The sequence below is a fragment of the Salinisphaera sp. genome (assembly GCF_035690525.1).
GTDB lineage: Bacteria > Pseudomonadota > Gammaproteobacteria > Nevskiales > Salinisphaeraceae > Salinisphaera.
In genome coordinates, this window is record NZ_DASSKM010000161.1 from 1 (window position 1) to 40,912 (window position 40,912).

Sequence of the window (40,912 nt, forward strand, 5' to 3'; positions counted from 1 at the left end):
AACCCGGTTCTGGTCGGCCGCCGAACAAGCTTACGTCGAAGCGTATGCACGCGACTGGACCGGTCTCGAGGCTTATCGCGGCGCCAACGCCAATATGCATGCCACCGAGATGTGCTTGGAACTGGCCGACGTGTTGGACGATAACCGCTGGCGCGAGCGCGCACTGGCGATCGTCGATCGGTTGATCCACCGGGTCGCCGCCGACAACGATTGGCGCGTGATCGAGCATTTCGACTCGAACTGGCGAATCCTGCCCGACTTCAACGCCGACAAACCGGACGACGGCTTCAAGCCGTTCGGCGTCACCCCCGGCCACGGCTGCGAGTGGGCGCGCCTGTTGCTGCATCTCGAAGCGGGCCTCGGCGCCGACGCGCCCGACTGGCTCGCCCACGACGCGGCCAAACTCTTCGATACGGCGCTGGCCGAAGGCTGGGAGGCCGACGGCAACCCGGGGCTGGTCTATACCGTCGATTGGGACGGCCGGCCTTGCTCGCGTCGACGGCGCCACTGGACCCACGCCGAAGCCGCCGCGGCGGCCGCCGCGCTGGCCGAACGCACCGGCGAGGCGCGCTTCGAGACCTGGTACCAGCGTCTTTGGGATTTCATTCGCGATGTCTATATCGACGACGATCGCGGCAGTTGGCTACAGGAATTGAACGGCGAACTCGGCCTCGATCCGGCCGAAGGCCATCTCAAGGCCGATCTGTACCATGCTTATCAGGCCACGCTGCTGCCGCGCCTGCCGCTGGCGCCGACGCTGGTTGCGGCGGTGGCCGCGCTGTAACGCAAGCCCCGCCCGCAGCGCACCCGCCGGCGCCGGCCTCCGTAAAGCCCAGTATTTCATTCCGGTCGGTTTGATGCGATGAGTAGGCGTAAGGCCGGTCGAACCGGCCCTCCGGGTGGCGGTGACCGGCACAGCGATCGGGCCGCCCAAGCGCGGCGCGCGTGGCCAAGCGCCATCAAGTAACCCGCCGCGCACGACGATCATCGGACAGGCTTGCCAGCCGGCGCGCGAGCCGGAATCGCGGGCGCGCGGCCCATACGAAGAGACCGACAGAGCATGAACGCACGGAGCGATAGCGCGCCGCAGGATTCGATCCATCCTTCCAGAACCGGCTACGAGTTGGACGAAATCGACGTGGCTGATCCGGCGGAGTTGTCGCGCACGGTCGGCGGCACGGCGATCGGCAATTTCACCGAGTGGTACGACTTCGGCGTCTACAGCTATGTGGTGCCGGTATTGAGCTCGGTCTTCTTTCCCCATTCGTCACTGGCCCAGATCGCGACCTTCGCCGGTTTGACGGTGTCGTTTCTGATCCGGCCGATCGGCGGCATTTTCTGGGGCATTCTCGGCGATCGCGTCGGCCGCAAAGGCATCCTCGCCGCCACTGTGCTGCTGATGGCGCTCGGCACGTTCCTGCTCGGCGTGCTGCCGGGCTATGCCGCGATCGGCGTCGCCGCGCCGATCCTGCTGTTCGTAACGCGGGCGATCCAGGGGTTTTCCACCGGCGGCGAATACGTGGGCGCCATGACTTTTCTCGCCGAACACGCGCCCGATCGCCAGCGCGGCTACATCGGCAGCTATCTGCCGGTGGGCACGCTGTCGGGTTATATCCTCGGCGCGGTGCTGGTCACCGTGCTGCAAGCCGTGCTGTCGGACACGGCGATGAGCGCCTGGGGCTGGCGGATTCCGTTCCTGCTGGCGGCCCCGCTGGGCCTTATTGGTTTATTCGTCCGGCTGAAGCTCGAAGAGACGCCGGCCTACGAAAAACAGACCGACGACGAGCGCATGGACCACCGCAGCCGGTTCGAGCAGCTCAAGGATACCGTCGCCGCCCAATGGCGGCCGCTACTCGTATGCGCCGGCCTGGTGCTGGCGTTCAATGTCACGAACTATATGCTGACCGGCTACATGCCGACCTATCTGTCGTCGGTGCTGGGCGTGGCCGAGACGCCGGCGCTGACGGTGGTCATCCTCGTGATGCTGATCATCGCGCTGATCGTGGTGTTTCTCGGCCGTCTGAGTGACCGCATAGGACGCAAGCCGGTCATGTACGCGGGCTGCGCGCTGCTGATCGTGATCTCGATACCGGCGTTCTGGCTGGTGACCCAGGGCGGCTACGTCGCGATCTTCTTCGGCACTCTGCCGATCGGCCTAATGCTGGTCTGCTTCATGAGCACCGAGCCGTCCACGCTGCCCACGCTGTTTCCCACGAGCGTGCGCTACGGTGCCACCTCGATCGGGTTCAACCTCTCGGTATCGGCCTTCGGCGGCACCACGCCGCTGATCGCCGCGGCCCTGATCCACGGCACCGGCAACCACTTCATGCCGGCGTACATGCTCGTCGTCGCCGGCGTAATCGGCGTGGTGTCGGTCTACTTCACGCCCGAACCCGCGGGCAAGGCGCTCAAGGGCGCGGCCCCCACGGCGGCCAGCGAAGAAGAAGCGCAGGAGATCGCCCGCGATGCATGAGCGCGTAAAAACCCACACCGATCGCCGATTGCCGATTGCCGATTGCCGAAAGCCGCGACCGCCGGCCGGCCCGGGCCAACCGGTATTTCAGCGGCGGCCATCCGCGGCCGATACGCTACTTCGAGGCCGCGCATGCAACGGGCGAGCCTGCGCGCTGCGTATCCATATCATGGCGCACACCGCCTTCGAGGACGTGCCGCGCCCGCAATTCAAGCCAACGGTTATTGCCATTGCCATGCACCCGCAAGACCCCAACGACGGCCGCCGTAATCCCGGCGGCCGACGCCTGCCCCGCTGGGCCGGTTATCTGCTGATCGCCGCCGATGTCGTTTGCCAGCCGCTGTTTCTGGCCTGCTGGCTGGCGACGCTGGTCGCGCTATGGATGACGCTGCCCGCAGATTCGCTCCGAATCCAAATCGCGGTGCTGGCGATCGCCGCCGTGGCCACACCGGCCGCGGCAACGCGCGCGGCGGCCATCCAGGCAGCCCAGCGCGGCGCGCTCGGCGCCTACGTTGCCCGCCTTGCCGCCACCACCTCGTTCGGACGCTGCCTCACCGATTTCCTTAACGGCCGCTCGGATTAGCGGAGGCATCGCGGCGATGTCAGACTGGACGCATTGCAAGACGCCGATTCCGGAGTGCGCCATGCCCACCGACTCATTCGTTTGTCCCGCCTCGATTCGCGACCGCTTCGCTACGGCAATGTCGCGGATGTATAAGCGTGAAGTGCCGCAGTACGGTGCGCTGCTGGAACTGGTCGCCGATATCAACGCGCGCACGCTCGAGGACAATCCGGCGCTCGCGAAGCGGATGGCCGCGGCCAATGAGCTGGACCGGCTGGCGGTCGAGCGCCACGGCGCGATCCGGCTCGGTACGCCGGACGAACTCGGCATGCTGGCGCGCCTGTTCGCCGTCATAGGCATGGCCCCGGTCGGCTACTACGATCTGGCCGCCGCCGGGGTGCCGGTGCATTCCACCGCGTTCCGGCCGGTGGACAGCGATGCGCTCGCGAGCAATCCGTTCCGACTGTTCACCTCCCTGCTACGGCTCGACCTGATCGAGAACGACGGCCTGCGCCGGCGCGCCGCCGATATTCTGGCCGGCCGCGATATCTTCACGCCGCGCGTGCGCGAACTCGTCGCACGCCACGAGTCCGAAGGCGGACTGACCGACGCCGAAGCCGAAGAATTCGTCGCCGAAGCGATCGAGACCTTCCGCTGGCACGAAAACGCCACGGTCGACTACGCCACCTACGAAGCGCTGGCCGCCGAGCACAAGCTGATCGCCGACGTGGTCTGCTTTCGCGGCCCGCACATCAACCACCTGACGCCGCGCACCCTGGATATCGATGCCGCCCAGGCCGCGATGCCGGCGTACGGCATGACGCCGAAGGCGACCATCGAGGGGCCGCCGCGGCGGGACGTGCCGATCCTGCTGCGCCAGACCAGCTTCAAGGCGCTGGAGGAGTCGATCCGTTTCGCCGGCGACGCCGAAGGCCGGCATACCGCGCGCTTCGGTGAGATCGAGCAGCGCGGCGTGGCGCTCACGCCGGATGGGCGCGCGCTCTATGATCGGCTGCTGGCCGCCGCCAAAACCTACAAGACCGACTCGAACGACGACTATCAGGCCGCGCTGGCCGGCATCTTCGAGGAATTCCCGGATGACCTCGATACGCTACGCCGGCGCGAACTGGCCTATTTCCGCTATGAAGCCGCCAGCGCCTCGACAATCGACCCTAACGCGCCGACCGATGCGGACAGCGCGATCGAAGCGCTCATCGCGGCCGGCCATATCGTGGCGCATCCGATCGTCTACGAGGATTTTTTGCCGGTCAGCGCCGCCGGCATCTTTCAATCGAATCTCGGCTCCGACGAGGCCGGCGAAGGGGCGGCAGCCGCCAGCCAAAGTCAACTCGAAGCGGCGCTCGGCCGGCCCGTGATCGATCCGTTCGCGCTGTACGCCGAGATCGAAGCCGAATCGAAGCGCGCCGCGCTGGCCGCGCTGACACGGCGGTCGCGGCACGAATCGGCATGAACCGCGCAGAATGGAAGAAAGAGCGTCCGCGAATGCACGCAAATCGACGCGAATCAAATGTTTTTCGACCACGCGATATGAAACCGTGCGGTTGACCAAAGAGGAGAGCTAACGCTTGAACTCAGGTGCATTTGAGGGGATGGCCGTTTTGCGACAGCAAAAATGGGCGGCGGATCGAACGTCACTTGCAGCGATTTGCTAGGTGAGGTTTTGCACGACCCTACATTTAGGATAAGTCGAGCATCCCCAGAACTGATTGCCCGCATTCGCGCCCCGCTTTGCAGTGCGCAAGACCATGCTGCTACCGCATTTAGGGCATTTCCGCTCCGCAAACGGATTGGATCGTGTTTTGAGTTGCTGGACGTGTAGGCGATGTGTTTGCCGAGATGGCTCCAGCCGGCCAGTCTGAATCTGAGACACAGCGCCCTGAACCTCGGATTCGCTCAACACCGGCTGACGAAACGACTTGACGTAGGTGATATAGCCGCCGCCCCGTGTGACATTAGCTGGCATGGGCGATTTGAACGTGCTTTCACCCGCAAAAACGACCACAGAGTGGATGACCTCCGGCGGGACATCAAGCGCTGCTTCCAACGCCTTTACGTGTTTGTAGTTTTGGCGAAGCGGATTTTGAAATTTGAATGATTTCTTGAAAATCTTTTGCGTCCAATGAGCCTGGTTCTCGCCACCGAAAATCCAACCCTTCATGTTCTTCGTTTCCACCACGAAGATGCCAAACCGGGATACGAACACGTGGTCGATTTGCGTGGTTCCGTCAGGCGTCGACAATGTAACATTGTGGATTCGGTGGTAAGTGTCGGCCGGAAGCCTCAACTTCGCCGCGAATTTAACCAAGGCTTCGCCAAGTGCTCCCTTGAACCACCGAGATTGGAAGAAGCCTATTACCAAGGCGACCGGCACCAACCACCACAGCCCCCTCAGGACTTCATTGACTATTGGGGAATAGTCCATTGCTTCTTGTGCCAGGCATTGGTGAATAAAACCTCACGCCATAAACATCGAGGCGCTTCCCGCAAGAAGCGCCTCGATAATAAGCCGGGCTGTCGAATCTATGATCCGTTGCCGGCCGGCGGCGCCTTGTGGAAGTATTTCTTGTAGATCTTGGCGTAGGTGCCGTTGTCCTTGAGGGCCGCCAGGGCCTTGTTGAACTTGTCGGCCAAGTCCTGCTCGTTCTTTCGGAAGGCGATGCCGAAACCGCTGCCGAAGTATTTCTTCGGCTGGGTCATGCTCGGGCCGACCTGGTGATATTTGCCCGGATGCGCGTCGATCAGGGCGCTCTGGCCGGTGATCTGGTCGAAGAAGGCCAAATCCAGCCGCCCGGCGGCCATGTCCACCGCCACGTCGTCGGCGTTCTGGTAGCGCGTAATGTCCGCGATGTCGCCGTACTTGTCGGTGACGTAATTGTCCTGGACCGTGCCGCGCTGTACGCCGATCTTTTTGCCTTTGAGAACCTCATCGCTGATATGGTCGATCGGGCTGCCCGACGGCACGAAGAAAGCCGACGGCACGACGATATAAGGGTTCGAGAACAGCACGTGTTTCTTGCGCTGCTCGTTGATCGTCATCGAGGACATGATGGCGTCGTACCTGCGCGCCATCAGGCCCGGGATAATCCCGTTCCAGCCCTGCCGGACCCAGCTGCAGTCCAGGCCGGCCTGTTTGCACAGCGCATTGCCCAGATCGATGTCGAAGCCGGTAAGCGTGCCGTCCGGCTTGGCGTATTCCATCGGCTTGTAGGGCACGTTGGTGGCGATGCGCACGTTGTCGTCCGCGGCACTCGCGGTCGTCGCCACGCCGGCACTCAGGGCTACGCTCGCGACCAGCGCGGATACGGTCAGCAGTTTTTTCATGATCGATTCGGTCCTCGTGAATGGGTTCGGCCGGCATGCGATGCCCGCATCCGGCCCGACGCATGGATTGAACCACGGATATCGCGTGGTGAACATGCACAAAACGTGCAATACCCGCCGCGCCGTGGGTCAGGCGGGCTGGAGATGTCGCAGCAGACGCTTCTCCGCCAGCCGAAAACCGCCCTGAATCACGAAGCTGAGCACCATATAGACGCAGGCAACGAAGATAAACGCCGGAAACGGCGAGTAGAAGCGCGCATAGACATAATAGGCCGCGCCGGTCAGGTCGGTGATCGTAACCGTGGAGGCGATCGCGCTCGCGTGCAGCATGAAGATCACCTCGTTGCCGTAGGCCGGCAGGGCACGACGCAAGGCCGACGGCAGCACGACGCGCCGGTAGGCCGTGAACGACGACATGCCGTAGGCGCGCGCGGCCTCCAGCTCGCCGCGCGGGGTGGCCCGGATCGCGCCGTAGAAGATTTCGGTGGTATAGGCGCCGGTGTTGAGCGCGAACGACAGCAGCGCCGGATACAACGGGTTATTGATGAAGAACGCGAACCAGCTTTCCTGGACGCCCGGCACGAAGGCGAAGCCGTAGTAGGCGATATAGAGCTGAATCAGCAGCGGCGTACCGCGAAAGACATAGGTATAGATCCAGATCGGCGTGGATATCCACCACGTCGCCATGCGCCCGATCGACAGCGGTACCGCCAGCACGATGCCGATCGCCAGCGAGATGAAGACCAACTGTACGGTATTGACCAGGCCGTCCCAGTACACCGCGAGCGTCGCCGGCGTGAAGATGTCGTTATTCGACAGAAACGGCGCGACATGAGCCAACCATTGCTCCATTACGCCGCCCCTTCGAAACCGGTATCGTAGCGGCGCCGCAGCCAGCCGACCGCGAGCTCCGACACGCCGGTGATCGCGAGATAGCCGAGCCCGACCGGCACCATGAACAAAAACGGCTCATGGGTGGCCTTGGTCGCCTGATCCGCGATGCGCACCATGTCGGACAGGCCGATGATCGAGACCAGCGCCGTGGACTTGAGCAGCACCATCCAGTTATTGTTAATGCCCGGTAGGGCGTGGCGCATCATCAGCGGGAAGCGCACGCGGCGAAACGCCAGCCAGCCGCTCATGCCGTAGGCGCGCGCCGCTTCCATCTGGCCGGCGTCCACGGCGAGAAACGCGCCGCGAAACGTCTCCGACATGTAGGCGCCGTAGATCACGCCCAATGTGATCACGCCGGCGGCAAAGGCATTCACGTAAATGAAGATCTCGGTGCCGGCCCAGGCGTTGATCTGGTCCACCACCATGTTCACGCCGATCTGGCCGCCGTAGAACAACAGCATCATCATCACCAGATCGGGCACGCCGCGGATAACCGTCGTATAAACGAGCGCCAGTCCGCGCAGCGCATACGAGCGCGACAGCTTGATGCTCGCCACGACCAGTCCGAGCACCAGCGCCAGCACCAACGAGAGCGCCGCCAGCTCCGCGGTGAGCAGCGCCCCGTCGAGCAACCGCCAGCCGTATCCCTGAAAATCGATCATTCGGATAGCGTCTAGAACCGCGGGCCGAGGAACTGCCTGAGCCGATCCGAATTCGGATTGCCGAACACGTTTTCGGGATGCCCGGCTTCCTCGACCCGCCCCTGATGCAGATAAATCACCTGCGACGACACATCGCGGGCGAAATCCATCTCGTGGGTGACCACCACCATCGTACGGCCCTCGTCGGCCAACCCGCGCATGACCTTGAGCACGTCGCCGACCAGTTCCGGATCGAGCGCCGAGGTGGGCTCGTCGAACAGCATGACTTCCGGATCCATCGCCAAGGCGCGCGCAATAGCGCCGCGCTGCTGCTGACCGCCGGACAACTGGGCGGGGAAATATTCGGCGCGTTCGGCCAGGCCGACGCGCTCGAGCAGCGCCATGCCCTGCTCGCGCGCTTCTTTTTTCGACTTGCCCAACACATGTATCGGCGCTTCGATCACGTTGCCGATCAGCGTCATGTGGGCCCAGAGATTGAACCCTTGAAACACCATCGCCAGGCGCGCCCGGATACGTTCGACCTGCTTCCAGTCGGCCGGCTCGCGCTTGCCGCGCCGCGTCCTGAAGTTCACCGTCTCGCCGTGCACCGCGATCTCGCCGGCGTTGGGGATCTCCAACAGATTCATGCAGCGCAGGAACGTACTCTTGCCCGAGCCCGAAGCGCCGATCAACGAAATGACATCGCCCTCATGGGCCTCGAGCGACAGCCCTTCGAGCACGGATACATTGTTGAAGCTCTTGTGCAGGTCGCGAACGACCAATGGTATCGCGTTGTCGCCCATGCGCGTCGCGTCGCCCTCGCAGTGCCGCAAACACGCTAGCCTAGCAGCCGCGTGATCACAACGACATCACGAATCCGTCGCATGCCGGGCATTGCGGGCATTGGAGGCTTACGGCCCAGGCGCCGGCCGCGCCAGCAGCGCCGCCCGTGCCCCGCGTTCGACGTTCGCGTTGGGAAACACGACATAAACCGGCGCATCAGCGACCACCGTCGCGCCGGCCGCGCCGTCCCGGGCGATCACGCGGCCGACGTCGAAGGCGGTGAAATTCGCGACTTCGTCATCGAAGCCGAGCGTGAAATCGTCGCCGACACGGCGCAGTTCGTCGACTACCCGGAAGAAGGCCATCGTGCTTACCGCCGCCTCCGCCGCGGGCGCTCCGGCGACCCGGGCCGCCAGCCAGTCGGCCACCGGCGCGAGCACGGCCAGATCATTGGCGCCGAAGGCCGCTACGCGCCCGAGTTCAAGCGTGAACGCCGCGATCCCGTGTTCGGCGCGGCTGTAGTGCGAAAACGTCGGGCTCGGCGCATGCTGCGATAACACCGCCTGCAGCCCGGCGGCGGCCAGGGCGCGCCAGAGCGATGGCGGCGTGGCCCTATCGGCAAACGGTTCCACCGCGAAACGCGGATAACGACTTTCGCGGATCGCGGTGTGCAGATCCAGATGCAGCGGCGTGGCCCGCTGATCGTCGGGCGGAGCCGCCTGTCCGTGCGCGCTCCAGAACGCATCCACCGCATCCATCAGTTCGCGCGCCCGGGCGTATTCGCCGCCCGCGCCGGCGGCCGCCGGGCGTACGAACAACCGATTCAGATTGGTGTCGATATAGCGCGTTTCCGCGACGATCGCCGCCGGATGGCCGACAATGAGCAACACCGGCGCGCCAACGACGAGGCTGCCGGCATCCAGATCGTTCGCCAAATCCAGCAACAGTTCCAGCGGCGCGGTCTCGTTACCGTGGATGCCGGCCGAGATGACCGTGGCCGCGGCACCCGCAGCCGGCGCGACCGGCGCCAGTTCGACCATCCCCGAGCCGCGATCGATCACCCGGCCGCCGCCCGGCAGTTCGATGGCATGATATGCGAACGGCCGGTTCGCCATGGCGGCGCACAGGATGTCGTACAGGCGGCGCGGCGGGCAGCGCCGCGCATCGCAGGCGCCGCGCATCGTCAGCCGACCGCCGCGCGCCACGGACCGATGCAGGCCACCGGCGTCGCGGCCGACCCGGGCAGGATCGTCACGCTGCTCGTGCCCCGGCCGCCCCGGACTCGCCGGTCACATCCTCCAGCCAGCGCTGCATGAGCGCCTGGTTGCGGCGATTGGCCTTGTACGCCATATCGAACAAATCACCGGCGACCGGGATCAGGCCGACGACAAAATCCAGGCCCACGTTCGCGCCCATGCGCACCAGCAATCGCCGGGGCGCGCGCAAACGCACGGCTTCGCCGATAATCAGACTGGACAGGGCCAGCCCGGTGAAGTCCCCGGCGACCGGCAGCACGCCGAGGATGCCGTCGATACCGACGCGCTTGCCGATGACCGGTATGCGAAAGGCGTCGTCGAGCCAGTACGCCAGTTTCTGAATCCGGGCGAGGCTGGCGCGACGTCTGGCCTGCAGATTGGGGTTGGCGTGATCGGGCATCGATCGGTATGAATAGACAGGAGAATTTGTTCGTCACCGGCAGTATACGTGAACGTCGGCTTTGGCCGTGCAACCACAGGAGGCACATGAGGACATCGCTCGTGGTATCGATCGCCGCCGGAGCGTCTAGCGTGCGCCGCGACGACAGCGATGCGGCTGATGCGCCGGTCGCGGGCGCGACCGCGCATGGCGATAGGTTTTACCTGTGCTTTGATCGGGGCAACCTCGAGTCCCGACACGCCGGCGGCTGCGCCGCGAGGACACCGTGATCGTCGCGCCGCGCCCGCTCGGCGACGCGCTGGCCGCGCTCGGCGAGGCCCGCGCGATCATCGCAGAACGTCGCGATCCGCTGTTTCATCAGCGCCTGGCCGAACTGCGATACTGGCAATGCGCGCATGTGGCCACGTTCCACGGCGCGCGCGTGACGCCTTACGACGGCGCCCCTTTGTTGCGGTTTCTCACGCAACGCTTCTATCGCGATGCCGACTGGAGCGAGCTGACCGGCCGGCCCGAGAAGGTGGCCCTGGCGGTGGATCGCATCGTCGATCGCGACCGGCCGCTGGTGATCGCGATCGAACTTCAAGCCGCGGCCGAAAGCTTGGATATCGCGATGGCCGATGCGCTGGTCGCCGAACACGCCACGCTCAATCCGTATAGTTATATCCGCGCCATCCGCCGGGTCGGCCGCCACGAGGCCAGGCTGCAGCAGGTCCTCTGGCTGGAAGAACTTGTGGAGTTGGTCGCCGGCTATGCCGACAGCCGGACCGCCTGGTGGGCATTCAAGCTGGCGCGGACGCCGGCGCGCACTTTCGGGCTCGCCGCCACCTATGATTTGCTGGCCGAAGGCTTTGCCGCCATGCGCGCCGCGCGCGATCTCAAGGCGGGCACGCATGAGGTGATCGCGGCCCAGCGCGCGCGGTTGGAGCGCGTGATCGGCGCGGATCTCGGCCGACTATAGGCGTCGAACGCTTCGCTTGTAGATACGGCCGGCTTGGCCGACACTATCGCGCGTTTTCCCACGCACCAAGGATTTCGAAGCATGACGATCACCATCAGTAGCGGCCATTTGGCGCCCATCGTTTCGCTGGTCGCCGGCGTGGCCATCCTGCTGGCGCCGCGCCTGCTCAACTACATCGTCGCCGGCTATCTGATCGTCATCGGCGTGCTGGGCATCGTCAATTTTTAGAGCATGCCGACCTGCAGCTTGGCGGCGTCGCTCATCATTTCCATGTTCCAGGGCGGATCGAACACGAGTTCGACGTTCACCTGGGTGACGGTCGGCACCATTTTCACCTTGGAACGCACATCGTCGACTAGGATATCGCCCATGCCGCAACCAGGCGCGGTGAGCGTCATGTCGATATCGACCACGCGGGCCGCCGGGTCGGAATGGTCGAACTCGCAGCGATAGACCAGGCCCAGATCGACCAGGTTGATCGGAATTTCCGGGTCGAACACGGTCTGCATCTGTTCCCAGACCAACGCTTCCACGTCCTCGGCGGTGGCGTTGTCCGGCAGCTTGAGCGGCTCGGGGGCTTCCTTGCCGATGGCATCGGCGTTCTCGCCGGCGATACGAATCAGATTGCCGGCGATATAGACGGTGAAAGCGCCGCCCAGCGCCTGGGTGACGTTGCCGTGCGTGCCCACCGGAATTTCGACCGTATCGCCGGCCGGAATGAGCACGGCCTCGCAGTCGCGCGTAAAGGTCACGGGTTCGTTTTGCGGCATTAACATGGCGCACCTCGCCGAAATCGGCGGCATCTGTCGGTCAGGGCGCTATTCTATCAACTAGGCTATCAACTGGCCTATCAATTGGGAGAGGCCGCGTCTGATAGCATCGACGCATCGTAGTTTCCGGTCAGCAACGGCCGCGGCGTGCCGCCGCCTTATCGAGAACCGTATATGATAGATGCTTTGCTGGTCGTGGCCCACGGCAGCCGCCGGGCCGAATCCAACGATGAGGTGCGCGTGCTGACCGAACGGGTACGACACGCCGCCGGTCACCGCTTCGCCGCCATCGAATGCGCTTTTCTCGAGTTGGCCCCGCCGAGCATTCCGGACGGCTTGGCGCGCCTGATCGACCACGGCGCGACCCATATCACGGTACTGCCCTATTTCCTGGCGGCCGGCCGGCACGTGGCCGAAGACATTCCGGCCGAAGTCGAGCACACGCGCCGTCGCCATCCGGGCATAACGATCGAAATCGCGCCTTATCTGGGCACCTCCGACGCCATGCCCGGACTGCTGCTCGACACCGTCGACGCGACGGGTTGACAACAAAGGAGCCGGTCATGGCCGCCGACGATACGTATCCGAACTTCAATCCCGCGCTGGCCGCGGCCGCGTGCGGCATTCTGGTCGCCCTAACCTCGCTGACCGGCGCGCTCGCCCCGCCCGGCGATTGGTACGCCGCGCTCAATCGGCCGCCGGGTACACCGCCCGACGTGGCGTTTCCGATCGCCTGGACGCTGCTTTATATCGCCATGGCGGTGGCGGCATGGCGCGTCTGGCGGGCGCGCGGCCCGGGCCGGGAAGTGGCCTTGTTCGTGCTCCAGCTCGCGCTCAACGCGCTCTGGATGCCGGTGGCCTTCGGCGCGCACGCGCTGGGTTGGGCATTGCTGGTGATTGTCGTTCTCTGGCTCGCCGTGGCGGCCACGACAGCGGCGTTCTGGCGCGCCGACCGGCTCGCCGGGCTGTTGTTCGCAATCTATCTGGCTTGGGTGAGCTATGCGGTATATCTCAACGCCGGCCTGTTCTGGCTGAATTAACCGAATAAGGTGAACATCATGCGTTTCGCGGATAAATACGGCCCCTGGGCATTGGTCACCGGCGCCTCATCCGGCATCGGCGAGGCGTTCGCCCGCCAGATCGCCGCCCGCGGCGTCAATGTGGCGCTGGTGGCGCGCCGCGCCGAGCGGCTGGCGGCCCTGGCCGCCGATATCGAGGCCGAGTCCCAGGCCCGCGCCCTGGCGATTCCCGCCGATCTGCGCGCCGACGACTGTCTGGATACGATCGCCGCGGCGCTGGATCTGCGCCATATCGGTTTACTGGTCAACAATGCCGGCGTCGGCCAAACCGGGCGATTTCTCGACCACGATCTCGACGACGAGTTGGCCACGCTGGCGCTCAACTGTCGCGCGCCGCTCAAGCTCACGCATCATTTCGGCCGGGCGATGCGCGACCAGAAAAGCGGCGGCATCATCATGGTGTCGTCCATCGTCGGCATTTTGCCGACCCCGGAATTCGCCGGCTATTCCGCGACCAAGGCATGGAACCGCTTTCTCGGCGAATCGCTACACGAGGAACTGGCCGACGACGGCATCGACGTGGTCTCGCTTTGCCCGGGCCTGACCGAGAGTGAATTCTTCGGCAAGGTCGATTTCGATCCATCCGGCTGGCCCGGCCCGCTGAAGGCCGGCACGATCCTTTCGACCGAGGACGTTGCGCGCGCCGCGCTGCGCGGGCTCGGCCGCACCACGCAGGTCGTCCCCGGCTTTTCCTATCGCTGGCTGATGCGCGCCGGCCGGCTCGCCCCCAGCGGCCTGCCGCCGTGGCTTGGCAAACGGGTAATGCACCTCGCGTTACCAAAGCTATAAAACACGACTCATCATCGATTTCTCGGAGGAGACATGGCCGAATCGAGTTCATCCGCCGCGCCGGGTCTGGCCGGCAAGACGCTGTTCATCACCGGCGCCTCGCGCGGTATCGGGCTGGCGATCGCCAAGCGTGCCGCCGCCGACGGCGCCAATATCGCGATCGCCGCCAAGACCGATCAGCCGCACCCGAAACTGCCCGGCACGATCCACAGCGCCGCGGCCGAAATCAAATCCGCCGGCGGCCACGCCCTGCCGATCGTTTGCGATATCCGCGACGAGAACGCGATCGAGGCCGCGGTGCGCCGGACCGCCGAGCATTTCGGCGGCATCGATATTTGCGTCAACAACGCCAGCGCGATCTCGCTGACCGCCACCCCCGACACCCCGGCCCGGCGCTATGACCTGATGCACCAAGTCAACGGCCGCGGCACGTTTCTGGTCAGCCAGGCCTGTATCCCGTATCTGAAGCAGGCCGAGAACCCGCATGTGCTTAACCTCTCGCCGCCGCTGGATTTCCAATCCAAGTGGTTCGCCCCGCATGTGGCTTACTCGATGGCGAAATACAACATGAGCCTGTGCGTGCTGGGTATGGCCGAGGAATTCCGCGAAGACGGCATCGCCGTCAACGCGCTGTGGCCGCGCACCGGCATCGCGACCGCCGCGATCGACCTGATCGGCGGCGCCGAGCTGCGCCGGCACTGCCGCACGCCGGATATCGTGGCCGACGCCGCGCACGTCATCCTGACCCGGCCCGCGCGCGAATTCACCGGCCGGTTCTGTATGGACGATCGTGTTCTGGCCGACGCCGGCGTGAGCGATTTTTCGGTCTATGCGGTCGACCCGGGTCAGGAACTCTGGCCCGATTTCTTCGTGCCGGACGACCTGCCGCCGCCGCCCGGTTCGATGGGCGACGCCGGCTAATCGGGTGCGCCGGTCATGGCCAAGCGCGATTACATCACCCGCCAAGGCTGGCAGGCGCTGGCCGACGAACTGGACCATCTGTGGCGCGAGAAACGGCCCTTCGTGGTGCGCAAGCTCGCCGATGCCGCCGCCGAGGGCGATCGTTCGGAAAACGCCGAATATATCTACCGCAAGAAAGAACTGCGCGAGATCGACCGGCGCGTGCGCTATCTGGGCCGGCGGATCGATGAACTGACCGCGGTCGAGCCGCGTACGGACAGCCCCGACAAAGTGTTCTTCGGCGCCTGGGTGGATGTGGTCGATGCCGACGATTCACGGCATCGCTATCGCATCGTCGGCGCCGACGAGACCGACGCCGCGACCGGCGCGATCAGCCTGCATTCCCCGGTTGCCGGCGCCCTGCTCGGCAAGCGCGTCGGCGATGTGGTGGACGTCACGCTACCCGATTCACGGCGCGAACTGGAGATCGAGGCCATCCGCTATCGCGATCCGGACGCTTAATACCAACCCTCATAAAGATTGATCGATCTTCATGAAGTCAGAATTCGTCCGCAAATGAACGCCAATAAACGCAAATGAAAGCGGGAAAAGCGCATAAGCGTGTCTTATTTGCGTGCATTTGCGCTTATTTGCGGACTGTTTTTGGCCGGTAGGTCATTGCTTTTGCAGGTTGGTATAAGGCGCGATCGGCGGGACTATGCAACAATCCGCGCCCGATCATTTTCGGCGCGATCTCGCTGGCTCTGTTCGCGGTGCTGCTCGGCGGCGCCACCGCGCTGCTGCCGGTGTATGCGCACTCGATTCTGCACACCGGGCCGGCCGGACTTGGCGCGCTGCGCAGCGCGGTCGCTATCGGGGCCTTCGCCATGGGGCTTTATCTTGGCCGGGTCTCGCTCAATCGACGGGCCGGGCCGGTGATGTTCGCGGCGGTCGCCGTCTTCGGGCTGGGCACGACAGTGTTCGGGCTCTCCACGAACTTCGTCCTGTCCTTTGCCGCCCTGGCGGTCATGGGCGCGGCCGACATGATCAGCGTGTTCGTACGATCGACGCTGATCCAACTGGCCACGCCGGACGCCATGCGCGGCCGGGTCAATGCCGTGAACATGCTGTTCGTCGGCGCCTCGAACGAACTCGGCGAGTTCGAGTCGGGCGTGACCGCGGCGATTATCGGCACCGTGCCGGCGGTCGTTTTCGGCGGGCTCGGCACGTTGGCCGTGGTCGGGGCCTGGATGTGGATGTTCCCGGCGCTGCGCCGCGTCGACCGGCTGGACGACGTCGGCCGCAAAGCGGCCTAACCTGAATATCAGGGCTTGTTGCGATCGAAGTCCGCGGAGCGCGCCGGCGACCAGCGTAGATCGCTCTCGCGCGCGGATGCGTTGCCGTCGTTGTTGCCGTCGTCGTCGTCGTCGTCGTTGCCGTTGCCGTTGCCGTTGCCGTTGCCGTTGCCGTTGCCGTTGCCGTTGTCGTTGTCGTTGTCGTTGTCGGCATCCGGATGCACATGCACCGTGGCGGTCAGGCCGACCGCCAGCGGCAGCGTCTCCGGCGCTCGGTCGAAGGCGATGGTTACGGGTATGCGCTGGGCCAACCGCACCCATTGGAAAGTCGGGTCGACGTCGGGCAGGTTGCGCTCGCCCGAGGCGTAGTTGTCTACCGCGATACCGTGACCGATGCTCGCGACATGGCCCTTGAGATGCGTGTCGCCAGCCATGAGCGTGATGTCGGCCGGGTCGCCCACGGCGATCTTGGCCAGCTTGGTCTCTTCGAAATAGGCGATGATGCGGAAAGTCTCGGCGTCGACCAAGGTCATCGCCGACGTGCCCTGGGTCGCGTAATCGCCTTCGTCGAGCAGCAAGTGCGTGACATAGCCGTTGACCGGCGAACGCACGGTGGCCCATTCGAGTTTCTGTTTGGCCTGGGCGAGCTGGGCCTTGGCTTGGGCGACCGAGGCGCTGGCGCTGGCCGCGTTGGACTGGGCCTGTTGCAGGTTCTGGGTCGACACACCGCCCGGCGGCAGCTTTTCCAGCCGCCGAGCCTTGCGCTGGGCGAAGGCTTCCTGGGCCTGGGCCTGGGCCAGCGATGCCTTGGCCTCGGCCACGGAATGGATGAACCGGATCGGCTGGATCTTGAACAGCAGCTCGCCCTTGTGGACATAGCTTTCGTCGGCGACGGCGACTTCGGTGACCGTGCCCGAGACTTCCGGCGCGATGTTGATCACATCGGCCTGGACACGCGCGTCGCGGGTCCACGGCGCATAGACATAGTGCTGCCAGGCGAACCAGGCCAGCACCCCCGCGATCACCACGATCACCAGCGTGGCCGCCACGCGGGCGGTCGTTTTTAGAACATTTCTCGAATTGGCCATCGAATCACCAAATGCTCGAAATCATGATGCGCTATGCCTCTTGTCCCGGCTTATACCAACCTGCAAAAGCAATGACCTACCGGTCAAAACAGTCCGCAAATAAACGCAAATGCACGCGAATAAGATGCGCTTATACGTTTTTATCGCTTTCATTCGCGTTTATTGGCGTTCATTTGCGGACGAATTCTGGCTTCATGAAAATCGATCAATCTTTATGAGGGTTGGTATTACCCCCGGCTATGGGTTTGACGACGAAACAGCCGACACGCCGGCTTTTTTCAATGCCTTGTTAAAAAATCGGTGCGTCATTCATTCCGATACTGGGTTGAGCGCCCTCAAGGGCCGAACCAGAGCAGCAGGCAGGACAACATGATGACGAACGCGGCCGCCCCCGCCAGCGCCGGATGCCAAAACAGGCGATAGAGGTGCAGGCGCTGCGAGACCCGGCGCAGGCCGAAATATAGGACCGCCGTGACGCCGAGAAAGCCGAGAAAAACCGGCAGATAAATGCCGCCGATGGTTATCGTTTCAGGTAACACGATCGGTCTCGCCCAAACGAATGCGCCGCTCGTCGGTATTTTCGCGTGCCTGGGCGTAATCGGCCAGTGCCGCGGCGACCAACTCGGCCGATACCGAGGCGCGCACCGCCAGACGCATGCGCCGACGCCGGGAGAAGGTCAGCGCTTCGTCGAGCAGTTGCCGGGCCAGGCGATTGGCCCGGCCCTGCATTTCGAACACCCGGTCCACACTGGGGTAGCCGCGCTTGAACAACGCCTCGAGGCCGGCCAGCATGTCGTGAATAGCGACCCGGGTGTCGTTGCAGAACTCCGCGCGATCGGCCAGCACGCGAAGCGAGCGCGCTTCCACCCCCATGTTCACCGCCGCGAACGCGGCCTGGCGGGCCGAGATATGAAACTCGCCCCGGTCGGCGGCGACCGGCAGCTTGATCAGCCGGTCGTAGACCCGGGTCTCGAAGCGCTCGCGCGGCTCGGTGAAACCGTCGGCCAGCTCGCCGAAGATGCCGGACAGCCGATCGCGCAACAGCGCCCGCGGGTCCACCGGCAACACGAGCGCGAAAGCGACCAGCGCCAGTATCACCGCCAATTCGGCGCCGAGAAACGTCTCGAAGAAACTGACGAAGTCCTGCCGGCTGCCATTGGCCGGGTGCACCAACAGCGCGAATATCACGAGCCCGACTCGGCCGATCAGGGCCAGACTGGGCGTGGCCATCGCCAGACCGGCCACGAACACGAACGGCATGATCGCCAGTAGCATCATGGCGAAATCGGTTGCATGCGGTAGGATCAGAAAATTCACAACAAAGGCCGAAACTCCCGCGCATAGCCCGCCGATACCGAACCCTCGTGCGCCCTTGGATGGATTATCGGATAGGGCGAACAGCGTGGTCAGCACCGACAACAAAACCATGGTTCCCGACAACGCGGGCTCCCGGTGAGTCGCCCAGATGAGTGCGCCGGCACTCATGGCAGCCGCGGCCCGAATCGTGACCTTGACCGATTCGCGGAGCGGGACCGCGGTGGAAAACTCGTTGCGGCGCGAGGGATTGCGCGAGCCGGCGCCGCGCTCGCTGATCAGCAGGCCGTGCTTGATCACCGCCGCGCGCAGACGATTGGCCAGATCCAGCACCCGGCTGATGACCACCCAGTCCACCAGCGATCGCCGGCGGCGCTGCGCCTCGCCGCCGCCGCGCGCTTGGGCGAGCACGTCGTTATAGGCATCGCCGAAGGCACGCTTGATTTCACGGGCATTACCCGGATCGGCCTCCAGCAGCTTGGCCGCGTGGTCCAGCGCCTTGAGCGGCCCGCGATCCACGCGCGAGCCGAGTTTGCCCAAATACACCTGCAGCGACGCCATCGCGCTCACGATGGATAGCAGTTCGTAGTCCAGCCGCCGCGCCAGGCGATCGTATTCGGCGAACCCCGGCGCATCGAACCGGGCGTACTGACGGGTCTGTTCCAGCGTTAGCGTTTTTTCGACCAGCGCATGCAACTGCGGGTGCGGCGTGTTCGGATCGACCTCCTCGGCCAGTTCTTCGGGCGAACGGTTAAGTACACGAAACTGGCGGCCGATCGCCTTGAACGCGTCGACGCGCGCCTGGAAATATTTCCGGGCGGTCACGCTCGGCGCTAGCACGACGCTGACAAACGCCGCCACCACCGCCGCCAGCGCGGTTTCCGCGGCGCGGGCCACCGCCACCGAGAACACCGTGGCCGGGTCCGACATTGCGCGTACGCCGACAATCACCGTCACGTAACCCGCCAGCACAAAGCCGTAGGACAGATTGTTGCGGAACAGGCTGGCGCAGAACACCATCGCCGCCACCCAGCCGATCATGGCGATCGAAAACAAGGTGTAGCTCTGGGCAAACAGCGCGATCAGCAGGATCGCCACGCACGCCGCCACGAAGGTGCCCGCCAGACGCGCAAAACCGCGCACGACGAGAAAGCCCGGCAGCGGCTGGATCAAAATGGCGACGTTGATAAACACCCAGTAAGCGTTATCGAGCTCCAGGTAGAACGCCAACCACAGCGACAGCCCCACCGATACGCAACAGCGTATGGCGAAGGATACGTTCTCTGCACTGGGCGCAAATAGCCAAGCCAGGCGCGACATGCGCACCATTATCCGTTGCACAATGCATCCGGGCCACCCGACGATCAAGGGGAAAACCCGGTACCAGATGAAGACGCTAAGCGCTGGCCGATCAGTCGCGTTCCACGGCCAGCGCGACGCCCTGGCTATCGTCCGCGCACAGCGTGGCGAGCCCGCGCCGCGCGTCCCGCTTTTCCATTTCATGCAACAGCGTGACCAGAATACGGCATCCCGATGCGCCGACCGGGTGCCCGAGCGCGATGGCGCCGCCATTGACGTTGACCCGATCGAGCGGCCATTCCATTTGCCGGTTGACCGCGATCGACTGCGCGGCGGATGCCTCGTGGACCTCGACCAGATCCAGATCGCCGACGCGCCAGCCGGCCCGCCGCAGACAGGCTTGGCTGGCCGTCACCGAACCGATGCCCATGCGGGCCGGTTCGACCCCGGCCGTGGCGTAGGCTGCAATTCGGGCCATCGGTGCTATTCCGAGCTCGCGACAGCGCGCCGCGGTGGTGGCCACCACGATCGCGGCGCCGTCGTACATGCCCGCGGCGTTGCCGGTCGTGACCGTGCCGCCGCGCAGGAACGCGGGTTCCAGCGATGCAAGACTGGCGGGCGTGACACCGGGGCGCGGGCCTTCATCGCGCGCGAAGGCGACGGCGTCGCCGGCCTTCTGCGCTACCGCGACCGGCCGAATCTCGTCCTCGAAACGCCCGTGCTTGCCGGCCTCCTCGGCACGCTGGTGGGAACCGGCCGCCAGTTCGTCCTGTTCCGCGCGCGAGATACGGTATTTTTTGGCCAGATGCTCGGCGGTTTGGCCCATGTGGCCATCGTTGGCTGCGTTCCACAAGTCTTCTTGGGCCGGGCCGCCGATCGACAGCCCGGACAACCGATGCGACGCTTGGCTCATGGATTCCTGGCCGCCGGCGACGACCAGCCGTGCATCGCCTAGGGCGACCCGGCGAGCCGCCTCGATGACCGCGGACAGGCCGCTGGCGCAAACGCAGTCGAGGGTCATGGCCGGTACCCGCGTCGGCAGGCCGGCCTCCATCGCGGTATGGCGTGCCGGATTCCGGCCGTTCCCGGCGGTGAACACCTGGCCCAGCACGACCTCATCGACCGCATCGACATCGATCCGCCGGGCCGCCAGCGTGTCGCGGACGAGCGCGGCCCCGAGCTGACTGGCGGACAAGCCGGACAGCGTGCCGCCCAAGCGCCCGATAGCCGTTCGCTGCGCGGCGGCAATGACCACGTCGTGGGGCATGTCGAATCCGGGAATCAAATGTCTTTCGACCGCACGGTCGACCCAAGGGAAGAGCTATACCAACCTGCAAAAACAAGGATACAAAAGGAAGACAAAAACAATCCGCAAATGAACGCGAAAAACGCAAATGAAAACTAATTTTCTTTATTTTGCGTGCCTTTGGCGTTTACTTGCGGACTTGCTCTTTTTCTTATCGGCTATCGTTAAATCATTATAACGGTGGTATAACACCTCTCCTTTGGAACCCCATTGCCAAGGTGCCCGCGGCAAGCCGCGGGGTGTTGGTGAATATTCCGCAATACGGCATCAGGTTAGCAAAAAAAGGCCGGCGCCGGCGGGCGGAATACGCCTCGGCCGGGCCGGCCACCCCCTAACCTGTCCCGCGTCAGGAGCCGCGGGCTTGCAGCTGTTCGAGAATCTGCGGATTCTCGAGCGTCGACACGTCCTGCGTGACCTCGTCGCCGCGGGCGACCGTGCGCAGCAGACGGCGCATGATCTTGCCCGAGCGGGTCTTGGGCAAGCCGTCCGCGAACCGGACTTCTTCCGGTTTGGCGATGGGGCCAAGCTGCTCCGCTACCCAATTACGCAAATCGGATGCCAACTCGTCGTTGCCTTTGCCGTTTTTTAGTATGACGAAGGCCACGATCGCTTCACCCTTTACGTCGTGAGGCCGGGAAACTACTGCGGCTTCAGCTACTTCGCCGTGCGCCACCAGGGCCGACTCGACTTCCATCGTGCCGAGGCGATGCCCGGAAATATTCACGACATCGTCAATCCGGCCGAGAATACGAAAATAACCCTGCCCGTCGCGCTGGGCGGAGTCGCCCGCAACGTAGGTATGGGCATCGTACATGCCGAAATAGGTCTCTTTGTAGCGCTCCGGGTCACCCCAGATGGTGCGCAGCATGTACGGCCAGGGCTTGTTGATCACCAATACGCCGCCGGTGCCGGCATCGTTCACCGGCCGGCCCGATTCGTCCAGAATGTCGGCCGCGATACCCGGTAGGGCGTGGGTGGCCGAACCCGGCTTGGTCGATGTATAGGACGGGATCGGCGCGATCATATCCCCGCCGGTTTCGGTCTGCCACCAGGTATCGACGATCGGGCAGCGATCGTGGCCGATCATCTTGCGATACCACATCCACGCTTCGGGGTTGATCGGCTCGCCGACGGTGCCGAGCAACTTGAGGCTGTCCAGCGCGTGGCGCTGCGGGTACTCGTCGCCGTGTTTCATCAACGCCCGGATCGCGGTGGGCGCGGTATAGAAGATCGTCACCTGATGGGTGTCGACCATCTTCCAAAAGCGATCGGGCTCGGGATAGGTCGGCACGCCCTCGAACATGACCTGGGTCGCGCCGCAGCCCGTCGGGCCATAAGTGATGTAGGTATGACCGGTGACCCAGCCGACATCCGCGGTGCACCAGAACACGTCGTCGTCGCCGAGATCGAAGACCCAGCGACAGGTGCAGATCGCGCCCAGCAAATAGCCGCCGGTCGAATGCTGGATGCCTTTCGGCTTGCCGGTCGAGCCGGAGGTGTAGAGGATGAACAGCGGATGCTCGGCATCGACCCACTCGGGGTCGCACTGCTCCGATTGGCCGTCGATCGCGTCATGCCACCAGATGTCGCGCCCCGAGGCCATGCTCACGTCGGAGCCCGCGCGCTTGAGCACGATCACCGTCTCGATCGAGCCGCCGGCCTGCGACAGCGCCTTGTCGGCCACCTCTTTCAACGCAATCAGTTTGCCGCCGCGATAATTGCCGTCGGCGGTGATAAGCATCTTGGCCTCGGCATCGTCGATGCGATCGCGCAGCGACGGGGCCGAGAAGCCGCCGAACACGACCGAATGGATCGCGCCGATGCGCGCACAGGCCAGCATCGCGACCGCCGCCTGCGGCACGTTGGGCAAATAGATGATCGCCCGGTCGCCCTTGCCCAGACCGTTGGCCTTGAGCGCGTTGGCAAACCGACACACACGCGTATGGAGTTCGCGATAGCTGATGTGCTCGACCTCGCCGTCATCGGCCTCGAAGATGATGGCGGTCTTGTCGCCCCTGGTCTCGAGGTGCCGGTCGAGGCAGTTATAGGAAGCATTGAGTTCGCCGTCGGCAAACCACTTGAAGAACGGCGCGTTGCTGGCATCCAGCGTTTGGCTGAAGTCCTTGTGCCAGTCGATGTGCTCGCGCGCCTGGTCGGCCCAGAAATTTTCCTGGTCGTCTTCGGCGGCACGGTACAGCGCCTCGACCGCATCCGGCTTGAGGGTGGCCTGATCGACGAATGCACGCGGCGGCTCGAAAACGCGATCCTCGCGAAGAACCGATTCAATCTTGCTGTCTGACATCGGGGGCCATTGCGCCGATAAGTTTCCGTCAGCATACGGAATTGCCGGCGCAGCCTGCATCCGACGATAGCCGTATGGCCGAAACGGCGGAATATCGCGACCCGGCTGCATGAACGCGCCCGCCCGAGCGGGACGCCGGCGGCTCAACGCTCGACGGCGGCAACCTCGGGCGACAGATTTTGCTTGATCTGGCGGGCATTGTAGATATGCGGGCCCTGATCCGGGACATCCGCTCCGATCTGAATTTGCAGCACGCTTTCATAGCGCGTGCGACTCACGCTGCCGGTGCTGTAACCGAAGCCAGTGCTCCAGAGCGGATAGCCGTAGCCGATCGAGGCGGTCGGACCGAAGGCGGTGCTCTCGGTGATCGGCGAGGTATGCCACGAAACCACACGAAAATGATCGGCGCCATGGGAGAGCGCGACCTGCGCGGCCCGGAACAGCGCGAAGTTGTCGACCGTCTCCCGGGCCGTGCCGTAACCGCCGGAAAAGCTCACCCGGTAGTGCTGATGGGTGAGCATGGTGTCGCGATAACCATAATCGCCGGGTTGGGCCGCGGGCCGGTAAACCGGTCCGGAGGCGCAGCCGGCAAGCAGAGCGACCAGCGCTGTCAACCCAATGAAACGCGTCTTCGTGATGTTCATATCGTGGTATCGCTACCGCTCGAATGCAGCGTGCGGCTGGTGCAAGCCACTTTAACCTAAGACCGCGCGGCGCGTCGGAGGTTCAGGCCAGGCTTTTAGTTGCGCACAACCGAAACCCATGCGAGTCTCAATATATCTTCCACATGACGGAATACCAATGACTGTCGACAAAATCCTTTATCAGGCCCAGGCGAGCGCAACCGGTGGCCGCGACGGCCGGGCGATCAGTTCGGACGACGTGTTGGACGTGAAGCTGTCCACGCCCAAGGCGCTCGGCGGAGCCGGCGGCGACGGCACGAATCCGGAGCAACTCTTCGCGGCCGGCTACTCGGCCTGCTTCATCGGCGCGATGAAAGTCGTTGCCGGCAAGGAGAAGATCAAGCTGCCCGAGGATCACCACGTCACCGGGCAGGTCGGCATCGGGCCGTCCGGCGAGACTTTCGGTATCGAAGTCACGTTAGATATCTCGCTGCCGGGAATGGACCCGGAGACCGCCAAGGCCCTGGTCGACAAGGCGCATCAGGTCTGCCCTTATTCCAACGCCACCCGCGGCAATATCGACGTCACGCTCAACGTGAGCACGTCAGCGTTCGGCTAGAGGCTGCGGCCCCTAGTTCCGCAACCGGCCCTGGCGGCGCCAGATCATCAGCAGGATGAAACCGAACGCCATGCCGCCGAGATGGGCGAAATGCGCGACGCCGGCCTCGGTGCCGGTCACGCCGAAAAACAGCTCCAACGCACCATAGCCGAGCACGAAATACTTCGCCGGCATCGGAATCGGCGGGATCAGCAGCATGACGCGGACATTGGGGAACATCATGCCGAAGGCCAACAAAACGCCGAACACGCCGCCGGAAGCGCCGAGTGTCGGCGCGACCGGGCCGGCCTCGATGAACGAGACGACCACGAGTTGGGTCAGCCCGGCGCCGATCACGCAAACGGCATAAAACAACAGGAACCGCATCGGGCCCCACACCTGCTCCAGCACCCGGCCGAACATCCATAAGCCGAACATGTTGAAGAACAGGTGAAAGAAATTGGCGTGCAGGAACGCGTAGCTGACCAGTTGCCAGGGCGCGAAGCCGACGCTCACGCCGGTTGTACCCACCGGGTAGCTGCCCAGCGGCCACAGGGCGAAATGCAGGATCATCAACTGCGGATTGTAGATACGCAGCAGAAAACCGACGCCGTTGGCGATCAGCAGCCACTTGATCATCGACGGCACGGCGGTCAGAGCAAAGGGGTTGGAGCGCATGGGCCGACCAGAGGGCGCAAACCGATCATGTTAACCGATAGCCGGCTTGACCGTGACGCGGCGGCGGGTGGCGTGATCACACCGGCCTGATTAGATCATGAGCAATCGATAAACGAGTCGTCATGATCGTCGTCGTCGGCGATCGCAATGTTTCTCGGGCGTGCGGCCGCCCCACCCTTGACGTGGATTTCGAGCAGACCGTTACAAAACGACGCCTTGACGTCCGAATCCTGCACGCCTTCGGGTAACAGCATGCTGCGCCGAAACGTGCCGTAAACCCGCTCGCGGGTGTAGTAGACCACGTTGTCGTCGAGTTCGCTGTCCCGGTAGCCCGATACCGTCAACATGCCGCCGGACACGGTCAGCGACACATCCTCTCGGCGCACGCCGGGGACTTCGATGCGCACGACCAAATCGCCCTCGAGGGCATAGATATCGGTCGGCGGCACATAAGCCGTCGCGAGCGCCCGCCCGCCTTTGGCCGTGTCGCCCGTGGCGCGTGTAAGCCACTGCTCCCGCGCCCGATTCGTCTCGGTCATGATGTCGATGAAACCGCGAAACGGATTGCCCCGATGGCCTTGATTTTTGCCCATGAGATTGTCCCGAGATGGTGTAGGCGCGCGATAGCCGCAGCCGGGATCGAATGATCCGTTCGCTCGAATGGACCACGGACCCCGCCGTGCGATTCATGTTAGTATTTTTTTGGATGAGCCCACAAGTAAGCCGAAGCGTCGAGTTAACACGATCGACCGGCGGCAATATCCGGCGACAGTTCCGGTAAATGCACGCAATATTCGTGCAGGGTTCATAAGCTGCAAGCGCCGTTTACGCTTCAGGGAGTCGTCCGCCAGCCTACGTCCCTCGCCCGGCGCGGCGAACCGGCGTAAGAGGCTGCATATCGATCGACGTCCAAACGATTTAGAACTGCCAACCACGGGGTTGCCCGCCAATGCAACAACGCATCCGAGCTTATCTCAACGAGCACACCAATCCGCCGGTGTTCCTCGTTTCCGGCGTGGCCATGATCGCCTTGGTGGTATTGGCGGCGGTTTTCCCGTCGCAATTCAGTGATATCGCCAACGCGATATTGAATTTCATCACGTCCGACTTCGGCTGGTTGTACGTGGGCAGCACCGCTTTCTTTTTGGTGTTTGTGATCTTCGTCGCCCTCAGCCGCTGGGGCAATCTGCGTCTGGGGCCGGACGACTCGAAGCCGGAATTCGATACCTGGTCGTGGGTGTCGATGATGTTCACCTGCGGGATGGGTATCGGGCTGGTCTATTACGGCGTGTCCGAGCCCCTCATGCATTTCAAGAACCCGCCCGTGGGCGAGGGCGGCACGGCACACGCCGCCCAGGTCGCCATGAACTACACGTTCTTTCATTGGTGCCTGCAGCCTTGGGCCATTTACATTGTGCTCGGACTGGCGCTGGGCTACTTTTCTTATCGGCGCGGTTTGCCGCTCAAACCCGCCTCGGCTCTTTATCCGCTGATCGGCGACCGTATCTACGGCCCTATCGGGCATGCCATCGATATCCTGGCGGTGTTCGGCACCCTGTTCGGCCTGGCGACCTCGATCGGGCTGGGCGCGCACCAGATCGCGGCCGGGCTGCATACCCTGTTCAGCCTGCCCGGCGGCCTCGGCACCGAGATACTGGTCATCGTGGTGATTGAAATGATCGCCATCGCGAGTGTCATGCTCGGGGTGGACGCCGGTATCCGGCGGCTCTCGGTGATCAATATGTGGCTGGCGATCGCCCTCGGCCTTTTCGTATTCCTGGTGGGGCCGAAGATCTATCTGCTGTCGAACCTCATGAACGACACCGGCTACTACATACAGCATCTGCCGCAGACCAGCCTGAACATGTTCACCAGCAAAGAGGGCACCGAGTTTCAGAAAGCGTGGACGCTGTTCTACTGGGGCTGGTGGATTTCCTGGTCGCCGTTCGTGGGGCTGTTCATCGCCCGTATTTCCTACGGCTACACGATCCGCAAGTTCATTCTGGGCACGCTGTTGATTCCCAGCGGGGCCTCCATCGTCTGGTTCGTCATCTTCGGCCGCACGGCGCTGCACAGCGTACTCAACGGCGTCGACAAGGCCCTGATGAGCGCCAGCGCGCCGCAGGCGATTTTCGTGGTGCTACAACAGCTGTCGGTGCCCAACATCATATCCATTATTGCCGGGGTGACCGCCATCGTCGTGGTGGCCCTGTTCTTTGCCACCTCGTCGGACTCCGGTTCGCTGGTGGTCGATATCCTCACCAACGGGGGCGATCCCAACCCCATCTGGCAACAGCGCCTGTTCTGGGCAATCATGGAAGGCGTGGTCGCCGCCGTGCTGCTGATCGCCGGAACGCTGGGCGGTAGCGCCGATCCTTTAAGCGCGCTGCAAACAGCGGCAGTCACCACCGGCCTGCCGTTCTGTGTCGTGCTACTTATTATGTGCTATGCGCTTATGCGCGCCATGAACGAGGAGACCAGCCAGCCGGTTCGCGGGGCTCGGCAACAAGGAAGCAGCGGCCGCACAAAACAGGCCGAGGAAGAACGTAGAAGCGCTTGAAAGCCCCTCGTCTGACCGCCGGCCTACTTGCGGGCCGGCGGCGGCGACCTCGAAGCTCGAAGCATATTCTGCTACTCAGGCTTGTCTGCGCGCGCGTTTGGCGGCCTCGACCCATGGCCGGACGAGTTGCCGATTCACGCTGTTCCGACTGCCCGACTGAAACGCGCCGTTGCCGCTGAGCCAGTCTTCGACGCCGTCCTCGGGCGTCCTCGCCGCGTTGATCGCCAACTCCAGTTGCCCCAACTGGCTCGGCGTAAATCGGATCGCGTTCAGAAACGCGTAAGCGTCCGGTTTGTCGTGCTTGAGGTTCTGTCGGACTATGCTGTACAGGTGCTCGTTGTGGCCGCTGATCAACCCCTTGGGATCTTCGAGATAGCGGATCCGATAGACGCTGAATGCCCAGTGCGGCTTGTATAGCGTCACCACGATGGGCCGTTGATCCCGCACCGCCTGATCCAGTTCGGCGAGCATTTTCGGCGTCGTCGATGAAACCAATTGATAGTCGTCGAGATGATAGCCGGGGACGACCTTGTTCTCGACGATTTTCATCTCGCCCGCCCCCGGTTCTATACCAACGATCCGGCCCCCGAATTGCTCCTTATATGCGGGCAGGTCGGCAATGCTCTTCGCCGGCACATAGTCCGGCACCGTCAAACCGAGATTAGCCGGGCCTGTATACCAGGGGCCCAGCTTCGCCACCTTATCGCCGTACTGCTCCCAATAGGCCCGATGGGTTCTGGGCAGCCATACATCCTGAAACGCATCGAGCGAGCCGTCGGCAACGCCCTTGAACAGGTCGCCCACCGCGTGCTTGGCGACGGTCACGTGCTGGTAGCCGAGTTCGTTTTCGAGAATGACCTTGGTCAGGTAGGCGAGCGCGACGTCCTCGTCCCAACCGATATTGCCGATCGTCAACGTCTTGCCCTTGGCCGCCGCCAAGGCGCGGCCAACGCCGGCGCTACCCAGCAACACGCCCCCCGAAAGGCAGCCGCTCCACTTCAAAAAATCGCGGCGACCGATCGCAAAGCCGCCACGCCGCTTTTTCTGCCTATACTCGGTATGGTCCGCCATGGTATCGCCTTTTCTATTCTCCCATGCTTGTCATCGATACTAGGCTTTAAATAATCTCCAATCCAGTCCGGGCCTGCCCCGACACGTCGCGCAACGGCCGCCTCGCCCTGACGGGCTCAAAGCGCCGGATTCACGCCCGCGCGGTTTCATGCCGCGGGGTCGAAAGGCATTTGATTTATGGTCTATTCGAGATTTGCGAAGGCGTCGACGACAAACGGCCAAACGTGTTTTTGCCGCCGGCACAGCCCGTCAATCATCCCGAATGACCCGGTCGGGCAAGCGCTATAACGCCGCGCTCTCGCCGAACCGGTCGCCGAACACGAACTCGGAGATCGGCCGCCGCTCGCGCGCACCGGCGTCGCGCTCGGCCAGCGCCGGATCGCCCGCGCCGCTCTTGTCCGCGTAGCCGATCGCGATCGCGGTGATCGCTTCGGCGTTCATCGGGATGGAAAACGCGCTACGGGCGGCTTCGGGGTCGAGGCCGATCATCTGGTGCACGTGCAGGCCCCGCGCCGTGGCCTCGACCAGCAGATTGCCCGCCGCCAGCCCGAGATCGTGCACCGCGGCCTTGTTCGGGTTGCCGTTGCGTATGAACTCCTTGACCACGATTCCCAGCGCCAGCACCGGCGCACGCTGCGCCCATTTCTGGTTCGGCTCGGTCAGACAGTCCAGGATACGAGCGTGCACATCCCCCTGGCCACGCCGGCCGACGATGAACCGCCACGGCTGTTCGTTGTAGCTCGACGGCGCCCAGCGCGCGGCCTCGAACAGCGAGCGCAGATCTTCGGCCGGCACCGGCCGTTCGCTAAAGACATAAGGGCTCCAGCGTACGGCCAGCAGATTTTGGATCGGATAATCGACGGCGGCGGTCTTTATCATGCGTTCACTCCGGTGGCGACTCGACGCGACCGGCGACACCGGCCGCGAGCGGGTTCATCTTGGCACAGACCTGGGCGCGACCGTCAGCCGGAAAACCGGGTGGCCAGGCGAGCGACCTTCTCGCCCTGATAGCGGGCGATCGACAGCTCCTTGTCCGAGGGCTGGCGCGAGCCGTCGCCGCCGGCATAGGTCGACGCGCCGTAGGGCGAGCCGCCGCGCAGCTCGGAAATATCGAACAGCTCCTGGGCGCCGGCGTAGTCAAGCGGCACGATCAGCATGCCGTGATGAGCGAGCGTGTTCCAGATCGAGGTGATGGTGGTCTCGTTGCCGGCGCCGGTCGCGCTCGATGTGAACGCGCTGCCGAGCTTGTTCACGAGCCCGCCGTTGCCCCAGAGACTGCCGGTCTGGTCGAGAAAGGTCCGCATCTGGCCGGCCATGTTGCCGAAACGGGTGGGCGAGCCGAAGATGATGGCGTCGTAGTCGGCGAGCTCTGTCGGCTCGGACAGCGGCGCGGCCTGATCGGTCTTGGCGCCGGCGGCCTCCAGCGCCTCTGCGCTCATGGTTTCCGGCACGCGCCGCAGATCGACCTCGACGCCCTCGACCGACTCCGCGCCTTCGACCACCGCGTTCGCCATGGTCTCGATATGACCGTACATGGAATAGTAGAGCACCAGAATTTTTTTCATACGAATTCCTTGGCCGCTGTCGGCCTCGATGTCGTTCAAACAAATTCAACCGGCCATGCCGATTGCAACCATGTCGAGACTAACGCGCCGTCCGGCGCCCGTATAGCGCTGCTTTCTGGCATAGTTGTTCAAAATTACTGAACGATTGGCCGAATGAGCGAATCGGTCCGACTGGAAGCGCTCGAGGTGCTCGACGCGATCGATCGGCACGGCAGTTTCGCGGCCGCCGCGGCCTCGTTGTATCGTGTGCCCTCGGCGATTTCTTACACCGTCAATCAGCTCGAAACCGAGCTCGGCATTCGCGTGTTCGACCGGGCCGGCCACCGCGCGGTGCTCACGCCGGCCGGCCGGCTATTGGTCGACGAAGGCCGGCATATTCTCGTAGCCAGCCGCGAACTGGCGGCCGCCGCCCGGCGTCAGGCCGATCATTGGGAGCCCGAGCTCAAAATCGCTCTGGACGCCGCCCAAAAGCCGGCCGATTTGTGGCCGCTGATCGCGGAATTCACGGTTGCATATCCGGCAATCAATGTCCGTATCAACGAGGAGGTCTTAGCCGGCGGCTGGGAAGCGCTGGTCGACGAGCGCGTGGATCTGGCCATCGGCGTCGCCGATCCGCCGGCCAATGCCGGCATCCGGCGCATGCCGTTCGGGCACATCGAGTTCGTATTCTGCTGCGCCCCCGGTCATCCGCTGACCGCCGCGCCACAGCCGCTCGACGATGATGCGATCCGGGCGCATCGCGCGCTGGTGGTGGCCGATACCGCCCGCCAGTTCGCTCCGCGCAGCGGCAATCTGATCGACGGCCAACCCCGACTGACCGTGTCGAACATGCACACCAAGATCGTGGCGCTCGAGCGCGGGCTCGGTGTCGGCTATTGCCCGCGGCCCTGGGTAGCCGACGCACTGGCCGAGGGACGCTTGATCGCGCTAAATACCGAAGCGCGCCCGACCCGCCGCGCGACCTATCTGCTCTGGCGGCGCGGCGAACGCGGCCGGGCCCTGCAATGGTTTATCGACCGGCTCGGCCGCGACGCCGGCGCTAGCTGATACCGCGCGCCTCGCGGATGCGTTCGTAGGCCGCGCCGATCTCGCGGGTTTTCTGCTCGGCCATCTCGCGCATGCTTTCGGGCATGCCCTTGGAGGCGAGCTTGTCCGGATGGTTCTGGCTCATCTGACGCCGATAGGCTTTTTTGACCTCGGCATCGCCGGCCTCGGACGATACGCCCAACACATCGTAGGCCTGCTTGAGTTGATCCTCGGGCGACACGCCGGCCTTGGAGCCCATACCGTCGCCGCCGGTCGCGCCGCGCGCGCCCAGCATGGCTTCGAGCTGGCGGAGTTCCATTTCCGACAGACCCAGGCCGCGGGCCACGCGCATGAGGGCGGCGTGCTCGGCCGAACTGACCTTGCCGTCGGCCGCGATCGCCGCGATCTGCACCTGCAGGAACATCTGGTGCAGCGCGCGCTGGCCACGCGCGACCTGCACGAACTTGGCGACTTCGCCGTCGAGATCGAAATCGGCCTGCTTACCGCGGTTGAACGCGCGCCGCGCATCGTCCTTCTGGGTGTCCGACAGACGCAGCCGCGTGAACAGCTCCTCGGCTACCCGAATCTCGTCGCGCGTGACTTGCCCGTCGGCCTTGCACAACGCGCCCATCACGGCGAACGTGGATTCCAGGAACTGGGTCTGAATCCGGCCGAGATTGCCACGCCGCAAAGCCATCGCCAGCAACTGGGCAACCCAATAGCCCACCACGCCGCCCAGTAGCGCGCCGGCAAAACCCATAAACGAGGCGCCGATCAGCACCCCGGCAATAATCGCGATCAACATGCGCGCGATTCTACCCGGCCTCGGCAGGCCGCGGCGAATATTCATTGTGGTCACTGAAAGCGCTGTCAAGAAAACCGACGCCATCTGGGCCATTCGACCCGATAACTGTCGATAATTCTTACGATTCCAATCTACCAGCGACCAATTCTATTTAACCGGCTGTTTTTGGATTGATTATTTTCTGGTTTGATTGTTGCGAGACGACGGCGCGGCGGCTTGCCTGGACAAACCGGGAGCTCGCTGCACATAACATTCGCCAATAAGCGACGGGCCGTCATAGGCCGCCGAGCGCGTCAAAAGGAGGAGAGCATGTTCATTCGTCGGTATATCAAGCAGATAATCGGGCCGCTCGGCCTGGCTCTGGTAGCGGCATTGCCCGCTCACGCCGCTTTGATCGGCGTGCTGCCCGCCACGTCCGGCGGCACGGATTATCAAGCTTATTATGATAGCGAAACCGACCTGACCTGGCTGGCCGACGCCAATGCCAACGGGGCCATGAGTTGGACCGCGGCAAACGCGTGGGCGCGCGACCTGACGATCGGCGGCGTTTCCGATTGGCGCCTGCCCAAGACATTGCAGCCCGACCCGTCTTGCGCACAGCAATTCGGCGGCCAATCGTTGGGCACCGGCTGCACGGGCAGCGAAATGGGCAAGCTGTTTTACGACGTACTCGGCGGCACCGCGAATCGCTCGATAGACGCCGTTCACAACGACAACTACGCGAAATTCACGAATATCTTTTCCGATTTCTACTGGTCCGGCACATCCTTGGCCGGCGCCGACGACTACGCGTGGCTTTTCGATTTCGGCTACGGCGCTCAGGACATCAATACCAAATCCGCCGCCCTGCACGCCTGGGCGGTGCATCCGGGTAATGTGGCAGGCCCGTCCACACCCACCGTCCCCGAGCCCCAATCTCTATGGCTGGTCGCCCTCGGTCTCATTACGGCGCTGCTTTGGTTGCGTCGGTCCGAGCGTCTTCGAGATGCTGCCGGCAGCGAAGGCGAAACCATTTAGCCCACCCCTCGAGCCGGACATCCAGCATCAACAACACGGCAAACAGCCGGCATGCCGGCTGTTTGTTGCCGGATCAAGTATAAACAGAACACAACCAATACAAATCGCCCCGGGGAGAAGCATCCATGTATCGATCCATCCAGATCCGTTATCCCGCCGCATCACGGCGCTCGATCGACGGGCGCGCCGGCTCGGCCGGAAAACGCTCTGTCGCGCGGTTGACCGCGGGCGCGCTAATCGCGGCGCAGGCGGCCGGCGCGGCCCTGTTCGCTTCGAGCGCAGCCGCCGCGCCGGGCGCGCCGGGCGATATGTCGTATTTCGACCTCGCCCGAAAAGACTGTCTCGGCACCGCCCGCAACGATACGTCGAAGGTCTGGTATACGATCGCCGACGGCATGTTGTCGGATGTCTACAGCCCGACGATCGACAACACCAATCTCAAGTCTCTCCAGTTCATCGTCACCGACGGCTCGAGCTTCACCGACCTGCAAAGCCGCGACATGACCTATTCGATCAATGCCACCGACCGCAGTGGCATGGCCTGCCGCGTGACCTACACGGCGAAAAGCGGCCGCTACCGTCTGATCACGACCTATATCACGGATCCCGCGCGCGACAGCGTGGTGATGCATACCCGCTTCAAGCCGCTCGATGTCGATCGCCAGGATTTCGACAATTACAAGGTATACGTGCGTTACAACGCCACGATCAACGGCAATGGCGGCGGCGGGCAAGCCAACGGCGGCGCCGATTCCGCGTTTTCGACGCGTATGGCGCTCGTGTCCTCGGACCTGACGCCACAAAGCCAGGCCGCCAATCGCGATTACGCGGTGCCGCTTGCCGGGGCGCTGCGCGCCGACCGTCCGTTTCTGGCTACCGAAAGCGGTTTTGTCGGCACCCCAAGCGACGGTCTGACGCAGCTTGACGACAGCGGACGGCTAACCTCGCACTATCAGAGCGCGCAATCGGGCAATGTCGTGCAGACGGCCCGGATCGACGTACCGGCCAACGGCAAGTTCACGCTCGCGCTCGGCTTCGGCCAAACCCCGGAGGCCGCGATCGATACCGCGGGCGCCAGCCTGAGCAGGCCCTTTGCCCGTATCTACCAGCAATATCTCGCCGGATGGCGCGCCTACGATCGTAGCCTTAATCAGCCCCCTTCACATTTTCCGGGCCTGAATTTCATCCAGAGCCGCAAGCTGGTGAGCGCCTACTGGTTATCGGCCAACGTTCTCAAGGCCAGCGAAGACAAAACATTTCCCGGCGCGGTCGTCGCTTCGTTAGCCAGCCCTTGGGGCCAGGCCGTGGCGGCCGGCTCGGTGGTCAACGGTCAACCGGTCTATTTCGGTTCGTACCGCGAAGTGTTTTCGCGCGATCTGTACGAAGCGTTCACCGGCCTGCTCGCCGCCGGGGACATCGCGACCGCGAAAGACACGGTGCGCTTTCTGTTCGAGCGGCAACAGCTGGCCGACGGCCACCTGCCGCGAAACTCGCTGCTCAACGGCCAACCGGCGCCGGACACCGGGGGCATCCAGCTCGACGAAACGGCGGATCCGATTCTAATGGCGCTGCAAGCCGGTCTGGGTCACGATTCGCAGCTGTATCAAGACCATATCAAGCCCGCCGCGGATTATCTGGTCGCGCACGGCCCCGCCTTCGGGCTGGAGCGCTGGGAAGAGCAGAGCGGCTATTCGCCCTCGACGATCGCTGCCGAGATCGCCGGCCTGGTCGCGGCCGCCGAGATTGCCGACAACAATCACGACCCGGCATCGGCACGGCTGTATCGAGCCACCGCCGATTATTACCAGCGCTCGGTCAAGGCCTGGACCGTGACCGACAACGGACCGTACGGCAGTGGCCATTATTTCCTGCGCCTGTCGAAAAACGGCGATCCCAATGCCGGCACCACCTATAACCTCGGCAACGGCAGCATCGACGCAGACCAGCGCACGGTGGTGGACGCCGGCTTTTTGGAGCTCACACGGCTCGGCGAACTGCCGGCCAACGATCCGACCGTCGCGCAATCGCTTAACATCGTCGATCGGATTCTCGAAATCGATACCGACAACGGCGCCACTTTCTACCGCTACGGCACCGACGCCGAAGGTACGGAAGACGGTTACGGCGACTGCTGGGAACCCGACCCGACGCAGTGCTCGCCGTCCGGCTCGCCCTGGCCGCCCAGCAACCACGGCTCGGGGCATATCTGGCCGGTACTCGCGGGTGAACGAGCGGAATACGAACTACAAACCGGCAACCCGAAAGCCGCGGCCCAACGACTGCTGACGATGCTGCGTATGTCATCCGGTATTGGTTTGGTGCCCGAACAGACGTGGGAAAATCCCGATCTGCCGGCCTCGGCCTACGGTGCCGATCCGACCACCGCCTCGATCGGCTACCAAAACGGCGGGCCGGCCGGCTCGGCCGCGCCGCTAACCTGGGCCCAGGCCCAGCTACTCCGGCTCATCCCGGCCGTGGCCAAGGGCGAACCGGTCGAACAGCCGTCGGCGGTCGCCAATCGCTACCTGGTGTTCCGGCCATCGGAGTTGACGGTCGCCTTGAACGCGCCAGACGACCAAGCCAGCGTGAATAACGAAAACACGACGGTCACGGGCCGCACCCGGCCGGGCGCCGAAGTCACGATCCAGTCATGGAACACGAGCACGGGAAGCGGCCGGGAGGTCGCCGTCACCGCGAATGCCGACGGCGCTTTTTCCGCCTCGCTGCCGACCCCGCTGGGAACCGACGTGATCACCGCGGCGGCCGCAACCGAAGGCGCCACCGGCTATGCCCAGGTCAGCGTCGATTCCCAGGCGATCTCGGGACAAAAGGTGCTCGACGTGAGCGATCCCGAGGGCGACGACAACGGGCCCGGCACCTACGGTTATCCGACCGCGTCCGATTTCACGCCGGGCTCGTTCGATCTGACGCATTTGTCGGTATATAACGACGATTCGCGGGTGATATTTCGCTTTAAGCTGCGCCAGATCGAGCCGACTTTCGGCAACGTGATCGGCGCTCAATTGCTCGATATTTATATCCGCAACCCGGCCGCGAACGCTTTTTCAACGGCCGCCGCCCATCCGAGCCGCAATTACGCCATTGCGAGCGATTCAGCCTGGAGCCGGCGGATCGAAATCCAGGGGTTTGCTAACCCCGTACTCGAAGATGCGCAAGGCAACACGGTTTCGGGTCAGGTCAGCGTGAGCACCAGTCAAAGTGCCAACACCATTACCGTCACGGTTCCGAAATCGGCCCTGGGCGGCGCCCCGGGAGTAGGCTGGAAGATCGCGGCGGTACTGACGGGCCAGGACGGCACGCGCCCCGATCAGGCGCGTGCTTTCGCCGCGACACCGCAGCCTTATCGATTCGGCGTCTGTACGTCGAACGCGGTGGCGAAGCCGCTATGCGCGCTCGATCCCTCGGCGGCGCCCAAAGCCCTCGACGTGTTCACACCCGCTGGCGTCAGCCAATCACAGGAACTGAATCCGCTCCAAAACAGCACCGGCCGGGCGACGGTGGCTGGCGTGCCGGTATCCGGTGGCTAATAACCCGGCATGAAAATACCTTCATGCCGGGTTAATAGCGCGAGTACGCAAGCGCGTGCTCGCCGCGGCCATCGGCCGCGAAGCACTTGAAAATCAAGGACGGACATGTGCCGGCCTTGATTTTCGGGTGCGTTGAAAACAGCTGATGTTTCAGCTGTTTTGGTGCCGGAGTAATAATCGATCACGCGTGTCGGAGACCGCGGCCCGGCCGATGCCGGGCCGCGATTCCCATTAGCCCTGTCGAGTCGCCCGTTCGGGCCTCGAAAGCCCGACTTCGACGACCTCGCCGGCACCGACGGCGAACATGCGATCGCCCACGGCCGGATTGATCCGGCCGCCGCCGGCGAAACTGCAGAACGCCGGCAGCACCAACCCGCCGGCATAACGCCAAAACACCGGGCAACGCACGCACTCGCTGCCATCGGCGAGCCGCACGGCCGGATGAATATGCCCAGCCAGAACCGGCCCGCGGGTGTCGTATGCCGGCTCGTGCCGGCATACGAAGGGCCCGGTCACTCGTGAGCCGGTCAGAAAATCGACCCCGAGATCGATCGGCAACTCGCGCATCCGGTCATGGTTTCCGCGGATAACCACGATGTCGATTCCCGCATGACGAGCGCGCCAGTCCGCGAACCGCGCCAGCCAGGGTTCGTCGCAGGCCGGCGGCGCGTGCACGAAGTCACCGAGCACGATCAAACGCCGCGCGCCGGTCTCGCGTAGCGCCCGTTCCAGCCGAGCCAGATCGGCTTCGGTCGTACCCGCCGGCACGTTCACGCCCTGGCGCCGAAACACGCCGCCCTTGCCGAAATGCGTATCGGCCACAAACAGCGTCGCGCCGGCCGGCCAGAACAGACTGTGGTCTGCACGCAGCACCAGCCGCTCGCCGGCCAAATTCAGTTCGGCGTTTGGCGTCATATGCTTTTTGGCGGCCCGCAAAAGCACAAATAAAGCCTACAGATTATCGCTTGATGCAAGTCAAACACTTATACCAACATGTAAAAACAAGGATGCAAAAGGAAGATGAAAACAGTCCGCAAATGAACGCGAAAAAACGCAAATGAAAACAAATTTTCTTTATTTTTCGTACATTGCTTTTATTTGTGGACTTGTTCTTTTCTTAAAGGAACGCAAGCCGTGCGTCGTGCACCAGCAGCCACACCCCTTGAACGTTTGCTTTAGTGGCTGAGCATCCAAGGCCGCTGAGCAGCGCCCGCCCTGCGGACGCCGGCCGGCGCGCGCTTGCCGCAGCCACAGCCACAGCCTTGCGGGTGGCCGCCGCCGTAGGCCCGGTCCGTAAGCGGCGCGTTCGCGCTGCGCTCGTTGGTCTCGTGCGCGCGGCGCACGCCGGGCGGCACCAGCGCCAGCCTCGGCGCCGAAAGCACGCGCGGGACGGTTGCGCCGCAATTCGGGCAGGCCGCGGGCGCGTCCCGCTCGACCATCGGCCGCATGGCGCTAAAACAGCCGCAATCCCGGCAGGCATATTCGTAAACGGGCATGGCGTGCTCCTAGGCGTCGCCGGCGATAGGCACGTCGACGCTGCCGTCGATGTGTTGGATCGGGCCGTCCGCGCCCGGGTGGATATCGAAATCGAAGATTTCGGAGGGAATCCAGAGGGTGGCGCAGGAGTTGGGGATATCGACCACGCCGCTGAGATGGCCCTGGACCGGGGCCACGCCAAGAATCGAGTAGGCTTGTTCGCCGGAGTAGCCGAATTTTTTCAGGTACTCGATGGCGTTCAGGCAGGCCTGGCGGTAAGCGACGTTAGCGTCGAGATAATGCTGTCGGCCCGATTCGTCGACCGAGATGCCCTCGAAGATCAAGTAGTCCTGGTAGTTCGGCACGATCGGGCTGGGCTTGAAGATCGGCGAGGACACGCCGTATTTCGCCATGCCGTTTTTGATCAGATCGACCTTCATGTGCACCCAGCCGCCGGCCATCTCGATGGCGCCGCAGAAGGTGATCTCGCCGTCGCCCTGGCTGAAGTGCAGATCGCCCACCGACAGGCCGGCGCCGTCGACATAGATCGGAAAGAAGATCTTGGAGCCGCGCGAGAGGTCCTTGATATCGACGTTGCCGCCGTGCTCGCGCGGCGGCACGGTGCGCGCGCCCTCGGCGGCGGCCTGGTTGCGGGCGTCGCCGGTCATCGCGCCCATATGCGCGGTCTCGGCCACCGGCAAGGTCGCCAGCGGCGGCACGTGGTCCGGGTCGGAGTCGACCAGCGCCTTTTCGCGCTTATTCCAGGTCTCCAGCAGCTCGCGGCTGGGCAGGCAGCCGATCAGACCCGGGTGGATCAGGCCGATGAACTCCACGCCGGGCACGTGGCGCGAGCTCGTGTACAGGCCATGAAAATCCCAGATGGTTTTTTGGGCGCGCGGGTAATGCTCGGTGAGAAAGCCGCCGCCGTTGTGCTTTGCAAAAACGCCGTTGAAGCCCCAGGGCGCTTCCGGCTTGGCGCCTAGATCGAGCAGGTCGACCACCAGCAGATCGCCGGACTCGGCGCCCTTCACGCCGACCGGGCCGGACAGATAGTGGACGATCGACAGATCCAGGTCGCGCACGTCCGAGGCGTCGTCGTTGTTGCCGATCGCCCCCGAGGTCCAGTCGTAGGTCTCGAGGACAAAGTCGGCGCCGGGCTCGACCCAGGCCGCCATCGGAATGTCCGGGTGCCAACGGTTGTGCACCTGGGAGTTTTCGGTGGCGGGGGTGTCGAGATCGACCTCGATCAAGGTGTCGGTCATGGCGGGCTCCACGTGGCGGATAATGGCTGGGCCGGCGGCTTCGCTGCGGCCGTTGGTTTATTTCAGCCTTAACCGTAGGTTGCCAGCCGACAATAGGCCCGGTGGCGTAAGCTGCTTGGGATCAGCCCCAGGTCACACCTAGGGCTGTCGGTGCAGCAGACAGCCTGTCATCGTGCGAATAAGAAGGTGCCCGCGGCAAGCCGCGGGGTGTTGGCAAATGAAAACAAACCACCATGATCAGCCAGTCGGCTTCGGCTTGGGAAATTGGCAGGCGCCCAAATCACCGCAAGGACAGGCCTTGAGCGGCGACTATTGTCGTCTCGAACCGCTCGATGCCGCCCGGCACGCCGCGCCCCTGATCGCGGCTTATCACGCCGGCGACGACGCACCGAGTTGGACCTATCTGGCCTACGGCCCGTTCGCTTCCGCCGCGGCCTATTCGGGCTGGATCCGGGAAAACGCGCGAGGCGGCGATCCGCTGTTTTATGCCATCGTCGAGCGACGGACGGACCGCCCGCTCGGCGTGGCCGGTTATCTGCGTATTCAACCGGCCGACGGCACGCTCGAAATCGGCCATATCCATTACGCCGATGCACTCAAACAGACACGCGCCGCCACCGAAGCGATCGTCTTGATGATGAAGCACGCGTTCGAGTTGGGCTATCGGCGCGTCGAGTGGAAATGCGACGCGCTGAACGCGGCCTCCAGGCGTGCCGCCGAACGGTTGGGATTCGTCTTCGAAGGCGTCTTTCGCCAGGCCACGACCTATAAACAACGCAACCGCGATACGGCGTGGTATTCGGTCATCGACACCGAATGGCCGCGCCTGAACGCTTGTTTTCAAGCCTGGCTCGACCCGGCAAATTTCGACGCCGACGGGCACCAACGACGAAAGCTCAGCACGCTCACGCAACGACCCGATGTCCAAACCGGCACAGGCGAATGACCTCTTTCACGACCCGGCCGATCGCCGACGCCGTATAAAGGTCAAGACAACCCAGCCCGTCCGCCGTGTGCGTAAACCTTTGTCCAAAAGGAATAATACCAACCTGCAAAAACACTATCCGACATCAGCCCAGCCGCGCTGAGTGATCGACGTAATCCGGCCGGGCTCGTCGAGCAACGCGCGCCACGCCTGACAGACTCGGTCGACGATGTCGGTGTAGTCCTGAAAGACGCGGTTGCCCAGGTAGGTCTGGCGCAGATATTGCCAGACGTTTTCGGCCGGGTTG

The 40,912-nt window shown here is 63.8% G+C and carries 40 protein-coding genes and 2 pseudogenes; 18 read left to right on the plus strand and 24 right to left on the minus strand.

What is annotated here, in order from left to right; translation table 11 throughout:
• From VFJ08_RS12480 to hglS, 4 genes are all read left to right on the plus strand, one after another.
• Positions 1–784: AGE family epimerase/isomerase (locus tag VFJ08_RS12480; protein ID WP_324997544.1), on the plus strand; the 784-nt coding region annotated here is incomplete at its 5' end.
• Positions 785–1,060: 276 nt separating this feature from the next.
• Positions 1,061–2,473 carry an MFS transporter gene (locus VFJ08_RS12485; RefSeq protein ID WP_324997545.1) on the plus strand — a complete coding sequence of 471 codons (1,413 nt, stop codon included), beginning with the start codon at positions 1,061–1,063 and terminating at the stop codon, positions 2,471–2,473.
• A gap of 169 nt (positions 2,474–2,642) precedes the next feature.
• A complete protein-coding gene (locus tag VFJ08_RS12490; RefSeq protein ID WP_324997546.1) occupies positions 2,643–3,056 on the plus strand; it encodes a hypothetical protein in 414 nt (137 codons plus the stop codon).
• 61 nt (positions 3,057–3,117) lie between these two features.
• The gene (hglS, locus tag VFJ08_RS12495) at positions 3,118–4,506 is read left to right on the plus strand and encodes a 2-oxoadipate dioxygenase/decarboxylase HglS (RefSeq protein ID WP_324997547.1); all 1,389 of its coding nucleotides are present in this window, start codon (positions 3,118–3,120) and stop codon (positions 4,504–4,506) included.
• A 198-nt stretch (positions 4,507–4,704) separates the two neighbouring features.
• On the opposite strand, the gene VFJ08_RS12500 is transcribed toward hglS, so the two are convergent.
• The 7 genes from VFJ08_RS12500 to VFJ08_RS12530 form a co-directional block, all read right to left on the minus strand.
• Positions 4,705–5,478 carry a nuclease-related domain-containing protein gene (locus VFJ08_RS12500; protein ID WP_324997548.1) on the minus strand — a complete coding sequence of 258 codons (774 nt, stop codon included), beginning with the start codon at positions 5,476–5,478 and terminating at the stop codon, positions 4,705–4,707.
• Between the two features lie 98 nt (positions 5,479–5,576).
• A complete protein-coding gene (locus VFJ08_RS12505; protein ID WP_324997549.1) occupies positions 5,577–6,377 on the minus strand; it encodes a transporter substrate-binding domain-containing protein in 801 nt (266 codons plus the stop codon).
• 129 nt (positions 6,378–6,506) lie between these two features.
• On the minus strand, positions 6,507–7,229 hold the full coding sequence (locus VFJ08_RS12510) for an ABC transporter permease (protein WP_324997550.1): 723 nt from the start codon (positions 7,227–7,229) through the stop codon (positions 6,507–6,509).
• The gene (locus tag VFJ08_RS12515; RefSeq protein ID WP_324997551.1) at positions 7,229–7,933 is read right to left on the minus strand and encodes an ABC transporter permease subunit; all 705 of its coding nucleotides are present in this window, start codon (positions 7,931–7,933) and stop codon (positions 7,229–7,231) included. Before VFJ08_RS12515 ends, VFJ08_RS12510 begins: the two co-directional genes overlap by 1 nt.
• 11 nt (positions 7,934–7,944) lie before the next feature.
• Complete coding sequence (locus VFJ08_RS12520; protein WP_324997552.1) at positions 7,945–8,715, minus strand: ABC transporter ATP-binding protein; 771 nt, start codon at positions 8,713–8,715, stop codon at positions 7,945–7,947.
• A gap of 108 nt (positions 8,716–8,823) precedes the next feature.
• On the minus strand, positions 8,824–9,900 hold the full coding sequence (locus VFJ08_RS12525; protein ID WP_324997553.1) for a succinylglutamate desuccinylase: 1,077 nt from the start codon (positions 9,898–9,900) through the stop codon (positions 8,824–8,826).
• Positions 9,901–9,946: 46 nt separating this feature from the next.
• Complete coding sequence (locus tag VFJ08_RS12530; protein ID WP_324997554.1) at positions 9,947–10,351, minus strand: DUF4112 domain-containing protein; 405 nt, start codon at positions 10,349–10,351, stop codon at positions 9,947–9,949.
• Between the two features lie 265 nt (positions 10,352–10,616).
• Between VFJ08_RS12530 and VFJ08_RS12535 the strand changes: the two genes are divergently transcribed.
• A complete protein-coding gene (locus tag VFJ08_RS12535; protein WP_324997555.1) occupies positions 10,617–11,309 on the plus strand; it encodes an FFLEELY motif protein in 693 nt (230 codons plus the stop codon).
• Positions 11,310–11,390: 81 nt separating this feature from the next.
• Positions 11,391–11,537, plus strand: a complete 147-nt coding sequence (locus VFJ08_RS12540; protein WP_324997556.1) for a DUF3096 domain-containing protein — start codon at positions 11,391–11,393, stop codon at positions 11,535–11,537.
• Here the strand turns inward: VFJ08_RS12540 and sufT are convergent.
• Entirely contained in the window at positions 11,534–12,085 is a 552-nt protein-coding gene (gene sufT / locus VFJ08_RS12545; RefSeq protein ID WP_324997557.1) for a putative Fe-S cluster assembly protein SufT, read from the minus strand. The two genes, VFJ08_RS12540 and sufT, sit on opposite strands and share 4 nt — an antisense overlap.
• A gap of 168 nt (positions 12,086–12,253) precedes the next feature.
• Here sufT and VFJ08_RS12550 point away from each other — a divergent pair, with 168 nt between their 5' ends.
• The 6 genes and pseudogenes from VFJ08_RS12550 to VFJ08_RS12575 all read left to right on the plus strand — a co-directional run.
• Positions 12,254–12,625 (plus strand): CbiX/SirB N-terminal domain-containing protein, encoded by a 372-nt coding sequence (locus VFJ08_RS12550; protein ID WP_324997558.1) that lies wholly within the window; start codon positions 12,254–12,256, stop codon positions 12,623–12,625.
• Positions 12,626–12,642: 17 nt separating this feature from the next.
• Positions 12,643–13,119 carry a TspO/MBR family protein gene (locus tag VFJ08_RS12555; protein ID WP_324997559.1) on the plus strand — a complete coding sequence of 159 codons (477 nt, stop codon included), beginning with the start codon at positions 12,643–12,645 and terminating at the stop codon, positions 13,117–13,119.
• An 18-nt stretch (positions 13,120–13,137) separates the two neighbouring features.
• A complete protein-coding gene (locus VFJ08_RS12560) occupies positions 13,138–13,947 on the plus strand; it encodes an SDR family NAD(P)-dependent oxidoreductase (RefSeq protein ID WP_324997560.1) in 810 nt (269 codons plus the stop codon).
• A 33-nt stretch (positions 13,948–13,980) separates the two neighbouring features.
• The gene (locus tag VFJ08_RS12565; protein ID WP_324997561.1) at positions 13,981–14,868 is read left to right on the plus strand and encodes an NAD(P)-dependent oxidoreductase; all 888 of its coding nucleotides are present in this window, start codon (positions 13,981–13,983) and stop codon (positions 14,866–14,868) included.
• A gap of 15 nt (positions 14,869–14,883) precedes the next feature.
• Positions 14,884–15,369 carry a transcription elongation factor GreB gene (gene greB, locus VFJ08_RS12570; protein WP_324997562.1) on the plus strand — a complete coding sequence of 162 codons (486 nt, stop codon included), beginning with the start codon at positions 14,884–14,886 and terminating at the stop codon, positions 15,367–15,369.
• A gap of 209 nt (positions 15,370–15,578) precedes the next feature.
• Positions 15,579–16,163 (plus strand): annotated as a pseudogene (locus VFJ08_RS12575) (MFS transporter); the annotation flags it as partial.
• A gap of 8 nt (positions 16,164–16,171) precedes the next feature.
• Here VFJ08_RS12575 and VFJ08_RS12580 read toward each other — a convergent pair.
• From VFJ08_RS12580 to VFJ08_RS12605, 6 genes are all read right to left on the minus strand, one after another.
• The gene (locus tag VFJ08_RS12580) at positions 16,172–17,230 is read right to left on the minus strand and encodes an HlyD family secretion protein (protein ID WP_324997564.1); all 1,059 of its coding nucleotides are present in this window, start codon (positions 17,228–17,230) and stop codon (positions 16,172–16,174) included.
• 335 nt (positions 17,231–17,565) lie between these two features.
• Positions 17,566–17,769, minus strand: coding sequence for a DUF1656 domain-containing protein (locus tag VFJ08_RS12585; RefSeq protein ID WP_324997565.1), 204 nt, complete (start codon positions 17,767–17,769; stop codon positions 17,566–17,568).
• Positions 17,759–19,885 carry an FUSC family protein gene (locus VFJ08_RS12590; protein ID WP_324997566.1) on the minus strand — a complete coding sequence of 709 codons (2,127 nt, stop codon included), beginning with the start codon at positions 19,883–19,885 and terminating at the stop codon, positions 17,759–17,761. The genes VFJ08_RS12585 and VFJ08_RS12590 overlap by 11 nt, the downstream gene beginning before the upstream one ends.
• A gap of 70 nt (positions 19,886–19,955) precedes the next feature.
• Entirely contained in the window at positions 19,956–21,110 is a 1,155-nt protein-coding gene (locus tag VFJ08_RS12595; protein ID WP_324997567.1) for an acetyl-CoA C-acyltransferase, read from the minus strand.
• A 385-nt stretch (positions 21,111–21,495) separates the two neighbouring features.
• Positions 21,496–23,451 carry an acetate--CoA ligase gene (gene acs / locus VFJ08_RS12600; protein WP_324997568.1) on the minus strand — a complete coding sequence of 652 codons (1,956 nt, stop codon included), beginning with the start codon at positions 23,449–23,451 and terminating at the stop codon, positions 21,496–21,498.
• 143 nt (positions 23,452–23,594) lie between these two features.
• Positions 23,595–24,095 (minus strand): CC0125/CC1285 family lipoprotein, encoded by a 501-nt coding sequence (locus tag VFJ08_RS12605; RefSeq protein WP_324997569.1) that lies wholly within the window; start codon positions 24,093–24,095, stop codon positions 23,595–23,597.
• Positions 24,096–24,252: 157 nt separating this feature from the next.
• Here VFJ08_RS12605 and VFJ08_RS12610 point away from each other — a divergent pair, with 157 nt between their 5' ends.
• On the plus strand, positions 24,253–24,693 hold the full coding sequence (locus VFJ08_RS12610) for an organic hydroperoxide resistance protein (protein ID WP_324997570.1): 441 nt from the start codon (positions 24,253–24,255) through the stop codon (positions 24,691–24,693).
• Positions 24,694–24,705: 12 nt separating this feature from the next.
• On the opposite strand, the gene VFJ08_RS12615 is transcribed toward VFJ08_RS12610, so the two are convergent.
• Positions 24,706–25,350 (minus strand): rhomboid family intramembrane serine protease, encoded by a 645-nt coding sequence (locus VFJ08_RS12615; RefSeq protein ID WP_324997571.1) that lies wholly within the window; start codon positions 25,348–25,350, stop codon positions 24,706–24,708.
• Between the two features lie 95 nt (positions 25,351–25,445).
• Positions 25,446–25,943 carry an Hsp20/alpha crystallin family protein gene (locus VFJ08_RS12620; protein WP_324997572.1) on the minus strand — a complete coding sequence of 166 codons (498 nt, stop codon included), beginning with the start codon at positions 25,941–25,943 and terminating at the stop codon, positions 25,446–25,448.
• A gap of 356 nt (positions 25,944–26,299) precedes the next feature.
• Between VFJ08_RS12620 and VFJ08_RS12625 the strand changes: the two genes are divergently transcribed.
• The gene (locus VFJ08_RS12625; RefSeq protein WP_324997573.1) at positions 26,300–27,910 is read left to right on the plus strand and encodes a BCCT family transporter; all 1,611 of its coding nucleotides are present in this window, start codon (positions 26,300–26,302) and stop codon (positions 27,908–27,910) included.
• Positions 27,911–27,985: 75 nt separating this feature from the next.
• On the opposite strand, the gene VFJ08_RS12630 is transcribed toward VFJ08_RS12625, so the two are convergent.
• From VFJ08_RS12630 to wrbA, 3 genes are all read right to left on the minus strand, one after another.
• The gene (locus VFJ08_RS12630; RefSeq protein ID WP_324997574.1) at positions 27,986–28,981 is read right to left on the minus strand and encodes a glycine betaine ABC transporter substrate-binding protein; all 996 of its coding nucleotides are present in this window, start codon (positions 28,979–28,981) and stop codon (positions 27,986–27,988) included.
• 282 nt (positions 28,982–29,263) lie between these two features.
• Positions 29,264–29,860 (minus strand): nitroreductase family protein, encoded by a 597-nt coding sequence (locus tag VFJ08_RS12635; RefSeq protein ID WP_324997575.1) that lies wholly within the window; start codon positions 29,858–29,860, stop codon positions 29,264–29,266.
• Between the two features lie 83 nt (positions 29,861–29,943).
• On the minus strand, positions 29,944–30,546 hold the full coding sequence (gene wrbA, locus VFJ08_RS12640) for an NAD(P)H:quinone oxidoreductase (protein ID WP_324997576.1): 603 nt from the start codon (positions 30,544–30,546) through the stop codon (positions 29,944–29,946).
• Positions 30,547–30,699: 153 nt separating this feature from the next.
• Between wrbA and VFJ08_RS12645 the strand changes: the two genes are divergently transcribed.
• The gene (locus VFJ08_RS12645; RefSeq protein ID WP_324997577.1) at positions 30,700–31,593 is read left to right on the plus strand and encodes a LysR substrate-binding domain-containing protein; all 894 of its coding nucleotides are present in this window, start codon (positions 30,700–30,702) and stop codon (positions 31,591–31,593) included.
• Here VFJ08_RS12645 and djlA read toward each other — a convergent pair.
• The gene (gene djlA, locus VFJ08_RS12650) at positions 31,586–32,377 is read right to left on the minus strand and encodes a co-chaperone DjlA (RefSeq protein WP_349257005.1); all 792 of its coding nucleotides are present in this window, start codon (positions 32,375–32,377) and stop codon (positions 31,586–31,588) included. The genes VFJ08_RS12645 and djlA overlap by 8 nt on opposite strands.
• A 399-nt stretch (positions 32,378–32,776) precedes the next feature.
• Between djlA and VFJ08_RS12655 the strand changes: the two genes are divergently transcribed.
• Entirely contained in the window at positions 32,777–33,394 is a 618-nt protein-coding gene (locus VFJ08_RS12655) for a PEP-CTERM sorting domain-containing protein (protein WP_324997584.1), read from the plus strand.
• Positions 33,395–33,519: 125 nt separating this feature from the next.
• A complete protein-coding gene (locus VFJ08_RS12660; RefSeq protein ID WP_324997579.1) occupies positions 33,520–36,942 on the plus strand; it encodes a glucodextranase DOMON-like domain-containing protein in 3,423 nt (1,140 codons plus the stop codon).
• A gap of 231 nt (positions 36,943–37,173) precedes the next feature.
• Here the strand turns inward: VFJ08_RS12660 and pdeM are convergent, their stop codons facing one another.
• The 3 genes from pdeM to fmdA all read right to left on the minus strand — a co-directional run bounded on the left by pdeM (position 37,174) and on the right by fmdA (position 39,680).
• Positions 37,174–37,857, minus strand: a complete 684-nt coding sequence (gene pdeM, locus VFJ08_RS12665; RefSeq protein ID WP_324997580.1) for a ligase-associated DNA damage response endonuclease PdeM — start codon at positions 37,855–37,857, stop codon at positions 37,174–37,176.
• 260 nt (positions 37,858–38,117) lie between these two features.
• Positions 38,118–38,438 (minus strand): zinc ribbon domain-containing protein, encoded by a 321-nt coding sequence (locus tag VFJ08_RS12670; RefSeq protein WP_324997581.1) that lies wholly within the window; start codon positions 38,436–38,438, stop codon positions 38,118–38,120.
• Between the two features lie 9 nt (positions 38,439–38,447).
• Positions 38,448–39,680, minus strand: a complete 1,233-nt coding sequence (gene fmdA / locus VFJ08_RS12675; protein WP_324997582.1) for a formamidase — start codon at positions 39,678–39,680, stop codon at positions 38,448–38,450.
• A gap of 298 nt (positions 39,681–39,978) precedes the next feature.
• Here fmdA and VFJ08_RS12680 point away from each other — a divergent pair, with 298 nt between their 5' ends.
• On the plus strand, positions 39,979–40,626 hold the full coding sequence (locus VFJ08_RS12680) for a GNAT family protein (RefSeq protein WP_324997583.1): 648 nt from the start codon (positions 39,979–39,981) through the stop codon (positions 40,624–40,626).
• 114 nt (positions 40,627–40,740) lie between these two features.
• On the opposite strand, the pseudogene VFJ08_RS15780 reads toward VFJ08_RS12680, so the two are convergent.
• Positions 40,741–40,912, minus strand: a pseudogene (locus tag VFJ08_RS15780) (IS630 family transposase); the annotation flags it as partial.

Bases quoted from the DNA above. Each gene is read 5' to 3' on its own strand.
- VFJ08_RS12560 (WP_324997560.1), top strand. From the start codon at position 13,138: ATGCGTTTCGCGGATAAATACGGCCCCTGGGCATTGGTCACCGGCGCC.
- fmdA (WP_324997582.1), bottom strand. From the start codon at position 39,680: ATGACCGACACCTTGATCGAGGTCGATCTCGACACCCCCGCCACCGAA.
- VFJ08_RS12580 (WP_324997564.1), bottom strand. From the start codon at position 17,230: ATGGCCAATTCGAGAAATGTTCTAAAAACGACCGCCCGCGTGGCGGCC.
- VFJ08_RS12530 (WP_324997554.1), bottom strand. From the start codon at position 10,351: ATGCCCGATCACGCCAACCCCAATCTGCAGGCCAGACGTCGCGCCAGC.
- VFJ08_RS12610 (WP_324997570.1), top strand. From the start codon at position 24,253: ATGACTGTCGACAAAATCCTTTATCAGGCCCAGGCGAGCGCAACCGGT.
- VFJ08_RS12515 (WP_324997551.1), bottom strand. From the start codon at position 7,933: ATGATCGATTTTCAGGGATACGGCTGGCGGTTGCTCGACGGGGCGCTG.
- wrbA (WP_324997576.1), bottom strand. From the start codon at position 30,546: ATGAAAAAAATTCTGGTGCTCTACTATTCCATGTACGGTCATATCGAG.
- VFJ08_RS12520 (WP_324997552.1), bottom strand. From the start codon at position 8,715: ATGGGCGACAACGCGATACCATTGGTCGTTCGCGACCTGCACAAGAGC.
- VFJ08_RS12550 (WP_324997558.1), top strand. From the start codon at position 12,254: ATGATAGATGCTTTGCTGGTCGTGGCCCACGGCAGCCGCCGGGCCGAA.
- VFJ08_RS12505 (WP_324997549.1), bottom strand. From the start codon at position 6,377: ATGAAAAAACTGCTGACCGTATCCGCGCTGGTCGCGAGCGTAGCCCTG.
- VFJ08_RS12670 (WP_324997581.1), bottom strand. From the start codon at position 38,438: ATGCCCGTTTACGAATATGCCTGCCGGGATTGCGGCTGTTTTAGCGCC.
- VFJ08_RS12625 (WP_324997573.1), top strand. From the start codon at position 26,300: ATGCAACAACGCATCCGAGCTTATCTCAACGAGCACACCAATCCGCCG.
- djlA (WP_349257005.1), bottom strand. From the start codon at position 32,377: ATGTTGATCGCGATTATTGCCGGGGTGCTGATCGGCGCCTCGTTTATG.
- greB (WP_324997562.1), top strand. From the start codon at position 14,884: ATGGCCAAGCGCGATTACATCACCCGCCAAGGCTGGCAGGCGCTGGCC.
- VFJ08_RS12510 (WP_324997550.1), bottom strand. From the start codon at position 7,229: ATGGAGCAATGGTTGGCTCATGTCGCGCCGTTTCTGTCGAATAACGAC.
- pdeM (WP_324997580.1), bottom strand. From the start codon at position 37,857: ATGACGCCAAACGCCGAACTGAATTTGGCCGGCGAGCGGCTGGTGCTG.
- VFJ08_RS12485 (WP_324997545.1), top strand. From the start codon at position 1,061: ATGAACGCACGGAGCGATAGCGCGCCGCAGGATTCGATCCATCCTTCC.
- acs (WP_324997568.1), bottom strand. From the start codon at position 23,451: ATGTCAGACAGCAAGATTGAATCGGTTCTTCGCGAGGATCGCGTTTTC.
- VFJ08_RS12555 (WP_324997559.1), top strand. From the start codon at position 12,643: ATGGCCGCCGACGATACGTATCCGAACTTCAATCCCGCGCTGGCCGCG.
- hglS (WP_324997547.1), top strand. From the start codon at position 3,118: ATGCCCACCGACTCATTCGTTTGTCCCGCCTCGATTCGCGACCGCTTC.
- VFJ08_RS12540 (WP_324997556.1), top strand. From the start codon at position 11,391: ATGACGATCACCATCAGTAGCGGCCATTTGGCGCCCATCGTTTCGCTG.
- VFJ08_RS12660 (WP_324997579.1), top strand. From the start codon at position 33,520: ATGTATCGATCCATCCAGATCCGTTATCCCGCCGCATCACGGCGCTCG.
- VFJ08_RS12595 (WP_324997567.1), bottom strand. From the start codon at position 21,110: ATGCCCCACGACGTGGTCATTGCCGCCGCGCAGCGAACGGCTATCGGG.
- VFJ08_RS12565 (WP_324997561.1), top strand. From the start codon at position 13,981: ATGGCCGAATCGAGTTCATCCGCCGCGCCGGGTCTGGCCGGCAAGACG.
- VFJ08_RS12490 (WP_324997546.1), top strand. From the start codon at position 2,643: ATGGCGCACACCGCCTTCGAGGACGTGCCGCGCCCGCAATTCAAGCCA.
- VFJ08_RS12645 (WP_324997577.1), top strand. From the start codon at position 30,700: ATGAGCGAATCGGTCCGACTGGAAGCGCTCGAGGTGCTCGACGCGATC.
- VFJ08_RS12635 (WP_324997575.1), bottom strand. From the start codon at position 29,860: ATGATAAAGACCGCCGCCGTCGATTATCCGATCCAAAATCTGCTGGCC.
- sufT (WP_324997557.1), bottom strand. From the start codon at position 12,085: ATGTTAATGCCGCAAAACGAACCCGTGACCTTTACGCGCGACTGCGAG.
- VFJ08_RS12615 (WP_324997571.1), bottom strand. From the start codon at position 25,350: ATGCGCTCCAACCCCTTTGCTCTGACCGCCGTGCCGTCGATGATCAAG.
- VFJ08_RS12620 (WP_324997572.1), bottom strand. From the start codon at position 25,943: ATGGGCAAAAATCAAGGCCATCGGGGCAATCCGTTTCGCGGTTTCATC.
- VFJ08_RS12605 (WP_324997569.1), bottom strand. From the start codon at position 24,095: ATGAACATCACGAAGACGCGTTTCATTGGGTTGACAGCGCTGGTCGCT.
- VFJ08_RS12500 (WP_324997548.1), bottom strand. From the start codon at position 5,478: ATGGACTATTCCCCAATAGTCAATGAAGTCCTGAGGGGGCTGTGGTGG.
- VFJ08_RS12630 (WP_324997574.1), bottom strand. From the start codon at position 28,981: ATGGCGGACCATACCGAGTATAGGCAGAAAAAGCGGCGTGGCGGCTTT.